Origin of the sequence: Nocardiopsis sp. LDBS1602 (genome assembly GCF_035818715.1) — a bacterium.
Lineage (GTDB): Bacteria > Actinomycetota > Actinomycetes > Streptosporangiales > Streptosporangiaceae > Nocardiopsis > Nocardiopsis alba.
This window is the reverse complement of sequence record NZ_JAYLVW010000001.1, coordinates 619847-677517: the sequence shown is the minus strand read 5'-3', so window position 1 is coordinate 677517 and position 57671 is coordinate 619847. Positions and strand designations below refer to the sequence as shown.

Annotated in this window: 46 protein-coding genes (1 of these 46 cut by a window edge); 19 read left to right on the top strand and 27 right to left on the bottom strand. The window is 70.9% G+C overall.

Features of this window, described 5'->3' with window-relative positions:
• Both U9J66_RS03175 and U9J66_RS03170 read right to left on the bottom strand, forming a co-directional pair.
• A protein-coding gene (locus U9J66_RS03175; protein ID WP_326336968.1) for a DUF6351 family protein crosses the window boundary here: on the bottom strand, nt 1-799 show its beginning. It extends 1448 nt beyond the left edge of the window; the window shows 799 of its 2247 coding nt (coding positions 1-799); the start codon lies at nt 797-799; its stop codon lies off the left edge, out of view.
• A 275-nt stretch (nt 800-1074) separates the two neighbouring features.
• Nucleotides 1075-1644 (bottom strand): pyridoxamine 5'-phosphate oxidase family protein, encoded by a 570-nt coding sequence (locus tag U9J66_RS03170; protein ID WP_041561979.1) that lies wholly within the window; start codon nt 1642-1644, stop codon nt 1075-1077.
• Between the two features lie 329 nt (nt 1645-1973).
• Here U9J66_RS03170 and U9J66_RS03165 point away from each other — a divergent pair, with 329 nt between their 5' ends.
• Entirely contained in the window at nt 1974-2630 is a 657-nt protein-coding gene (locus tag U9J66_RS03165) for a response regulator (protein WP_014913594.1), read from the top strand.
• A 61-nt stretch (nt 2631-2691) separates the two neighbouring features.
• Here U9J66_RS03165 and U9J66_RS03160 read toward each other — a convergent pair whose 3' ends face one another.
• The 6 genes from U9J66_RS03160 to U9J66_RS03135 form a co-directional block, all read right to left on the bottom strand.
• Complete coding sequence (locus tag U9J66_RS03160; protein ID WP_326336967.1) at nt 2692-4452, bottom strand: GAF domain-containing sensor histidine kinase; 1761 nt, start codon at nt 4450-4452, stop codon at nt 2692-2694.
• 200 nt (nt 4453-4652) lie between these two features.
• Nucleotides 4653-7958 carry an NACHT domain-containing protein gene (locus tag U9J66_RS03155; RefSeq protein ID WP_326336966.1) on the bottom strand — a complete coding sequence of 1102 codons (3306 nt, stop codon included), beginning with the start codon at nt 7956-7958 and terminating at the stop codon, nt 4653-4655.
• Between the two features lie 127 nt (nt 7959-8085).
• Nucleotides 8086-9435 carry an FG-GAP repeat domain-containing protein gene (locus tag U9J66_RS03150; protein WP_326336965.1) on the bottom strand — a complete coding sequence of 450 codons (1350 nt, stop codon included), beginning with the start codon at nt 9433-9435 and terminating at the stop codon, nt 8086-8088.
• Nucleotides 9436-9592: 157 nt separating this feature from the next.
• Nucleotides 9593-10954 carry an MFS transporter gene (locus U9J66_RS03145; RefSeq protein WP_026125035.1) on the bottom strand — a complete coding sequence of 454 codons (1362 nt, stop codon included), beginning with the start codon at nt 10952-10954 and terminating at the stop codon, nt 9593-9595.
• Between the two features lie 389 nt (nt 10955-11343).
• A complete protein-coding gene (locus U9J66_RS03140; protein WP_202421774.1) occupies nt 11344-12027 on the bottom strand; it encodes a nucleoside/nucleotide kinase family protein in 684 nt (227 codons plus the stop codon).
• 94 nt (nt 12028-12121) lie between these two features.
• Complete coding sequence (locus tag U9J66_RS03135) at nt 12122-12658, bottom strand: NUDIX hydrolase family protein (protein ID WP_014910609.1); 537 nt, start codon at nt 12656-12658, stop codon at nt 12122-12124.
• Nucleotides 12659-13120: 462 nt separating this feature from the next.
• Here U9J66_RS03135 and U9J66_RS03130 point away from each other — a divergent pair, with 462 nt between their 5' ends.
• Nucleotides 13121-13474, top strand: coding sequence for an STAS domain-containing protein (locus tag U9J66_RS03130; protein ID WP_026125037.1), 354 nt, complete (start codon nt 13121-13123; stop codon nt 13472-13474).
• Between the two features lie 76 nt (nt 13475-13550).
• On the opposite strand, the gene U9J66_RS03125 is transcribed toward U9J66_RS03130, so the two are convergent.
• Together U9J66_RS03125 and U9J66_RS03120 are read right to left on the bottom strand one after the other, a co-directional pair.
• The gene (locus tag U9J66_RS03125) at nt 13551-15332 is read right to left on the bottom strand and encodes a PH domain-containing protein (protein WP_326336964.1); all 1782 of its coding nucleotides are present in this window, start codon (nt 15330-15332) and stop codon (nt 13551-13553) included.
• Nucleotides 15329-15826: a PH domain-containing protein gene (locus U9J66_RS03120; RefSeq protein ID WP_014910362.1), complete on the bottom strand. Its 498-nt coding sequence runs from the start codon at nt 15824-15826 to the stop codon at nt 15329-15331. Before U9J66_RS03120 ends, U9J66_RS03125 begins: the two co-directional genes overlap by 4 nt.
• A 104-nt stretch (nt 15827-15930) precedes the next feature.
• Between U9J66_RS03120 and U9J66_RS03115 the strand changes: the two genes are divergently transcribed.
• Together U9J66_RS03115 and U9J66_RS03110 are read left to right on the top strand one after the other, a co-directional pair.
• The gene (locus U9J66_RS03115) at nt 15931-16839 is read left to right on the top strand and encodes an SPFH domain-containing protein (RefSeq protein ID WP_014911705.1); all 909 of its coding nucleotides are present in this window, start codon (nt 15931-15933) and stop codon (nt 16837-16839) included.
• Nucleotides 16840-16855: 16 nt separating this feature from the next.
• Complete coding sequence (locus tag U9J66_RS03110) at nt 16856-17080, top strand: hypothetical protein (RefSeq protein ID WP_014909861.1); 225 nt, start codon at nt 16856-16858, stop codon at nt 17078-17080.
• A 71-nt stretch (nt 17081-17151) separates the two neighbouring features.
• On the opposite strand, the gene U9J66_RS03105 is transcribed toward U9J66_RS03110, so the two are convergent.
• Together U9J66_RS03105 and U9J66_RS03100 are read right to left on the bottom strand one after the other, a co-directional pair.
• Nucleotides 17152-18807, bottom strand: a complete 1656-nt coding sequence (locus tag U9J66_RS03105) for an FAD-binding dehydrogenase (protein ID WP_326336963.1) — start codon at nt 18805-18807, stop codon at nt 17152-17154.
• Nucleotides 18808-19008: 201 nt separating this feature from the next.
• A complete protein-coding gene (locus U9J66_RS03100) occupies nt 19009-20103 on the bottom strand; it encodes a Zn-dependent alcohol dehydrogenase (protein WP_326336962.1) in 1095 nt (364 codons plus the stop codon).
• 290 nt (nt 20104-20393) lie between these two features.
• On the opposite strand from U9J66_RS03100, the gene ddaH reads away from it, so the two are divergent.
• A complete protein-coding gene (gene ddaH, locus U9J66_RS03095) occupies nt 20394-21233 on the top strand; it encodes a dimethylargininase (RefSeq protein WP_326336961.1) in 840 nt (279 codons plus the stop codon).
• A 188-nt stretch (nt 21234-21421) separates the two neighbouring features.
• The gene (locus tag U9J66_RS03090; RefSeq protein WP_017534775.1) at nt 21422-22042 is read left to right on the top strand and encodes a TetR/AcrR family transcriptional regulator; all 621 of its coding nucleotides are present in this window, start codon (nt 21422-21424) and stop codon (nt 22040-22042) included.
• A gap of 28 nt (nt 22043-22070) precedes the next feature.
• Here U9J66_RS03090 and speB read toward each other — a convergent pair whose 3' ends face one another.
• Nucleotides 22071-23030, bottom strand: coding sequence for an agmatinase (gene speB, locus U9J66_RS03085; RefSeq protein ID WP_017534776.1), 960 nt, complete (start codon nt 23028-23030; stop codon nt 22071-22073).
• 402 nt (nt 23031-23432) lie between these two features.
• Here speB and U9J66_RS03080 point away from each other — a divergent pair, with 402 nt between their 5' ends.
• Both U9J66_RS03080 and U9J66_RS03075 read left to right on the top strand, forming a co-directional pair.
• Nucleotides 23433-25085: a PucR family transcriptional regulator gene (locus U9J66_RS03080; protein ID WP_326336960.1), complete on the top strand. Its 1653-nt coding sequence runs from the start codon at nt 23433-23435 to the stop codon at nt 25083-25085.
• 218 nt (nt 25086-25303) lie between these two features.
• Nucleotides 25304-26611, top strand: coding sequence for a GAF domain-containing protein (locus tag U9J66_RS03075; RefSeq protein ID WP_042281695.1), 1308 nt, complete (start codon nt 25304-25306; stop codon nt 26609-26611).
• Between the two features lie 291 nt (nt 26612-26902).
• Here the strand turns inward: U9J66_RS03075 and U9J66_RS03070 are convergent, their stop codons facing one another.
• Nucleotides 26903-27511, bottom strand: coding sequence for a hypothetical protein (locus U9J66_RS03070; RefSeq protein ID WP_326336959.1), 609 nt, complete (start codon nt 27509-27511; stop codon nt 26903-26905).
• 530 nt (nt 27512-28041) lie between these two features.
• On the opposite strand from U9J66_RS03070, the gene U9J66_RS03065 reads away from it, so the two are divergent.
• The 5 genes from U9J66_RS03065 (at nt 28042) to U9J66_RS03045 (ending at nt 34046) form a co-directional block, all read left to right on the top strand.
• Nucleotides 28042-29274 carry an aminotransferase-like domain-containing protein gene (locus U9J66_RS03065; protein ID WP_081536580.1) on the top strand — a complete coding sequence of 411 codons (1233 nt, stop codon included), beginning with the start codon at nt 28042-28044 and terminating at the stop codon, nt 29272-29274.
• Nucleotides 29275-29297: 23 nt separating this feature from the next.
• The gene (locus tag U9J66_RS03060) at nt 29298-30278 is read left to right on the top strand and encodes a D-alanine--D-alanine ligase family protein (RefSeq protein WP_234305754.1); all 981 of its coding nucleotides are present in this window, start codon (nt 29298-29300) and stop codon (nt 30276-30278) included.
• A gap of 78 nt (nt 30279-30356) precedes the next feature.
• On the top strand, nt 30357-30923 hold the full coding sequence (locus U9J66_RS03055; RefSeq protein WP_326336958.1) for a pyridoxamine 5'-phosphate oxidase family protein: 567 nt from the start codon (nt 30357-30359) through the stop codon (nt 30921-30923).
• Between the two features lie 342 nt (nt 30924-31265).
• Nucleotides 31266-32696, top strand: a complete 1431-nt coding sequence (dctA, locus tag U9J66_RS03050) for a C4-dicarboxylate transporter DctA (RefSeq protein ID WP_161111952.1) — start codon at nt 31266-31268, stop codon at nt 32694-32696.
• Between the two features lie 144 nt (nt 32697-32840).
• A complete protein-coding gene (locus U9J66_RS03045) occupies nt 32841-34046 on the top strand; it encodes a serine hydrolase domain-containing protein (RefSeq protein WP_326336957.1) in 1206 nt (401 codons plus the stop codon).
• A 57-nt stretch (nt 34047-34103) separates the two neighbouring features.
• Here the strand turns inward: U9J66_RS03045 and U9J66_RS03040 are convergent, their stop codons facing one another.
• The 5 genes from U9J66_RS03040 to U9J66_RS03020 form a co-directional block, all read right to left on the bottom strand.
• A complete protein-coding gene (locus U9J66_RS03040; RefSeq protein WP_014911380.1) occupies nt 34104-35540 on the bottom strand; it encodes an NCS2 family permease in 1437 nt (478 codons plus the stop codon).
• Nucleotides 35541-35741: 201 nt separating this feature from the next.
• Nucleotides 35742-38174, bottom strand: coding sequence for a xanthine dehydrogenase family protein molybdopterin-binding subunit (locus U9J66_RS03035; protein WP_014913255.1), 2433 nt, complete (start codon nt 38172-38174; stop codon nt 35742-35744).
• On the bottom strand, nt 38174-39532 hold the full coding sequence (locus U9J66_RS03030; protein ID WP_042281689.1) for an 8-oxoguanine deaminase: 1359 nt from the start codon (nt 39530-39532) through the stop codon (nt 38174-38176). The genes U9J66_RS03035 and U9J66_RS03030 overlap by 1 nt, the downstream gene beginning before the upstream one ends.
• Nucleotides 39529-40044, bottom strand: coding sequence for a (2Fe-2S)-binding protein (locus U9J66_RS03025; protein WP_014908753.1), 516 nt, complete (start codon nt 40042-40044; stop codon nt 39529-39531). The genes U9J66_RS03030 and U9J66_RS03025 overlap by 4 nt, the downstream gene beginning before the upstream one ends.
• Nucleotides 40035-40904: an FAD binding domain-containing protein gene (locus tag U9J66_RS03020; protein ID WP_026125040.1), complete on the bottom strand. Its 870-nt coding sequence runs from the start codon at nt 40902-40904 to the stop codon at nt 40035-40037. Before U9J66_RS03020 ends, U9J66_RS03025 begins: the two co-directional genes overlap by 10 nt.
• Nucleotides 40905-41215: 311 nt before the next feature.
• On the opposite strand from U9J66_RS03020, the gene U9J66_RS03015 reads away from it, so the two are divergent.
• Nucleotides 41216-42796 carry a PucR family transcriptional regulator gene (locus tag U9J66_RS03015; RefSeq protein ID WP_326336956.1) on the top strand — a complete coding sequence of 527 codons (1581 nt, stop codon included), beginning with the start codon at nt 41216-41218 and terminating at the stop codon, nt 42794-42796.
• A 37-nt stretch (nt 42797-42833) separates the two neighbouring features.
• Nucleotides 42834-43538, top strand: a complete 705-nt coding sequence (locus U9J66_RS03010; RefSeq protein WP_326336955.1) for a pentapeptide repeat-containing protein — start codon at nt 42834-42836, stop codon at nt 43536-43538.
• Nucleotides 43539-43614: 76 nt separating this feature from the next.
• Here U9J66_RS03010 and U9J66_RS03005 read toward each other — a convergent pair whose 3' ends face one another.
• Complete coding sequence (locus U9J66_RS03005) at nt 43615-45192, bottom strand: BCCT family transporter (protein ID WP_014911033.1); 1578 nt, start codon at nt 45190-45192, stop codon at nt 43615-43617.
• A gap of 202 nt (nt 45193-45394) precedes the next feature.
• Here U9J66_RS03005 and U9J66_RS03000 point away from each other — a divergent pair, with 202 nt between their 5' ends.
• On the top strand, nt 45395-46102 hold the full coding sequence (locus U9J66_RS03000; RefSeq protein ID WP_326336954.1) for a GntR family transcriptional regulator: 708 nt from the start codon (nt 45395-45397) through the stop codon (nt 46100-46102).
• A gap of 89 nt (nt 46103-46191) precedes the next feature.
• Here the strand turns inward: U9J66_RS03000 and U9J66_RS02995 are convergent, their stop codons facing one another.
• From U9J66_RS02995 to U9J66_RS02985, 3 genes are all read right to left on the bottom strand, one after another.
• Nucleotides 46192-47610: a DEAD/DEAH box helicase gene (locus tag U9J66_RS02995; protein ID WP_326336953.1), complete on the bottom strand. Its 1419-nt coding sequence runs from the start codon at nt 47608-47610 to the stop codon at nt 46192-46194.
• Between the two features lie 228 nt (nt 47611-47838).
• Nucleotides 47839-48042, bottom strand: a complete 204-nt coding sequence (locus U9J66_RS02990; protein ID WP_014913247.1) for a cold-shock protein — start codon at nt 48040-48042, stop codon at nt 47839-47841.
• 295 nt (nt 48043-48337) lie between these two features.
• The gene (locus U9J66_RS02985; protein WP_326336952.1) at nt 48338-48901 is read right to left on the bottom strand and encodes a Chromate resistance protein ChrB; all 564 of its coding nucleotides are present in this window, start codon (nt 48899-48901) and stop codon (nt 48338-48340) included.
• Between the two features lie 126 nt (nt 48902-49027).
• Here U9J66_RS02985 and U9J66_RS02980 point away from each other — a divergent pair, with 126 nt between their 5' ends.
• Nucleotides 49028-50218 carry an MFS transporter gene (locus U9J66_RS02980; RefSeq protein ID WP_326336951.1) on the top strand — a complete coding sequence of 397 codons (1191 nt, stop codon included), beginning with the start codon at nt 49028-49030 and terminating at the stop codon, nt 50216-50218.
• Nucleotides 50219-50309: 91 nt separating this feature from the next.
• On the opposite strand, the gene U9J66_RS02975 is transcribed toward U9J66_RS02980, so the two are convergent.
• Complete coding sequence (locus tag U9J66_RS02975) at nt 50310-51164, bottom strand: NAD(P)H-binding protein (protein ID WP_326336950.1); 855 nt, start codon at nt 51162-51164, stop codon at nt 50310-50312.
• Nucleotides 51165-51245: 81 nt separating this feature from the next.
• Between U9J66_RS02975 and U9J66_RS02970 the strand changes: the two genes are divergently transcribed.
• On the top strand, nt 51246-52202 hold the full coding sequence (locus tag U9J66_RS02970) for an AraC family transcriptional regulator (protein WP_326336949.1): 957 nt from the start codon (nt 51246-51248) through the stop codon (nt 52200-52202).
• On the opposite strand, the gene U9J66_RS02965 is transcribed toward U9J66_RS02970, so the two are convergent.
• From U9J66_RS02965 to U9J66_RS02955, 3 genes are read right to left on the bottom strand one after another with little or no spacing between them, the layout of a single operon-like run.
• Nucleotides 52199-53131 carry an aminoglycoside phosphotransferase family protein gene (locus U9J66_RS02965; RefSeq protein WP_326336948.1) on the bottom strand — a complete coding sequence of 311 codons (933 nt, stop codon included), beginning with the start codon at nt 53129-53131 and terminating at the stop codon, nt 52199-52201. The two genes, U9J66_RS02970 and U9J66_RS02965, sit on opposite strands and share 4 nt — an antisense overlap.
• A gap of 34 nt (nt 53132-53165) precedes the next feature.
• The gene (locus U9J66_RS02960; RefSeq protein WP_326336947.1) at nt 53166-54245 is read right to left on the bottom strand and encodes an endo-1,4-beta-xylanase; all 1080 of its coding nucleotides are present in this window, start codon (nt 54243-54245) and stop codon (nt 53166-53168) included.
• Nucleotides 54246-54255: 10 nt separating this feature from the next.
• The gene (locus U9J66_RS02955; protein ID WP_326336946.1) at nt 54256-55506 is read right to left on the bottom strand and encodes a cytochrome P450; all 1251 of its coding nucleotides are present in this window, start codon (nt 55504-55506) and stop codon (nt 54256-54258) included.
• Nucleotides 55507-55775: 269 nt separating this feature from the next.
• Here U9J66_RS02955 and U9J66_RS02950 point away from each other — a divergent pair, with 269 nt between their 5' ends.
• Nucleotides 55776-57557, top strand: a complete 1782-nt coding sequence (locus tag U9J66_RS02950; protein WP_042281671.1) for a serine/threonine protein kinase — start codon at nt 55776-55778, stop codon at nt 57555-57557.
• The last annotated feature ends 114 nt before the right edge of the window (nt 57558-57671 follow it).

Here is a 57671-nt window from a genome sequence, read left to right as displayed (position 1 = left end):
CGTCGGGGGAGGTCCACGGATCGGGTTCGGGCTCACGGGGGTCGTGCAGGACGGCCGTCTCGTAGACGGAACGGTTGACCGTGCCGGTCTCCACCCGCACCACGTAGGGGACCCTGGCCCCGGTGGAGGTGGTCGTCTCGGCCACGTCGGAGGGGATCCGGCCGCCCTCCGGCAACGGCGCGAAGTCGCCCCCGAGGGTCCGGTACACGTAGCCGACCCGGGTCCGGACCGAACAGTCCTCGTCCAGCGGGGCGCCCAGCCGGCCGCCCCAGGCGAGTTCGAAGTCCTCGGTCCCGCAGACGAAGGGGCTCTGATGCGGTCCGGAGAACACCGGGCCGGTGAGCGGGTGTCCGGTCACGGTGAGCCGTGCGGGTTCGGGAGGGGCCGCCGGGGTGCGGGCCTCCTCCGGGTTCGCGGAACCGTCGTCCTCGATCGAGGCCACCAGGGTGCTCCGCCCCTCGGGGACCCCGGTGACCAGGCCCTCCACCACCTGTCCGACGCCGGGAAGGTGGACCGGGCGCAGCATGTCCGTGACGTCGCGCCCCTCCACCTCCAACCGGATCGCGTCGGGCGGATAGGGGCGTGGCGGCCGCACCCGGACCAGCACGGTGTCGCCCATGACGGTGTCCGGGCGTGAGGAGAGCACGTCGATCCTCGGCCGGTCGGGGCGCGTCTCCTCCACCGGAAGCGAGGGCGCGGCGGAGGGGGAGACGCTCCGAGCGGTGGCCCGGTCCGGAAGCGTGCTGCCGGAGAGGACGAACAGGGTCGAGACGAAGGCCGCCCCCAGACCGAGGGCCACTCGCCTTCCGGTCGGCCTCACCGAGGACGACCAGGGTGGGAGAGCCGTTCCCGACCGGGGACACGGCGAGGTCGGAGGCCGATCTGACCACGGGCGCACAAGGGGATGATCTCCGCGCGGCGGCGCGCGGGGAGGGGAACACACCGGGGCTGAGACGGGCTTTGCACTCCCATATCGCCACCGATACCCCGAACCGGTGGAGAACGAACGGGGAATCGGTGGCCGGTCCGTTCACCGGCCACCGACGGTCGCGTCGTCCCGCGGAGAGGCCCCGCTCAGGGGCGGTGGATCTTCCTGCCGCTCACCCGGCCGGGGACGATCTTCAGGATCTGGTCGCGCGGACCCTCCGCCCAGGGACGGGAGATCCGGTCCGTCGGGATCCGATGCAGTTCGGCTTCGTCCCGGACCCACCGGCAGCGCCCCGAGCACAGCACGCTCCAGCCCTCATGACGCTCCTCGTCGAGACGGTCGACCTGGAAGGCCGCGTAGCCTCGCGCGTAGCGCATGATGGTCCCGGCCAGCGTGGAGCGGAACACGATCGTGTCGTCGATCAGCGCGTAGTTGACGGGCAGCACGGTCGGAGCCGCGTCCCCGTCGATGGTGAAGGCCACGCGCCCGATGTCGCGTTCGGCCAACAGGTTGAAGCAGGTCTGGCGGGCCAGCACGGTGAAACCGGACTGATCCTCGTCGGCCAGGTCGGTGCCGAGCATGAGCTGCTCGGTCTCACGCAGTCGCTCGGTGCCGGAGAAATCCTCGGTCGTGCCCCTCTGCTCCGGGGGCGAGGTGTTCTCCGTGGCCACGTCCCGCCCTCCGGTGGACGCGTCGGCGCCGCTCGTTCCAGACATCACAGGCCCCCCGAATCCGGTGCCCTCTTCTTCTCGTACCGCCATGATCGTCGGACACGGCCTCGTGAACGTGGGGCCGCGAGTCCCCGATCCACGGCGAAGGTCCCCTCTTGTGCGCACTACCCGGAGGGACGCAGGCCTCAAACAAAAAGGGACGTTCGCCCCCTCTTGGAGTCACCCGCTCTGACTAGGGTGGATATGCCCGATCCGAGCCCGGGTGCGAAGGCGAACGCACGCTCCCTCCCGGCCGGCACACCAGCATGGGTCCCGGACCCGTACGCCGGGGCGGTACCGCCCCAGGCCCCCAGTACCGAGGAGGTGCGCGCCCGATGAGCGGCGACACGACGATCCGGGTGTTCCTGGTGGACGATCACGAGATCGTCCGACGGGGAGTGGGATCGCTCCTGGACGACGAGGAGGGCATCGAGGTGGTCGGCGAGGCCGGCACCGCGGCCCAGGCCCTGGCCCGAGTGCCCGCGCTCGAACCCGACGTCGTCGTCCTCGACGTGCGGCTCCCCGACGGCGACGGGGTCACCGTCTGCCGGGACATCCGTTCGATGCTCCCCGAGACCCGCATGCTCATGCTCACCTCCTACTCCGACGACGAGGCCCTCTACGGGGCGGTCATGGCCGGGGCCTCCGGCTACATCCTCAAGCAGATCCACGGCACCGACCTGGTGGGCGCCGTCCGGACCGTCGCCGAGGGACGCTCCCTGCTCGACCCCGAGTCCACCACCCGCATGCTCCAACGCCTGCGCGAGGAGGCCGGACGCAAGGACCCGCTGGGGGAGCTCACCGACCAGGAACGCCGCGTCCTGGAACTCATCGGCGAAGGGCTCACCAACCGGGAGATCGGCGCCAGGATGTACCTGGCGGAGAAGACCGTGAAGAACTACGTGTCCCGGGTCCTGGCCAAGCTCGGCATGGCCCGGCGTACCCAGGCCGCCGCCTACGCGGTACGCCTGTCCATGGACCCGACCGCCTGACCCCGGGGAACGAGGGGCCTGCACGCGCCGACGGGCGCGGGCCGGCCCCTTCTCACGTCCCCTACCCCTCCTCGAAGCGCGCGGGCGCGGTCCACTCCACCACCGTGCCCTCGCCGGGACCGGAGACCACGCTCATCGACCCGCCCAGCTCCTCGGCCCGCGAGGCGAGGTTGTTCAACCCGCTGCGGGAGACGCCCTCGGGGACACCGCGACCGTCGTCGGTCACCCGGAGCGTGACCTCGTCGCCGGCCACGGACAGCTCCACGTCCACCGAACCGGCCCCCGCGTGGCGGGCCACGTTGGACAGGGCCTCACGCAGCACCGCCACCAGATGTCCGCCCACCCGCTCGTCGACCGCGTTGTCGACCGGCCCCTGGGTGAGCAGGCGGGGCGCGAACCCCAGGGTCTCCGAAGCGGCGTTGACCAGCTCCAACACCTGGGAACGCAGCCACGAGGAACCGTGCTCGGCCGGGCTCTGGAGGGCGAAGATCGTGGACCGGATCTGTCGGATGGTGTCGTCCAGGTCGTCCACCGCGTTCCGGACCCGCTCGGCGGAGGTCCCGTCGTCGATCCGGCGCACCGTCCCCATCAGGGTGATGGCGGTGGCGTACAGCCGCTGGATGACCGTGTCGTGCAGGTCCCGGGCGATCCGATCCCGGTCCTCCAGCACGCTCAACCGTTCCGAGTCCAGCCGCGCCTCGGCCAACTCCAGGGCGACCGCCGCCTGGTCCGCGAACGAGGACAGCATGTTCGGCCAGCCGTTCTGGAACTCCTCGGCCCCCTGGAAACGGGCGAGGACGAGCACGCCCCGGGCGCCGTCGGGAGGCCCGAAGGGCAGGATCAGCACCGGGCCCACCCCCATCCGGGTCAGGAAGTCGACCCCCTCGTACCCGCCGGAGGACACGTCCGTTCGCAGCGGCCCCCCGGGCAGATAGGCCCGCCCCAGCAGGGTCTCGGGGGCCCGGGACAGCGTGACCCCACGGGTCTCGGCGGTGAGGGGCCCGCAACGCTCGGCGGGGCCGTCCCAGACCCGGACGGTGAGGGTCTCCGGCTCCTCCCCGGGCATGGCGATCACCGCGACGTCGGCCTGCGCCATCACCCGGGCCCGCCGGGCCACCAGCCGCAGGACCTCCTCGGGCGCGGCACCGGACAGCAGACGCGTCGTGATCTCCCCCGAGGCGTCCAGCCAGGTCTCCCGGCTCTGCGTCTGGGCGAACAGCTGGGCGTTCTCGATCGCGGTGCCCGCCGCCGTGGCCAGGGCGCGCAGGAGCAGTTCGTCGTCGCCGGTGAACTCGGCGCCGTCGATCTTGTCGGTCATGTACAGGTTGCCGAACACCTGGTCGCGGATGCGGATGGGCACCCCGAGGAAGGTGTGCATCGGCGGATGCCCCTGCGGGAAGCCTCGCGACTCGGGATGGTCGCGCACGTCCCTCAACCGCAGGGGCTCGGGCCGCTTGATGAGCAGACCGAGGATGCCCTCGCCCTTGGGCCAGTGCTCGATCCGGGCGATCTCCTCCGGCTCCAGTCCCACCGGGATGAACCGGCTCATCTCGCCGTCGGGCCCGATCACCCCGAGCGCCCCGTAGCGCGCGTTGACCAGACGGGTGGCGGTCTCGGTGATCCGCAGCAGGAGCGGCTCCAGCTCCAGGCCCTCGCCGATCGAGACGACCGCCTCCAACAGGGTGCGGATGCGCTCCTGGGTCTGGGAGATCTCGCTCATCCGGGAGCGGACCTCGTCGAGCAGATCGTCCAGGCGCACCTGGGGCAGCGACATACGGTCGGGTCCACGCCGGTCGTCGTGGCCACCGTCTGTCTCGCGCATGGGGGACTCTCTCCTGCTGTCGTCCAAGGATCCGGGAATGAGTCTATGACCGGTTCCTCCCGCTTCGACGCCGACTCGGCTCTGACCGTGAGTCCCGGATCACCCCGTCCGACCAGGCCCTTTCCCGAGCTGCCGCGCAGTGGGAGGCAAGGGACCAAGGCCCTCCGGAAAGAGGCCCTTCGCCCTCGAAGAGACGAGGGTCAGTAGGACCACTTCCATCTTCTCCGGTGCTCCCTTGTGAACAGTAGGGGTAGACGTTCGTACGCCACACGTGAGCTCGGTTCGACCCCCTCTGCTCCGATGACCGTGCGACGTTCGGACTTGGCGATCTCGATGGTGAGCCCTTCGGCCCCGGCCAGTTCGGTCAGGTCCACAGAGCCCTCGCCGTGCACGCGTACGGTCTCCAGACTCGGCATGTCGCGCAGCCAGGCGGGGAGCCTCATGAGCTCCTCGCCGTGGTTCACCTCCAGGCGACGTACCGAAGGTAGGGAGAGCAGGGTCTTCATGGTCCGTTCGGTGCCGAGGTGTTTCCGACTCAACTGAAGGTTCTCCAGGAGAGGAAGCTCCTTCAGCGGTGTCAGGTCGAGAGTGTGATCGACACTTCCGTAATAGGAGAAATGGGTGAGTGAGGCCTCCTGAGAGGTCAGGCCCTCGATGCTTCGCAGAGAGGGGCAGTGAACGAGCATCAACCTGCCGACTCCGCCGGGGATCGAGGTCAGGCGGCTCAGATCGTCGAGCCGTTCGTGATGTCGAAAACGGAGCTCCGTCAACCGGTGAGAGGGCAGGACATGGCCCAACGGTGCCCGGGGCAGCCGTTCGTCGAACACCACTGTTTCAAGGGACGTGAGGTCACCGAGGAGTTCGATGTCCTCGATGAGGTCCGGGCGGTTGAGCGAGAGGTCGGTCAGTGGGCTGTCCTTCAGGGCGGTGATACCCGACGTGGTAGCGAACAGTGAGAGGGAGAAACTGTAGAGCGAGTCCATACCGCGCAGAGGGGCGAGGTCGATACCGGTCCAGTGCTCCCCCGGGGCGGCCTGAAGAACGAGGGAGGACAGCTTCGGTACGCGCGCGAGTGCCTTGATCGTGTCGTCGCCACGCCCCCGGATGAAGTGACGACGGATCCCAGGGGCGCGGTCGATCGCGAGGTCGAGGTGTTCGACCTGGATCGGGAAGGCGTACAGGTACGTCTCGATGGTGTCTTCCAGAAGCACCTCCGCCAGCTCCGGAGTGGGACTGTGCTCCCAGGCCCTCTTGGCGGCGGTGAAGACCCCATAGCCGCGGAACGGCAGCGCCCGTTCGATGATGGGGATCGACTCCGGGCCACCGATGAGCGAGGCGGTGTCGATCACCTTGGCGGCCTGTCTGGCGTTCTTCGGTGGGGCCTCGGCCAGGAGGGGGAGGACCGATTCGCCCACCAGGGTCAGCGCGTGGACGTGTTCCTTCGTCCTCGGCGGCAGGATGCTCCGGACCTTCTCCTCGACCTCCTCCCGGAGCCGCCGCGCCAGTTGGGGTGAGGTCTCCAGGCAGGCGAAGGCCGCCAACAGCAGCCGGTCGCGGTGGCTCTTGACCCGGTCGGCCCGCTCCAGCAGCCCGGCCACCAGCTCCTCGCGCTGGGCGGGTGAGGCGTGGCCCGCGGCCATGACCAGCACCTCGTGCCACTGGTCGTCGTGGGCGTGCCGGACCAGCAGCGGCAGGCTGTCCTCCTCCACGAAGGCCTTGGCGGCCAGATACTCCTCGAAGGTGCGGTGCAGGAAGCTCACCCGGTCGACCGCGGGGCTCTGCAACAGGCCGCTGCGGACGAGGAGATGGCCGAAGACCTCCTCGGGTTCCTCGGTGATGTGGTGCATGCTCGCCAGGGCCCGGGCGATCTGCCTGCGCGCCGTGGCGATCGGGGCGTCCGAGCTGCCGTTGACGATCAACCACCGGGCCAGCTCCTGCAACAGCAGCACCAGTTCCCGCCGGGACAGGTCCACCCCGGGCACGCCCCGCTGGTGGTCGCGCTCCTTGAGCAGCATCGTCAGCGCCGCCTCGTACACCTCCATCCGGTCCCGGGGCAGCGAGGTGTGCCGGTCGCGGTGGAGCGCGCACAACAGGGCGCACAGCAGCGGGGTCGAGGCGATGGATCTCAGATGGCCGCGTCCCAGTACCTTGCGGGTCAGCTCGGTCTCGTACCGGGCGAGCAGCGCGCGTTCGGCCTCCTCGGCGACCTCGCCGCGCACCGCCTCGTGCCAGTGGTGGACGAAGGACCGTACGTCCTCGTCGGTGAGCGGCTGGAGTTCGGCGTTCACGAACCCGTCCGTCTCCAACCAGGTCTCCGAGGCCGCCCCGGGACGGGTGGTGACCACGTAGCGGCAGTCGGGGAAGTCGGCGATCAGCCCCTGGAGCCACCGGCGGGCCGCCTCGCGTTCGCCGCCGGGGAGCTCGTCCACCCCGTCCACCAGGACGACCCCGAGTCCCCGGGACAGGACCTCGGTGGCCCACCCCTCGGGCGCCTGGTCGGCCAGGTGGCGGCCGGTGTGCCGGACCAGATCTGCGGGCTCGGGGAGCGGCGCGCCCACGTACTCTCGCAGCGGTACGAGGAAGGGCACGAGCCCGTTCCAGGAGGACATCGGGTCGGGGAAGTCGCCCTGGCCGGCCCGTACCCCCACCCAGCGCAGGAGCGTGGTCTTACCGGAGCCGGCCGGGCCGCGTAGGAAGGTCCGTCGGTGTCGGGCCAGGACCTGTTCCACCCGCAGGTCGCCGGTGGGGAAGAGGGGCTCGTGGTCGAAGGGGTTCTCCTCCCGCCACTCCCCGGCGACCCTGAGGCTCAGGTAGGCGGTGCTCAGCGGATAACGACGGGTCCCCGCCTCGGTGCCGAACAGCTCCAGCACGTCCCAGCGTTCGGCGGCCTTGCGCCGGTAGGCGGTCAGGAAGGCCGCCTCGGCGTCCCGCTCCCGGCCGGCGCGCACCTCCTCGCGGGGGATCCGGTCCAGCAGCTCCTCCAGATGGTCGAGGACGAGCCTCTCCCGCCGGAGCAGCTCGGTGAAGGCGCCGGCCTGGAAGCGGGGCAGCGTCGTCAGGGTGGCCATCACGTAGGCGCAGGACTCCGGCAGTACCCGGTCGTACAGGGCCACCGCGACCGCGCTCAGGTCACGGGTGGCGCGGGGGACCTTCGCGCGCAGGTAGCGCTCCAGGTACAGCGGGTCCAGGTCCTGCTCGAAGAGGGTGCGGTCGGTCAGCCCGGCCCGCTCGAAGGTGTCGGCGACGGCCAGGACGGCGGCCTCGCGTTCGTTCTCGGCCAGCCCGCGGAACTCGTGGTCGAGGTAGCCGAGCATCCGCTCGGCGATGCTCTCCTCGATCTCGGCGAATCTGCGCTCCAGTCGGCGCTGTTCCCGTGTGCCGGTGACCTTCTCCCGCACGATGTCGGTGACGGTGGTCGCGGCGCTCTCCGCCAGCGGGTTCCCGATCCAGATTCCGCAGGCGGCCTTGACGACGGCGACACCCACCTTGAGGGCGGCTTCGAACACGAGGTCTCTTTCGGGGGGAGACGACAGGGGGTTCCCTCCACCCTAGAACGCGAGGGGCCGGTCCGGGCGTCGTCCACAGCCCGGACCGGCCCTTGGCCGAGAACGGCCTCCCGGTCCTCGTCCGCCCCTACAGGTCGGCGGTGTCGAAGGTCGTGTCCGGTTCGGCGGAGAAGCCGTCCGGGCCGCCGAGGTAGAGCGCGTACTCGCCGGAGGCGCCGGGCATGGCCGGGAACACGGTGCTCAGCAGCAGGTCGGCGTAGCCGTCGCCGTCGTAGTCCATCAGCGCGTGGGGGCCGAAGGAGCCGTCCCGGGCGGAGGGCACCGTCAGCGGGTCGGTGCCCGTGCCGCGCAACCCCTCGGGGCCGCCGAGCAGCAGGAAGGCCTCCTCGTAGGAGTAGCCCGGGCCGCTCATCGCCACGACGTCGTCGAAGCCGTCCCCGTCGACGTCGCCGACGAGCAGTTCGCCGCCGAACCCGTCACCGTCCTCGGCGTCGCCGGGCATGCCCTCGCCGTCACGGTCCAGCCGGATCGGTTCGGCGTCCAGGTAGCCCTCGGCGCCCAGGAGGGTGTCCACGTAACCGGGGCGCAGTTCGTCTTCGTAGCCGGGCTCGTTGTTGGGGATCCCGCTGATCCCGATCAGCAGGTCGGCGATGCCGTCCCCGTCGACGTCGCCGGAGGCGCGGGTGTGGGAGAGCGGGGTCTCGCCGACCACCTCCTCGGCCGGGCCGTCGGGGCCCGAACGCAGGATCAGGTCGGTGGCCGGGGACTCGTCCCGGCCGCTGATCAGGATGAGGTCCTGATAGGCGTCCCCGTCGGCGTCGAAGGAGGCGAGTTCGGCGTCCCAGGCCTCCTCGGGCAGGGGGAGGTCGCGCGTCTCGGCGGGCTCGCCCTCGGCGTCGAACGGACCGCGGTGGTAGCGGCTCTCCCATTCGTCGATGGGGCTTCCCTGGACCTGGTCCAGGACCGCGACGTCGGTATGGCCGTCCCCGTCCATGTCGCCCACGGCGAGGGAGACCGCGGCCATGCCGTTCTCGACCCCGGTGGAGAGCCAGGGCAGGGGGATCGCGGGGCCGGTGGGGCCCTCGGGGCCGCCGAGGACCAGGTAGCCGTCGTCGTCGGCCGCCACGATCAGGTCGGTGTGGCCGTCGCCGTCCAGGTCACCGGTCTCCAGGACGGTCTGCGGGGCGGAGGCTTCGGGAAGGTCCAGGTCGGCGGCGGTGAGGAGCACCGACCGGTCCGGGGACAGGCCGTCCTCGCCGCCGAGCAGGATGCCCACGTAGGGTTCCCCGTCCTCGGGGTCGCCCAGGACACCGCTGATCGGCAGGTCGCCGTAGCCGTCCCCGTCGACGTCGATGGGGACGGGGGCGGCCTCCCCGTTGGTGGGCCGGGCGTCGGAGAGGTCGGTGGTGGCTCCGCAACCGGCGGCCGTGATCATGGCGACGGCCAGGAGCGGGGGAAGGGCGATCCGATACTTCATTGCACGTCTTCCTGACGACGGTGGGGTCGTGGGGTTCGATGCGCGGAATCGGCGTTCGGTTGGGCCCGGAACGCCCTTGTTCCCCCGGAACGGCGAACGCGGGCCGGGCGGCGGTGGGCCGTCCGACCCGCGTTCGGCGGTCGGGGAGCGGAGAGGGTCAGCGGGTGACCTTGGCGGAGATGTCGTCCAGGTCGGCGTCCCGTGTCTCGCGGCCGATCAGCAGGGCGATCAGGGTGATGACGCCCACCAGGATCAGGTAGCCGCCGACCCAGGCCAGGCCGAAGGTGCCCGCGAGCCAGGTCGCGATGTAGGGCGCGAAGGAGGCGCCGAACAGGCCGGCCAGGTTGTAGGCGGCCGAGGCGCCGGTGTAGCGCACCCGGGTCGGGAACAGCTCGGGCAGGACCGCCGCCATGGGGCCGAAGGTCAGACCCATCAGGGACAGGCCGATGATCAGGAACGCCATCACGCCCACGGTGCTCCCGCTGCCCAGCAGCGGGCCCATGGCGAAGCCGAACACGATGATCGCGGCGGTGACCGTGATCAGGGTGGGCCTGCGGCCGAAGCGGTCGGCCAGGATCCCGGCGATCGGGGTGAAGACGGCGAAGAACACCACGCCGATGAGCAGGAAGACGAGGAACTGGGAGCGCTCGTAGCCCAGGCCGGTCTCCGCGTCGGTGCCGAAGCCCAGGGAGAAGACCGTCATCAGGTAGAAGAGCACGTAGGTCGCCAGCATGATGAGCGTGCCGATCAGGACGGCGGACCAGTTGTGGCGGAAGACCTCGACGATGGGGGTCTTGACGCGCTCGCCGGAGGCGATGACCTTCGCGAAGGCGGGGGTCTCGTGCAGGGTCAGGCGCACCCAGAGGCCGATGACGATCAGCGCGATGGAGATCAGGAACGGGATCCGCCAGCCGTAGGCGAGGAAGGTCTCGTCGCTCATGGTCTGGCTCAGCGTCAGGAAGACGGCGTTGGCGAGGAAGAAGCCGATCGGCGCGCCGAGCTGCGGGAAGGTGCCGTAGAAGGCGCGTTTGGCGGGGGGAGCGTTCTCGGTGGCCAGCAGCGCCGCGCCGCCCCACTCGCCGCCCAGGCCCAGACCCTGACCGAAGCGGCACAGGGCGAGCAGCAGGGGCGCGAAGACGCCGATCTGCGCGTAGGTGGGCAGCAGTCCGATCGCGACGGTGGCGATGCCCATGGTCAGCAGGGAGGCCACGAGGGTGGCCTTGCGGCCGATCCGGTCGCCGAAGTGACCGAAGACCCAGGAGCCGATGGGGCGGGCCACGAAGGCGATGGCGAAGGTCGCCAGCGACTGGAGGCGGGCCGCCATCATGTCGCCTTCGGGGAAGAAGAGGTAGGGGAAGACGAGTACCGCGGCGGTCGCGTAGACGTAGAAGTCGTAGAACTCGATGGACGTGCCCACAAGGCTCGCCGTGAGGACCTTCCGTTTGGGGTTGGTCGGGGGCTGCGCCGCGTCGGCTTGTGGCCTTCGCGACGACGGGGTGTCTGCGGAGACGTCCGTCATGGGACTTCTTTCCAGGTCAAGGCGGGTCGATGGCTGGATGTTAGTCGCCGTGGACACTATATGGAACATTTGTCTCGGTATGTGAGATGTGGGAATGTCGGTGTTCATCCCTGTTCGTTCCGTCGGTGTCCACAACGCCCACCACCTCTGGATTCTCGCACCTTCGGTGACGTGGATCACTTACGAAGACGTCACGTTCTCGGACGCCCGTCTCGTCATGTGGATCGACACCGCGTCGGAGGTACCGTCGAAGAAGGGGCCATGACCCACGAACCGCCGGTGCTCGGTGCCGGAGACACCGGACTCGCGGCCGCGGCCCGCGTCGCCCGTGCCATGGCCCGGCCCACGGGTAGGAGCGCCCGTCCGGGAGTGAGGGAGGCGGGGTCCGCTCAGCGGCCGGTGGACCATTCCGGCGGCCTGATCCTGGGGACCCCCGACACCCGGACCACCCGGGTGCAGTTGTCCCGGAACCGCTTCACCAGCTCGCCGTTGGGGCGGTCACTGCGCTCGACCCACTCGCGGGCGGCCCGGTCGTCGGAGCCGCCCGCCCTCTGGCGCCTGCGCAATCGGCGCTCGCGCACCGGATCGTCGGTCTCCACGTACCACAGCCCCACGAACAGGTCCCGCAGGTCGGCCCAGGGCATCTCGTCCGAGGCCAGGTAGTTGCCCTCGGTCACGACGAGACGGGTGTGGGGCTCGATCACGTGCCGGGCGGCGATGGGCTCGTGCAACCGACGGTCGTAGTCGGGCACGTAGACCGGATGATCGGTCTCCGTCAGCAGTCGGCGCACCATCGCCAGGTAGCCGTGGGCGTCGAAGGTGTCCGGCGCGCCCTTGCGGTCCCTGCGACCCGATCGGTCCAACTGGGCGTTGGACAGGTGGTAGCCGTCCATCGGCAGGTAGCCGGCCACGCCCGCGCCCCGCTCCTCCTCGACCCGGTGGACCAGGTAGCGCGCCAGGGTGGACTTCCCCGCGGCCGGAGGCCCGGTCAGGCCGAGCAGCAAGCGGTGCGGGCCCTCCCCGTCCTCCGGCGGAACGAGGTCGAGGACGTCGGAGACGAGCGCGTCGAGCATGGGCTCCAGCCTATGTCGTACGCCGTCGTCCATGGAGGGGGATCGGCCGGAGGGAGGGGGCGCCGCGATGGCTCCCTCCCTCCGCGGGCCGTCCTCAGGGGGCGTGGCCGACGTGGGCCAGCGCCTGACGGACCAGGACCCCCTGGCCGCCCTGCATCTCCGCGCGCACCTGAGGGCCGGTCGCCTCCTCGGGGGTGAACCACACCAGGTCCAGAGCGTCCTGACGGGGCTGGCAGTCCCCGCTCACCGGGACGACGTAGGCCATGGCCACCGCGTGCTGACGGGGGTCGTGGAACGGGGTGACCCCGGGGGTGGGGAAGTATTCGGCGACGGTGAACGGCTGCGGCGAACTGGGGATGCGCGGCAGGGCCACCGGGCCCAGGTCCTTCTCCAGATGGCGCAGGAGCGCGTCCCTGACCCGTTCGTGGTACAGGACCCGCCCGGAGACCACGGAACGGTTGAAGCTGCCGTCGGGGTCGGCGCGCATGAGCAGCCCGACGTGCGTCACCTCCCCGTTCGAGTCCACACGGACGGGTACCGCCTGGACGTAGAGCACGGGCATGCGGGCACGAACACTCTCCAACTCATCGCGGGAGAACCAGCCGGGCCGGGTGTCGGCGGTTTCGGTCATAGGGGTGCGCGGTGGTCCGGCCGCTCGAGGCGGTCGCGGAACCGCTCCCTCCCTTCGTCGTCTTCGTGTCCCTGGGGCGGTCGTCCTCGGCGCTCACAGGAGCCACCGGGGTGTCGGCCCTCACATAGGAGTCCAAGTACCGCTTCTATCGCACGCTAGCCCCGAAAGCACGGTGCGGGCCCGACTTCGGGTGTGTCCGGGGGAATACCCGTGGGTTCCGAGGATCGGGAACCCCGCGCCCGACCTCCGGGAAACCGGGGGCGAGGTGACACCATCCTTCCCGGAGAGCCACATCGGCGAGATTTCGGGGGGTTTCCTCACCAAAAAGCCTCCCGAGACCTCCCTGAAGAGGTTACGATCTCGTACGCGGTTGCGTAGTGGAAAGGTTACGTCCGGTGAGAGGTGGCCCGAGTGGCGAAGGATGCCCTGTTCTCTGCGCGGGAGCGTTTCCCCTGTACGGGGGTGACGGTGGTGCGTGTCCACGGCGAGGTGGACCTGGCCACCGCGGACCGCCTGCGTGATCGACTCCTCCAGGCGGCCGAGGCCTCACGGTGCGACTGCCTGGTGGTGGACATGTCCGGACTCGGGTTCTTCGACGCCAGCGGGGTGCGCGCGCTGGTCTCGGTCTTCCAGACCCTGACCGGACAGGGCCGGCACGTGGTCCTGGCCGAACCCTCGCCCATCGCGGCGCGGGTACTGGAGGCGCTCGGTATGCGGCGCCTGTTCGAGATCTATCCGATGACGGAGATGGCGCTGACCCACACCAGCGGACTGCGGGTGGACGGGGAGCCCATCTTCGACAACCCCGTCCCCTGACCTCGGGGCGGACCCTCGCGGTGGGTCCCCGTCCGGTGCCCCGGGGAAGTGAGGCACCGGGCGGGGACCGCCGTGTTCAGGGGAGCGGGGTGGCGCGTTCGCCGCCGGGAGGCTCCTCGGACCTTTCCAGGAAGGGCGTCAGAAGCTCCGGATCGGCGTCCCGGGCCCAGGCCAGCCCCTGTCCCAGACCCACGTCGGGCACGGTGTACATCCCCTTCCCCGCCGCGGTGGTCGCCGATACGTCGACCAGACCGAGCCGGCGCTGGAACGGTGAACGGGTGATCCGCCAGCCGATCACCGCGGAACGCTCCAGGGCGACGGTGTCGCGGACGGCCATCCCCCTGCGCATCACCAGGTGGTCCGGGTGCAGGCCGTGGCCCAGGGCCCGGTAGGAGCCGACCGCGTAGGCGAACGCCATGGCCGCGATGGCGAGGGCCACCAGAGCCCACCCCCAGTTCGGGGTCTCCTTCACGCCCTCGCTGACCAGGGGGAACGGGATGAGCTGCTCCTCGGCGACCCGGACCGCCTTCCACCAGGCCTCGGTGGCGATCATCTGGAGCCACGCCAGTCCGGCCGCCAGGGCCACGCCCACCAGCGTCACGAGGCCGGCCCGGGTGAACCTGCGGCGCAGGGCGGCCCGGGGGTGGCGTGCCAGCGGCACCTCCAGGGGGGAGGTCGACCGTCCCATGAGGGCGGCGCCCAACGCGCGGGCCCGGGCGCGGGGCATCGCGGGGGACAGGCGGCTCTTGGCGTCGGTCTTCTTGTCGTCGCCGGTCTCCAGCCCGGTCGCCACCGCCTGGACGCTCGCGCCGCGTACCGAGCGCAGCACGAACGGCTCGCGCAGGACCACGCCGTTGAGGCGGCGGCCCTCCACCGAGAGGGAGACGTTGGTCAACAGCCCCCGTCGCAGGCGGACGGTGCCGTCGCTCTCCCTGGTGAGCCGGTAGCCCCACCAGGTCTCCACCGCGGCGGCGACCAGGACGACCACGCCGAACACCAGGAGGGAGAACAGGGCGATGGGGACGACCAGCAGCACCTTGGACATCACCAGGCCGCTCATCTCCCGCATGTCGGGCAGCCCGGACTGATCCGAGACCCAGCGCCAGGCCCAGCCGTTGGTCTGGGCGTTGAAGCCGAGCAGGGCGGCGAACAGACCCAGACCGACACCGAGGGTGGCGGTGGTGGCGGGCGCGTAGGCGAACCAGCGCGGATCGAGTCGGGCCAGCTCGGTCTCCTCCTGCCCGGGAGCCCCCTCGGGCCCCTCCGGCTCTCCCGTCCCCGTGGAGGCCGGGGCCGGACCGCGCTGGAGGAGGTCGCGACGCAGACGCTCCCCCTGTTCGGAGGTCACGTACTGGAGTTGCATCTGGTCGCCGCCGCTACCGACCTTCTCGCCCGTGCCCACGGTGACCGAGCACAGCCCGAAGATCCGGGTGTAGATCGGGGTGGCCACGTCCACGCTGCGGACGCGTTCGCGAGGGATGGAGCGGTAGGCCTTGGCGACGATTCCCGAACGCATCTCCATGCGTTCGGGGGTGATCCGGTAACGGATCGCGCGCAGGCGCAGCAGGTCCAGGTAGGTCATCAGGGCGACGAAGGCCGCGGTGGCGGGGAGCGGTACCCAGGGCCAGAGGGGGACGCCGACCACGATCAGCACGACGGTCCCGATGATCGCCATGGGGACCATGGACAGGGCCACGATGGCCGTGTTCGCCCAGACGGACAGGGGGCTCAGCCGCTGCCAGTCCTCCTCGAGATCGATCGGGGGCGCCTCCGTCGCCGCGGGGTCCTCGATCGGGTCGACCCGGGGCTCGGGGCGTTCTTCCGGGGCTCCGGAACGGTGGTCGTCGTGGGAGGTCATGTCGCGTCCCCCGGGATCGCCTGGGTGCTGTCGGTGAGCCGGTCGGCGACCTCGGTGGCGAGGCCGTGGGCGAGTCCGGCGATCTCGATGGGGCCGGCGGCGGAGGCGGTCGTCACGGTCACGCTGGACAGGCCGAAGGCCCTCTGGAGCGGTCCGCGCGCGGTGTCCACGGTCTGGATGCGCGACATGGGCGCGACCCGCCACTCCTGCCAGAGCCATCCGCTGGAGGTGTAGACGGCGGTGTCGGTGACCTCCCAGCGGTGCACCCGGAAACGCCACAGCGGCATCACCACGGTGATCAGCAGCCCCACCCCGCCGATGACCCCTCCCGCGAGCAGGAACCAGAACCGGACCGGTTCCCAGATCAGCGCGGGCACCACGGGGACGGCGGTGAGGACGACCGTCACCAGCAGGGACCTGGTCGTCCACCACCAGACGGCGCGTCGGTCCACGCGGTGGTGGGGCGGTCGCAGGCGCAGAGCGTCGGTGCTCATCGCGACCACGTCTCCTCTCGTTCGGGCCTCGGGGGCGGGGCCGGCTATTAAAAGTGATATCACAATGCTATGCTCACGTCATCACTCAAGAGGAGGGAACAGCGATGAGCGACAACCCGGGTGTCATCAGGCCGACACCCCAGTACCGGGAACGAGAGGCCTTCGGGTCCGGCGGGATCCCCATGTTCGTGGTGTCCCTGGTCCTGTTCCTCGGGGGCGTGGGCCTGGCCCTACTGCCCCTGTTGGGAGCCCCCGGCGCCCTGATCGCGGTCGGGGTGGTCCTGGCCCTGATCGGCGCCTTCCTGTCCTTCGGGCTGACGATGGTCGCCCCCAACGAGGCCCAGGTCGTCCAGTTCTTCGGCCGCTACGTCGGCACCATCCGCACCGACGGTCTGCGCTGGGTCAACCCGCTCACCGTGCGCAACGCGGTCTCCACCCGCATCCGCAACCACGAGACGTCGGTGATGAAGGTCAACGACGCCTCGGGCAGCCCCATCGAGATCGCGGCCGTGGTGGTCTGGCAGGTCGAGGACACCGCCCGTGCCTCCTTCGAGGTGGACGACTTCGTCCAGTTCGTCTCCACCCAGACCGAGGCGGCCGTCCGTCACATCGCGGGCAAGTACCCCTACGACTCCTACGGTGACGACGCCGTCCCGTCCCTGCGGGACAGCGCCGACGCCATCACCGAGCAGCTCTCCAAGGAGGTCGCCGAACGCGTGGACGCCGCGGGGGTGAAGATCGTGGAGTCCCGGTTCACCCACCTGGCCTACGCGCCCGAGATCGCCCAGGCGATGCTCCAGCGCCAGCAGGCCAGCGCCATGATCGCCGCCCGCGCCGAGATCGTCGAGGGGGCCGTCACCCTGGTCGACCGCGCCCTGGAGCGTCTGTCGGACGAGGACGTCGTGGACCTGGACGAGGAGCGCAAGGCCGCCATGGTCAGCAACCTGCTCGTGGTCCTGTGCTCGGACCGTCCCGCCAGTCCCGTCGTCAACACCGGGACCCTCTACCAGTAGATCCGGGTGAGGTGCCGTGCCCGAGCGCAAGAAGGTCCTACTGCGTCTCGACCCCGCCGTCCACGACGCGCTCGCCCGGTGGGCCGGGCAGGAGTTGCGCAGTACCAACGCACAGATCGAGTTCCTGTTGCGTCGCGCCCTCGACGACGCCGGGCGGATGCCCAAGGAGGCCCGGGACATCCCCCGTCGCGGTCGCCCGCGTAAACGCGCGGACGAACCGGAGGAGGACGGGAGGGAGTGAGCCCGGGGTCCGTCGAACGTCGGGACCATGGACGTTCGACGGGCCCCGGCAGGCGCTTCCTCCGGGACGGGTCAGAGCGCCGCGGCGACCGCCCTGCCCGCGGTGCGGCCGGAGAAGATGCAGCCGCCCAGGAAGGTGCCCTCCAGTGAGCGGTAGCCGTGCACGCCGCCGCCACCGAAACCGGCCACCTCACCGGCCGCGTACACCCCGGGCAGCGGGGTGCCGTCGGCGCGCAGGACCCGCGCGTCCAGGTCGGTGTGCAGCCCGCCCAGGGTCTTGCGGGTGAGGATGTGCAGCCGCACCGCGATCAGCGGGCCCGCGGAGGGGTCCAGGATCGGGTGCGGCGAGGCCACCCGGGCCAGCCGGTCGCCTTTGTAGTTGCGCGCCCCGTGGATCGCCATGACCTGGAGGTCCTTGGTGAAGGTGTTGGCCATCTCCCGATCGCGGGCCACCACCTCGCGGGTCACGAGGTCGGCGTCCAGCACGTCGTCCCCGGCGACCCTCTTCATCTCGCGGATCAGTTCCGGCAGCCGGTCGGCGACCACGAAGTCGGCCCCGTGGCGTTTGAAGTCCTCCACCGGCCCCGGGGCGCCCGGCAGGATCCGCTTGAGCACCAGACCGATGTCCTTACCGGTCAGATCGGGGTTCTGCTCGGACCCCGAGAGCCCGAACTCCTTCTCGATGATCTTCTGCGAGAGCACGAACCACGTGTACTCGTGGCCGGTGCCCATGATGTGCTCCAGGGTGCCCAGGGTGTCGAAGCCGGGGAAGCAGGGCGCGGGGAGGCGCCGACCGGTGGCGTCCAACCACAGGGAGGAGGGGCCGGGCAGGATGCGGATCCCGTGCCGGGACCAGATCGGGTTCCAGTTCTGGACGCCCTCGGTGTAGTGCCACATGCGGTCGCGGTTGATGATCTCGCCGCCGGCCTCCTCGGTGATGCCGAGCATGCGCCCGTCCACGTGTTCGGGAACGCCCGACAGCATGTGCTCGGGAGCTTTGCCCAACCGCTCGGGCCAGTTCCGGCGCACCAGGTCGTGGTCGGCGCCGATCCCGCCCGAGGTGACGATGACCGCCTGGGCCTCGATGTCGAAGGCGCCCGTGACGTCCCTGTTGCTGGCCTGGCCGCGTTCGATGTCGCTGGGGGCCAGCACGGCGCCCCTGACGCCGGTGACCCGGCCGCCGGTCACCACCAGTTCGTCCACCCGGTGGCGGAAGCGCAGGTCCACCCGGCCGCGTTCGGCGCCGGCGCGCACACGCCGTTCGAAGGGGGCCACGACCCCGGGTCCGGTGCCCCAGGTGATGTGGAAGCGCGGCACCGAGTTGCCGTGCCCGCCGGCCAGGTGGCCGCCGCGTTCGGCCCAGCCCACCAACGGGAAGATCCTGAGCCCTTGGGCGCGCAGCCAGGGGTACTTCTCGCTGGAGGCGAAGTCGACGTAGGCCTCGGCCCACTTGCGGGGCCACTCGTCCTCGGGGCGGTCGAAGGCGGCGGTCCCCATCCAGTCCTGGAGGGCGAGTTCGGGGGAGTCCCGGATCCCCATCCGGCGCTGTTCGGGGGAGTTCACGAAGAACAGGCCGCCGAAGGACCAGTGGGCCTGACCGCCCAGGGACTGTTCGGGCTCCTGGTCCAGCAGGATCACCCGTTTGCCGGCCTCGGCCAGCTCCGCGGTGGCGGCCAGGCCTGCCAGCCCTGCCCCGACGACGATCACGTCGGCCTGGTCGGTGCTCATGGGTCACTCCTCCGGGGGTTCTTCCGGCCCGCGTGGGCGGGGCGCGTCGTGGTGACGGTCCGCCCCGTCGCGAGGGCCGGGGCGGGGCCGATATGTGGCTCACGCCACAGTCTCGGTCAGAGTGCGACCTTACGGGAACCTCGTCCCGAGAGGTCGGGGAGGTCCCGGTTGCGCACTCGTCCCCGCCCCGAACGCCCACCTCTAGGAGTCGAAGAGCACCAGGGAGCGCCCGCCCTGGCCTCGGCGCATCCTCTCGAAGGCCTCCGCGATCCCCTCCAGGGGGATCTCGTCGGTGACCATGGACGACAGAGCCAGGTCGCCGGAGCGGACCGACTCCGCCAACACCGGGATGTCCCGGTCCGGATCTCCGGAGCCGTACACACAGCCCTGGAGGGTGCGGGCCTGGTGGAACACCTCCAGGGCGCTGAAGGAGATCTCGTCCTGTGCCGAGCCCACGCCCACCACGGTGACGGTGCCGCCCCGTCGGGTGGAGTCCCAGGCGGCGCGCATCACCTCGGCCTTGCCCACCACCTCGAAGGCGTGGTCGACCCCGCGGCCTCCGGCGATCGCGCGCACCTCCTTGGGCGTGGTGGCGTCGGCGACCAGGAAGTGGGTGGCGCCCAGGGCCCGGGCCACCTCCTCCTTCTCCGGGGCGGCGTCCACCGCGATCAGCGGGTCGGCCCCGGCGATCCGGGCGGCCTGCAACAGGGACATGCCGACCCCGCCCAGACCCATGACCAGGGCGGAGTCGCCGGATCGCAGTCTCGCGGCGTTGTTGACGGCGCCCCAGCCGGTGAGGACCGCGCAGCCCAGCAGCGCCGCGGCGGCCGGGTCGACCCCCTCGGGCAGGGGGACCAACGCGTGGGCGGGTACGACCGTGGCCTCGGCGAAGGCCCCGGTGTTCAGGCCGGCGTGGACGGGGGTGCCGTCGGTCAGTTCGGCGTAGGGGGTCAGGGTCCCGTCCAGGGAGTGCTCGCACAGGTACGGTTCCCCCTTGAGGCAGAACCAGCAGGCCCGACAGGCCGGTGCCCAGTTCAGGACGGCCCGGTCGCCGGGGGAGAGGTGTTCGACGTCGGGGCCGACCGCCTCGACGACGCCGGAGCCCTCGTGTCCCAGCACCACGGGCCAGAGCTGGGGGAGGATCCCGTTGGACAGGGACAGGTCGGAGTGGCACACGCCCGCGGCGGTCATGCGTACGCGCACCTGGCCGGGCCCGGGGTCGGGGAGGACCAGTGGGCGGATCTCGGGAGGCGCCCCGGCCTCGAGGAAGACGGCGGCCTTGACTGTCGTGCTCATGGAGGCTCCAATCGTGGAATCGCCGAACCTCTGACAATACCGGCCGGTCGGTCTTTTTCCTGGAATGACGCTGGAAAAGCCGTACCCGTTCGTGCCTTCGGTCGCCTCCGAGCCCCGGGAGTGGCGGGGATCCCACGAAACCCTCTGATTTCAACCGTTCTATGGAAAAGCCTATATTGACCCCCACATGGGGCGGGTATATCCCTTTTATCCCCCGGGAACGCGGTGCGCTCGAAACCCGGGCCACCGCGGGCCGTCCGGCCTCCGGGGTACCTCGATGGGGAGGTTCCATGGTTCGACCCGAGGACACGTCGAGGGTGGGCGGCCCCCGGCACTACCTGATGTGCCGCCCCACCCACTTCGCGGTGGAGTACGCGATCAACCCCTGGATGGATCCGGCCGTGGGCGTGGACCGCGCACGCGCCATCCGCCAATGGGAGGGACTCAGGGAACTGTACCGATCCCTGGGGCACCGTGTGAGCGAGATCGAGCCGATAGAGGGTCTACCCGACATGGTCTTCGCCGCCAACGGGGCCCTGGTCGTGGAGGGACGTGTCTACGGCGCGCGGTTCGCCGGGGCCGAGCGCACCCCCGAAGGCCCCGCCTATCTCGACTGGTTCCGTCAGGCCGGCTACACCGAGATCAAGGAGCCCAAACACGTCAACGAGGGAGAGGGCGACTTCATCACCCTCGACGACGTCATCCTGGCCGGTACCGGCTTCCGCACCGAGGCGGCCGCCCACCAGGAGGCCGAACGCCTCCTGGACCGGCCCGTCGTCACCCTGCAACTGATCGACCCGCGCTTCTACCACCTGGACACCGCCCTGTTCGCCCTTTCCGGTGACCAGGTGGCCTACTACCCCGGTGCCTTCTCCGAAGGGAGCCGACGGGTCCTGCGCGCCCTCTACCCCGACGCGCTCCTGGCGACCGAGGAGGACGCCGCCGTGCTCGGCCTCAACGCGGTCTGCGACGGCGAGAACGTGGTGATCGCCGCCGAGGCCGAGGCCCTCGCCGACCGGCTGCGCGCCCTGGGGTACACCGTGCACCCGGTCGAACTCGACGAGCTCCGCAAGGCCGGCGGCGGGGCCAAGTGCTGCACCCTCGAACTTCGGGACACGCCCCTGGACTGAGGCACGGTCGGGCGGGTTCCTCGAGGAGCCCGCCCGACCACGATGTGTGATGGGACACGCTCCGGATCCCCCTTCCGGGCGGCCCCACAGGTCACGTACACGCCCCTTCCCCGGCGCCGGCGCGGGCGGCCGAAACGAGGGCCGAGAGACCCTGGTCCCGGTCGACGATCCCGTTAGGCTCTGGACGCGTGAAGACCAGACAGCGCGGGCTCCCGCGCAGGATCCGGGAACAGCAACTGATCGACGCCGCGGTCACGGCGTTCGCCCGGGGCGACTACCACACGGTCAGCGTGGAGGAGATCGCGGCGGCCGCGGGAACGTCGAAACCGACGGCCTACCACTACCTGGGTTCCAAACAGAAGATCTTCGCCGCCTGCGTGAACCGCGAGGTCGAACGTCTCGTCGCCGCGGTCCGCGCCGCCGTACGCGACCCGGAGGCCGAGGACCCCGATCCACTGCGGCGCGGTATCCGGGCCTTCTACGCCTTCGTGGTGGCCAACGGGGAGAGCTGGACCGTCCTGTACCGGAGGGCGGCCGCGCAGGGCCCGCCCTTCGAAGAGGAGACCGTCCGCATGCGCGACCGCGTCATCGACGAGGTGACCGCCCTCATCACCGAGTGCGTCCTCGACGACCACGACGGTCCGGCCCCGCGCGACGTCCGACTGCTCGCCCGGGTGACCGTGAGCACCGCCGACGCCTTCGCCGACTGGCTGCTCGACCACCCGGACGAGACCCCCGACACGATGGCCGGGCACGTCACCGAGCTGACCCGGGCCCACCTGCGCTCACTCGCCCCCGTCCGGGCGTGAACGAGGCCCGGCCCGGGCCGCTCGGCGCTCAGCCCTCCGAACGCCGCCGGTGGTTCAGGGCCAGCAGGGAGACCAGGTCGTAGGCGACGTGGGAGGCGGCGGTGGAGGTGATCTGCGCGTGGTCGTAGGCCGGGGCGACCTCCACCACGTCGGCGCCGACCAGGTTCAGATCGGCCAGCCCGCGCAGGATCTCCAGTAGCTCACGGCTGGTCAGACCGCCGGCCTCGGGGGTGCCGGTGCCCGGGGCGTGGGCCGGGTCCAGGACGTCGATGTCCACCGAGACGTACAGCGGACGGTTCCCGATGCGCTGACGCAGCGCGTCGGCGATCTCGTCCACGCCCTTGCGCAGGACGTCGGCGGCGGTGACGATGCCGAAGCCGAAGCGGCGGTCGTCCTCCAGGTCGCGCTTGCCGTACAGCGGACCCCGCGTGCCCACGTGCGCGATGGCCTCGGTGTCGAGGATGCCCTCCTCCACCGCGCGACGGAAGGGCGTGCCGTGGGTGTAGGGCTCGCCGAAGTAGGTGTCCCAGGTGTCCAGGTGGGCGTCGAAGTGCAGCATCGCGATCGGGCCGTGCTTCCGGTACAGGGAGCGCAGCAGCGGCAGTGCGATCGTGTGGTCGCCGCCCAGGGTGACCAGGCGGGTCCCGGCCTCGACGAACTTCGAGGCGCCCTGGTCCAGGGTCTCCACCGCGTCCCCGATGGAGAACGGGTTCACGGCGATGTCGCCGCCGTCCACCACCTGGAGGCGCTCGAACGGGGCCACGTCCAGACCCGGGTGGTAGGGGCGCAGCAGTCGGCTGGCCTCGCGGATCGCCGAGGGGCCGAAACGGGCGCCGGGACGGTAGGACACACCGGTGTCGAAGGGGACGCCGACCACGGCGATGTCGGCGTGCTCGACCTGGTCGATACGGGGCAGGCGCGCGAAGGTCGCCGGGCCCGCGAAACGCGGAACGAGGCTGGAGTCGGTGGGGCCGATCGGTGCGTTCATGGATCCGTTCCTGTTCGTCGGTCTCGTCTGACGTGGTGCCGGTGGTCCTCGGTCGTGTTTTTTGGATCATTCCGTGCTCGCGTGGCCAGGCTTCCTCTCGCGGCGCCGACATCACTCGGACAGCCGAACCCGGGCGGGCCCCCGCTGTGCGATCCTGCGGAGCCTGCGTAGCAGGGCACAGTAGGGGCAGCTTCGCTCGTCGTCTGGCGAGAGATCACCTGGCGGCCGCTCGCCACGGATCGGCTCCGCCGATGCCGAGCGAAAGCATCCAAAAAACACTCCCTCGTCACGGCGGCCTGGCCAGAGTAGGTATTCGGTAGCCTCGACTCCAATGGTCGAATCGCACTATGGAAACGCCCTGACTGGACGAATCGTCCAGAAGGGTAAGGAGGGGGCGGCCTCGTGAACACGGACCGGACCGACGTCCACCACGTGCTCTTGAGCGAGATCGTGGGCCGCCGCGACCTCGACCTGACCCTCGTCGTGGCCGCGGGGGACCCGCCCATCACCTGGGCCACCGCCAGCGAGCTGGTCGAGCCGGCCGTCTACCTGCGCGGGGGAGAACTGCTGCTCACCGCCGGGGTCAACCTCCCCGAGACCGTGGAGGGGACCCGCGACTACGTCGCCTCGCTGGTCTCCGTCGGGGTCGGTGCCCTGGGCTTCGGGGTCGCGCCCGTGCACGAGGCCGTCCCCGAGCCCCTCGCCGACCAGTGCAGGGAACAAGGGCTGCCGCTGCTCCGGATCCCCCGGACCACCTCCTTCTCCGCGGTCGGCCGTGCGGTGGGGGAGGAGTTGTCCGAACGCCACCTGCGGGTCCTGCGCGGGATCAGCGAGTCGCATCAGGCCCTGGCCCGCGCCGTCACCGCCCACGACCCGGTGGAACGGCTGCTGAGGGTGCTGGCAGGGGCCCTCGGGGGCTGGGTGGTGCTGGCCCCCACCGGCCCCGGCGCGCGCGTCCGTCGTACCGACGGCGCCCCCACGGCGTTCCCCGACGACCTGCGCTCCCTGATCGTCCGACTGACCACACCGGGCGGCCCGCGCAGCGCCAAGGCCGAGCTGGGGGCCGACGAGGTCTTCCTGCACACGGTGGGCCCACCGCCGGAGGAACGGGGCGTGGTCCTGGTGGGGCGTCCCACCCCGCTCGACATCACCGACCGCGCGGTCCTGCGCACCGCGACGGCCCTGCTCGAACTGCTCTTCCGTGCCGGCGGCGAGGGGCCGCCGGACCCGGCCCTGCCGCTGGTCGCGCTGCTGTTGGACGGCGGCCTCGACACTCGCTCCTCGACCGTCCTGGCCCGCCTCACCGACACACGCGCGCGTTCGGGGCACGACACCGCGCGACCGTCGACGAGGGAGCGGGGCACCGCCTACCGGGTGCTCCGGGCCTCGCCCGCCTCCGACGGCGGGCCCGCCGCGGCGACCGATCCGACCTGGGGCACCCACCTGGTCGACCGGCCCGCCCCGGACGCCGCCGACGAGGTGGCGCGGGCGATCCTCTCCGATCGAGGCGCCCGGGCCCATCGTGAGCATCTGGACCTGCTCCGCTCCCAGGGGTGGGTCGGCGCCCTGAGCCCGGCGGTGGCCGCCGCGGAGCTGCCCGAAGCCGACCGCGACGCCGCCTCCCTCCTGGTCCGCGCCCGGGCCCTGGGAGAGCCGCTGCTGTACCCGACCGAGGGGGACGACCCCTTCGACGCCCTCCTGTCCTCGACCGAGGCCGCAAGGGCGGGCCGGGCGATCCTGGGGCCGCTCGCCCGGGACACGGACACGGCCCGCGCTCTGCGCGCCACCCTGCACGCCTGGCTCGCGCGCCACGGCAACTGGGACCGGACCGCCGGCGACCTCGGTGTGCACCGCAACAGCGTCCGCCACCGCATCGGGCGGATCGAACGCGACCTGGGGGTGGACCTGGCCGACCCCGAACACCGGATGCGCCTGTGGTTCGCCCTCACCCGCGGGTACGCGGGAGAACCCCCGGGGTCCGTGGCCGGTTCCGGCCACCCGAGCACGGGTTCCGACGGGCCTCCCCGAGGCCGGGACGCCCCTTCCGCCGGGTGACCTGCGCCGGCCCGTTCCGGTCGGGGCGGGCGAAGCGGTTTCGGCGGACGGCGCATCGAACGACGTTCGGTCGGTCTCCAGGGATAATCATCGCGAGAATCGGAGGCTCAGAGCCGAAAAGGCTTCCGGAAAAAAGGCATCTCGCGGTTCCGTTGGTCCGGTCCCGCTCGAACCAGGAAACTGGGAACGCCACAGCCGACACGAGGTCTGGGGGCCATATGACGTTTCCTCCGCTGGACACGGCGCTGCCCTCCGGCGCCGACGCTCGCGAACACGCCGACCTGCTCCGTCGTGCCCACGACGCGCTTCTGTCGGGCCGGCCCGCGCCCGCCACGCTGCGGCCGGTGATCGAGGACTCCTGGCGGAGGATGCGAGGTTTCGGCATCGACCCCGATGGCGCCCCTCCGCCCAGGATGGCACCGCTGGACGAACTCCAACGACACCGCGAGTCCTCGCCCATCGCCGACGTCCTGCCCCTGATCCGCAGATCCCTGGTCTCGGTGGCCGATCAGGCCGACCACATCATGCTGGTGACCGACGCCGCCGGGCAGGTGCTCTGGCGGGAGGGCTCCCGCCGGATGCGTTCGGTCGGCGACCGGGTCGGTCTGGTCGAGGGCTCCTACTGGAACGAGGGCAGTACCGGGACCAACGCCATCGGCACCGCCCTGGTGGTGGGACGCCCCGTCCAGATCTACTCCGCCGAACACTACGTGCGGAGCCTGCACACCCTCACCTGTGCCTGCGCGCCCGTCCACGACCCCCGGGACGGCAGACTGCTGGGCGCCATCGACGTCACCGGACCGGTCTCGACCGTCCACCCCTCCACCCTGGCCCTGGTCCACGCCGTGGCGCAGCTGGCCGAGACGCACCTCCAGGGCATCCACCACACCCACCTGGAACGGCTGCGCTCGGTGGCGGCCCCGCTGCTGGCCGGGATGGGCAGGCCGGCCCTGGTCGTGGACGACATGGGTTGGACCGCGACAGCGGTGCACATGGAACCGGTCAGACGGGTGCTGCTCCCCAAACACTGCGAGGCCGGGACCGTCTGGCTTCCCGCGCTGGGGGAGTGCGCCCTGGAACCGCTTCCGGGGGGCTGGCTGATCCGCCCCGGCCCCGAGGAGAAGGCCGGATCCACCTCGCTCACCCTCGACCTGAGCCGACCGGGGGCCTACTCGGTGACGGTCTCCGGTTCCAGCGGGGAATGGGTCCAGAACCTGTCGCCGCGTCACGCCGAGCTCCTCCTGCTCCTGGCCGCGCACCGGTCGGGGCGCTCGGGGGCCGAGCTGTCCCGGGATGTGTTCGGTTCGGAAGGGCACGTGGTCACGGTGCGCGCCGAGCTCTCCCGTATGCGGCGCAACCTGGGCGGGGTCGTCGAGAGTCGCCCCTACCGCTTCTCCGAGGAGGTGGTGGTACGGCTGGTGGGGCCGTCCTCGCCCCTGGACCTGCTGCCCGGATCCCTCGCCCCGGGGGTCCGGCGCCTGCGCGAGCGGACGTGCACGGCGGAGCTGTTCGATCGGGTGGGCTGAGGGCCGCGCAACCTGTTGCAACCGTTGCCCTCCCCGCGGCCATGGGGTCAACTGGTTCCAGCGCGGCCCGCACACCGGCGCCGGCCTCCGGGCGAGAGAGGGCACGGTGGTCATCGCCGGTGCGGGGCGCGTCCGTGTCCTACGGGCCTTGAGGGGGGTACGGGGGCGAGGACGGACGCGCCGAAGGTCCGGCTCCGGGAGGTTCGGGGGATCCTCCGGGGCCACGCGCACGACACGGCCCGGCCCGGGGACGCCACATCGTCTCCGGGCCGGACCGCCGTCGGGGGTGGTTCATCCACCGTTCCCCTCGGCCTTGTCGGGTGGTGTGTCCCCCTCGGGCGGGACGTCCCCCGGAGAATCGGCGGCCTCGGGCGAGCACTGGAAACAGTTCATGGTGAACAGTTCCTCGCCGTCCACGACCCCGAGGAAGTCGCCGCGCAGGCTGTCGTCGCCCTCGCCGCGTTCGGCCAGGGCGTTCACGAGCAGGCTCCCCTCGAACCGGAGCTGTTCGCCCTCACGTCCCCGGCCGGTGCAGACCACCCGTAGGCGTTCCTCGCCGTCCTCGTCTTCGAGGACGCTCTCGCCCGCGGTCAGCGGCTCGTTCGAGACCGTGGCGTCGGGCTCCTCCAGTGGTCCGGGCGCCGACGAGGTCTCCTCGGAAGGGGAGCCCGAGGGTGTGGAGCAGACGAGGGCGCCCTCCACGGGGTGGCCCTTGCGGGCGAAGGCCCGCTCCGCCCCGGGGCGCAGGACCGACACCGAGAGGGCGTCGGCGGCCTTGGTCAGTTCCAGCCGGGCGGCGTCGATCTCCTGCTCCGTGGGCCCGGCGGGGGCGCACGAGGCGAGTGCTCCGCACAGGAGCAGTGCCAGCGAGGCGGCGGCGGTGGTCGAGTGGACTCTCAAGGGTCCTCCTCCGGTTCGGTGGCGCCCCCGTCCCCGGGCGCGCTGATCCACCGCACCAATGTCTCTGATGTACATAAAGTAACCAATGTCCAACTCAGGGTGTTCGAGTGAAAAGTGCGTCATGTTCTGGTCACCCGCCTGTGAGTCGCGCCACTCTCATGGGTACCGTCTCCGTCACCGAGCGCTACACCCGGTGTGCGTGAGAAGGTGCGGCGAGGCCGCGTAAGCCCTGCTGGGGCGCGTTCACACGGGCACTGGGCTAGACTCGGGACATTTCCGAACCGCGTTCGATGGTTCGTACAAGACCCGACCGAATCACCCGGAGTCACTCGTGGCCCGCGTGAACCAGGGGCCACGAATCGGCGTCGAACCAGGAACCGACGAGGTTCCCGGAACGACCCGGTGACCCCACAAGACCGTCCTTCCTTCGGAGGTGGACCGTGTCCGCTGACCACCGAGAACAGCAGCCCGGACAACAGGGCTCGCGCATCGACCCCCACATCGGCCGCTACGCACGCCGAGCCGAGGGCATGGTCGCATCGGAGGTCAGGGCACTCTTCGCCGTCGCGTCCCGACCAGAGGTCGTCTCCCTGGCCGGCGGTATGCCCAACGTCGCCGCGCTGCCCCTCGACCAGATCGGCGACCTGGTCAAGGACGTCGTCTCCGAGGAGGGCCCCGCCGCCCTCCAGTACGGCTCCGCCCAGGGCGACCCCGTCCTACGCGAGCTGATCTGCGACTACATGACCCTGGAGGGCGTCCAGGCCGGTCCCGACGACCTCATCGTCACCGTCGGCTCCCAGCAGGCGCTCGACCTCATCACCCGCGTCTTCGTCGACCCCGGCGACATCGTGCTGACCGAGGCCCCCACCTACGTCACCGCGATCAACACCTTCGCCGCCTTCCAGGCCGACATCCGCCACGTGGGCATGGACGATCAGGGCGTACTCCCCGACGAACTCGACCACGCCCTCACCCAGGCCGCCAAGGCCGGGCGCACCGTCAAGTTCTTCTACACGATCCCCAACTTCCAGAACCCCGCCGGCATCACCATGACCGCCGAACGCCGGGCCCGGGTCATGGAGATCTGTCAGCGCCACGACGTCCTCATCATCGAGGACAACCCCTACGGTCTGCTGCGCTACGAGGGCGAGCCCCAGCCCACCCTCTACTCCCAGGGCGACGGCAACGTGATCTACCTCGGATCGCTCTCCAAGACCCTGTCCCCGGGGTTGCGCATCGGCTGGGCCCTGGCCCCCTCCGCCGTCCGGGCCAAACTCGTCCTGGCCGCCGAGTCGGCGATGCTCAGCCACTCCACGTTCAACCAGCTCGTCGTCCGCCGCTACCTGAGCACCTTCCCCTGGAAGGAACAGATCAAGGCGTTCAACAGCATGTACGGGGAACGCCGCGACGCCATGCTCGGCGCCTTGGCGGCGATGATGCCCGACGGCTGTACCTGGACCAGGCCCGAGGGCGGCTTCTTCGTCTGGGCCACCCTGCCCGAGGGCATCGACGCCAAGGCCATGCTGCCGCGCGCGGTCAACGAACGCGTCGCCTACGTCCCCGGCACCGGCTTCTACGCCGACGGGCGCGGACGCGCCAGCATGCGGCTGAGCTTCTGCTACCCGACCCCCGAGCAGATCCGCGAGGGCGTGCGCAGGCTCGTCGGGGCGATCGAGGGCGAACTCGACCTGCGCGACACGTTCGGCCCCGCCATGAACCGGCCCACCGAAGGCAGCCAGGCACCCACCCCGGACCTGCCCTGACACTCTCCCAAGGGTCCAGCACCATGACAGCAGCACAGAAGGAGGGTCGCGCCGTGGCCGACCTTGACCGGGTACTCGTCCTCGCCGGAGGCCTGTCCCCCGAACACGAGGTGAGCGTCCAATCCGGACGCGGTGTCGCCGAGGCCCTGCGCCGACTCGACATCGAGGTCCAGGTCGCCGACGTCGACTCCGACCTGCTCCGACGTCTGACCGACGACCCGCCCCAGGTGGTCTTCCCCGTCCTGCACGGGTCGGCCGGTGAGGACGGCGTGATCCGCGAGGTCCTGGAACTGGCCGGGGTCCCCTACGTGGGCGCCCGCCCCGACGCCTGCCGACTGGCCTACACCAAGCCCGCGGCCAAGGCCCTGCTCGCCGACCGCGGCGTCCGGGTGCCGCGCGGCGCCACCCTGCCCAAGTCGGTCTTCCACGACCTGGGCGCCCCGGCGCTGTTGGACAAGCTCATCGAACGCCTGGGCATGCCGCTGTTCGTCAAGCCCGACCGCGGCGGCTCCGCCTTCGGCGCCACCCCGGTGGCCTCGTCCGGAGAGCTCTCCACCGCGCTGGTCTCCTGCTTCGCCTACGGGGACTCGGCGCTCGTCGAAGAGCAGGTCCAGGGCACCGAGCTGGCGGTGAGCGTGCTCGACACCGGCGACGGCCCCGTGGCCCTGCCCGCCGTGGAGATCGTCCCCGACGGCGGCGTGTACGACTACGCCGCCCGCTACACGGCCGGCCGGACCGAGTTCTTCTGTCCGGCCCGCCTGGACGCGGAGACCATCGAGGCCGCGAGCGAGGTGGCCCTGACCGCCCATCGTGCCCTGGGGCTGCGCGACCTGTCCCGGACCGACCTCATCGTCGACCCCGACGGCGAGATCGTCTTCCTGGAGACCAACGTCGCCCCCGGTCTGACCCCCACCTCCACGTTCCCGATGGCGGCCGCCGCCGCGGGACGGGACTTCGGTCTGCTCTGCCGCGAGCTCGCCCACCAGGCACATCTGCGCGGCTGATCGCGCACGCGACCCCGTCGAGGCGAACGCCCCGGCGGGGTCGTCCGCGTTCCAGGGCCGTGTGACACGATCACGACCATGGCGAAGATCCACGACACCATCGATGCCCGTCTGGAACGCTTCCTCCTCGACCAACCGGTCTTCTTCGTCGGTACCGCGCCCCGGTCCGACGACGGTCACGTCAACGTCTCGCCCAAGGGCATGGGCGGCACCTTCGCGGTGCTCTCCGAACACCGCGTCGCCTACCTCGACTACACCGGATCGGGTGCGGAGACCATCGCCCACCTGCGGGAGAACGGCCGTATCGTCCTGATGTTCTGTGCCTTCGAGGGACCCCCGTCGATCGTCCGGCTCCACGGTCACGGCCGCGTCGTCCTGCCTGCGGACGGGGAGTTCGACGAGCTGCGCTCCCACTTCCCCAAGGAACGTGTCCTCGGTCAGCGCTCGATCATCGTGGTCGACGTCGCCCGGATCTCCGACTCCTGCGGGTTCTCCGTCCCCCTGATGGAGCTCCGCGGCGACCGCGACCTGCTGGACCGCCACCACGAACGTCGCGATCCGGAGTACTTCACCGACTACCTGCGCCGCCGCAACGCCACGAGCGTCGACGGGCTCCCTGCCGTCCCGGCGCCGGACGAGGGATAGGGGAGCGGGTCGGCCGCCACGCCACGACGGCCCACCCGTTCCGTCGCCCCGGCTCCGCGCCCGTGTCACCGGCTCGGAGGCCCGGGGCGATCTCGATGAGATCACGGGGCCCGGCGGTGGGCAAGAGGTCGGACGACCCGATCGTTATGGAGGGTCCCGCCACAGGGCGTGGGCCCGGTTTCCCCTTCGTGACAGGACTCGCGGCCGCCGAACGGCGTTCTGTCACTGTTCACCTGGGTGTGGGGGGTATTGCGTGCCTCTTGTGACGGAAGTTACACTCCGCTCATTCATTCCGCGATGAGGAATGTAAATTCCAACCCCCGTCCCCTGTGGAGGGTGTCCATGGCCGTGGCCACGGAAACCGACTCGTCCCCTCGACCCCGCCGCATCTACCACTCCCTCTTCTTCCAGGTGATCGTCGCCGTCATCCTCGGCGTACTGATCGGACACCTGTGGCCGACGGTCGGCGAAGCGCTGCGCCCCCTGGGCGACGGCTTCATCCGACTCATCAAGATGCTGATCGCGCCGCTCATCTTCTGCGTGATCGTCACCGGCATCGCCAAGGTCGGAGACCTCGGCTCCGTGGGACGCATCGGCGTCAAGGCCCTGGTCTACTTTCAGGTCGTCACCGCCTTCGCCCTGTTCTACGGCATGGTCGTCGCCAACCTCTTCAAGCCCGGCGTGGGCTTCGAGGTCGACCCCGCCGACCTCGACACCGGCGCCCTGGAAGAGGTCACCCAGGGCGGAGAGCTGCCCGGCGTGGCCCAGTTCTTCCTCGACGTGATCCCCGAGAGCGTCGTCGGCGCCTTCGCCGAGAACTCACTCCTCCAGGTCCTCTTCTTCGCGGTGTTCGTGGCCCTGGCCCTGTCCAAGCTGGGCGAACGCGGCAAGCCGGTCCTCGACCTCATCGAGCGTTTCACCGACGTCATCTTCGTCTGCATCGGCTGGATCATGCGGGTGGCCCCCATCGGCGCCTTCGGTGCGATGGCCTTCGTGATCGGCGCCTACGGGCTCTCCTCGCTGAGCAGTTTCGGGATGCTCATCATCGCCTGCTACTCGGCCGCGGTGATCTTCCTGTTCGCGCTCGCCGTCATCGCCAGGGTCCTGGCCGGCGTCAACCTGTGGAAGTTCCTGCGCTACACCAAGGAGGAGTTCGCCCTCGCCATCGGCGCCGCCTCCTCCGAGGCGGTCATGCCGCGCATCATGCAGAAGCTCACCAACGCCGGCTGCTCCAAGGCGACCACAGGCCTGGTCGTACCGACCGGCTACTCGTTCAACCTCGACGGCGCCGCCATCTACCTGCCGATCGCCGCGCTCTTCCTCGCCCAGGCCTTCGGCGCCGATCTCAGCGTCGCCGACCAGCTCATGATGGTCCTCATCCTGCTCCTGACCTCCAAGGGCATGGCCGGGGTCCCGGGGTCGGCCTTCCTGGCCCTGTCGGCGACCGCCACCGCTCTGGGCGCCTTCCCCGCCGCCGGCGTCGCGCTGCTCCTGGGCGCGGACCGTCTCATGGACACCATGCGCGTGTCGATCAACCTGCTCGGCAACTGCGTGGCCACCTTCGTCATCGCCAGATGGGAGGGCCAGCTCGACATGGAGCGGATGCGCGCCGTCCTCGACGGCCGCGAGCCGCCCGCCCGTGAGGAGGACGAGGAGGAGCCCGTCGAGGCCGAGGTCTCCGAGGCCCCGAACGAGACCGCCGGAGCCCTCGCCGGGGCCGGTGACACCGACAAGGGCACCACCGGCGACACCGCCCCGCCCACCGAACGCTAGAAGGACGCGACCGACCCACCACGGCCGCCCTCCCACCCGGAGGGCGGCCGTTCCTGGACCCCCGCACGTACATGGGCACCCGATCGTCGAAACCGGCCCCGCTACCCTGAGGGCCGTCACTCCCCCCCCGACAGCGAGGTGACCATGGACGCTTCCTCCGGCCCCGTCGTCCACGGCCGGGTCGAGCCCGGGTTCGAACCGGTCCGCGACGCCTTCCGCCGTAACCTCACCGAACACGGAGAGGTGGGCGCGGCCGTGGCCGTCCACCACGCCGGCCGTCCGGTGGTCGACCTGTGGGCCGGGGTTCGGGACCTCGACTCCGGAGCCCCCTGGGAATCCGACACCCTGGCGATCGTCTTCTCCGCCACCAAGGGCGTCACCTCGATGGTCCTGGCCCACGCCCATTCACGGGGGCTGTTCGAATACGACCGTCCGGTGGCCCACTACCGGCCCGGGTTCGCGCGTGCGGGCAAGGAACGGATCACCGTCCGCGAGCTGCTCTCCCACCGCGCCGGGCTGCCCTACCTGGACGCCGAGCTCACCCCCGCCCTGCTCGCCGACCACGACCGTCTCGCCGAGGCCCTGGCCGCACAGAGGCCGGTGTGGGAACCCGGGACCCGGCAGGGGTACCACAGCGTCACCATCGGTCTCTACGCCGGTGAGCTGCTGCGCAGGGTGGACGGGCGTACCGTCGGCGCCTACCTGGCCGAGGAACTGGCCGCGCCCTTGGGGCTGGAACTGTACATCGGGCTGCCCGAGGAGATCGGCGAGGAACGTCTGGCGCCCATGGCCGGAGGAACCTGGCGCGATCTGCTCGCCGACCCGGCCGCCGTCCCGTTCGGCCACATCGTGGCGCGGGCCCTGCCCTGGACCACCGCCGCCCGCACCTTCGCCAACCCGCGACTGCGCTCGGCCGGGCGGCTCGCCGACCCCGACTATCGCTCCGTGGAACTGCCGCACGGCAACGGCTTCGCCACCGCGCGCTCCCTGGCAGCGCTCTATGGAGAGTTCGCCCAGGGCTCCCCGACACTGGGGGTGGGGGAGGAGAGCCTGCGGGCCCTGGAGGAACGGCCCGACCCTCCCCCGAGAGGGGAGTACGACGTCAACCTCAAGATCCCCACGCGGTACTCGCTGGGCCTGTGGAAACCCCACCCCGCCTGGCGGTTCGGCAGCGACGACCGGGCCTATGGGACCCCCGGCGCGGGCGGCTCGTTCGGGTTCGCCGACCCGGCCACCGGGACCGGATACGGCTATGTGCCCAACCGCATGGGGCTGCGGATCAGGGACGACCCTCGTGACGCGGCCCTGCGTCGCGCCCTGGCCGACTGCCTGAAGGCCTCGACGCCCTGAGGACGACGAAGGCCGGACCCCGCGGGACAGGGCGGGTCCGGCCACTGCGCGTTCGGGTCACAGACCCATGGCGTGCATCGAGAAGTGGAAGGCGAAGACCGCGCTCAGGAGCCACATCAGCCAGCCGACGTCGTAGAACCTCCCCTGCACGGTCCTGATCAGGGTGTGCGCGATGATCCCGATGCCGATCCCGCTGGCGATGTCGTAGGCGAACGGCATCATCGCGATGGTCAGGAACGCGGGGATGGCCACCGAGATGTCCGTCCACGCGATCTGACCCACGTGCATCATCATCATGGCGCCCACCAGCACCATCGCCACCGACGCCGCCTCGGCCGGCACCATGCCGAAGACCGGGGCGAAGAAGAGGCCGCTGAGGAACAGCGCACCGGTGACCACGCTGGCCAGACCGGTCCGGGCGCCCTCGCTCACCCCGGCCGTGGACTCCACGAACACCAGCGTCGCCGAGGAGCTGGTCAGACCACCGGCCACCGCGCCGGCGCCGTCGGTGACCAGGATCTGGTTGACCCGGGGCATCTGCCCCTTGTCGTCGGCGATCCCGGCCTTGGTGCCGATCGCCAGGATGGTGCCCAGGGCGTCGAAGAACCCGGCCAGCACCAGGGTGAACAGGATGATGCCGGCGGTGGTGGGTCCGGCCGAGGTCCAGGCGCCGAACAGGTCCACCTGGAACAGCAGCCCGAAGTCGGGCATGGACACCGGGCTCGAGGGCAGCGCGGGGACGCCGCCTCCCCACACCTGGTCGTTCAGGTTCAGCGCGTAGTGCAGGATCACCGCGAGGACGGTGGCGCCCACGATGCCGTAGAAGATCGCTCCGGGCACGTTGCGCGCCAGCAGCAGGGAGGCCAGGATCAGGCCGGTCACGAACACCAGGATCGGCCATCCGTCGAGGTGGCCGCCGCCGCCCGCGACACCGAGCTGGAGCAGGCTTCCGCCGTCGCCGGCGCTCACGAAACCGGCGTTGGTCAGACCGATCAGCGACACGAACAGGCCGATGCCCACCCCGATGGCGAGCTTGAGGTCGTGCGGCAGCGCGTTCATGACCGCGGTCCGCACCCCGGTGACGACCATGAGGATGATGGCGATGCCCTGCCAGACGACCAGGCCCATCACCTCGGGCCAGGCCATCACCGGCGCCGCCTGATAGGCGACCACCGCCATCACGCCCAGCGCGGCCGCGCAGGCGATGGGCGCGCGGCCGACCAGGCCCATCATGATGGTGACCAGACCGGCGGACAGAACGGTCATGGTGGTCAGCTGGGGGGCCGAGAGCACGTCGCCGTTCACGTCGGTGACGCTGCTGAGGATGACCGGGTTCAGGACGATGATGTAGGCCATCGCCATGAACGTGGTCAGGCCTCCGCGGACCTCGCGGCCGTAGGTGGAACCTCGTTCGCCGATGAGGAAGAACCGGTCGAGCCAGGATCGATCCGTACCGGATCGTGTGCTCGATCCGGTGCCGTTGTTTTCGGGCACGTCCCCTCCTGGAGGGATATGGGCACGACGAGACAGCGCCGCGTGGGAAAAAGGGGGGTGACTACCTAGCGTAGTCGAATTCGCCGCCGGGATATCGGGGCCCGGGGCCGCCCGCCCGGGGCCGATGACGTCGGTCGTACCGGGGCGGGAGGAGAGAGGGGGAGGGGCGCGCGGGTGGCGCCGCCCCTCCCGGGAGAGGACCTACAGGTCGATACCGACGATGTCCTCGGGGCGCACGGGGGCGTGGGTCAGCGGCCGTCCGGTCGCGTCGCGCACCGCCGCCACGATCGCGGGCGTGGACGACAGCGTCGGCGGTTCGCCGGCGCCGCGCAGCCCGTACGGGGAGTGCGGGTCGGGGTGCTCCAGCACGTCGATGCGCATCGGCGGGGTGTCCAGGATGGTCGGGATCAGGTAGTCGGTGAAGGACGGGTTGCGGATCTCGCTGTCCTTGACCTGGATCTCCTCCATCAGGGCCAGACCCAGGCCCTGGGTCGAGCCGCCCTGGATCTGTCCGGCGAGCTGCTGGGGGTGCATCACCTTGCCCACGTCCTGGACCGCGTCCAGGGCCACGACCTTGACCAGGCCCAGCTCCACGTCCACGTCCACGACGGCGCGGTGCACGCACATCCCGAACTGGGTGTGCGAGCTGCCCTGACCCAGCTCGGGGTCGATCATCTCGGTGGGACGGTGGTGGTACTCGCGGGTCCGCTCGACCACGGTGCCGTTCTCGGCGGACTCGCCCAGCAGTTCGGCCAGCGACACCAGGACGCCGTCCACGGCGGAGACGACCTTGCCGCCCTCCAACGCCAGCTCGACGTCCTCGCGCCCCTGGGGGACGAACCCCTTGCGCCGGGCCAGCTCGAACACCTCGGCGCGCACCGAGGCGCACGCGGTGCGCACCGCGCCACCGGTCATGTACGACTGGCGCGAGGCCGAGGACGAACCGGCCGAACCCACCTGGGTGTCGGAGGGGGCGATGACCACCTTCTCCACACCCAGCTCGGTGCGGGCGATCTGCCCCTTGATGGTCACCAGCCCCTGGCCGACCTCGGCGGCGGCCGTGTGCACCAGGACCACCGGTTCGCCGGCGACGATCTCCAGCCGGACCCGCGCGGTGGAGTAGTCGTCGAACCCCTCCGAGAAGCACAGGTTCTTGAGGCCGAGGCCGTATCCCACGCCGCGGACGACACCCTCGCCGCGTGTGGTCCCGGCGACGCCGCCCGGCAGGGTGCGCTGGTCGGAGGGGTCCTCCAGTTCGGTGCGCTCCACCGGCATGGGAAGGTCACGGCACCGCTCCAACATCTCCGCCATCGGCAGCGGCATGTCGATCTCCTGGCCGGTGATGATCCGCGACCCCTGCGCCATGGCGTTCTTCAGCCGCAGGTCCACCGGGTGCATGCCCAACTCCTTCGCGAGCCGGTCCATCTGCGACTCGTAGCCGAAGCAGGCCTGGACCGCGCCGAAGCCGCGCATGGCGCCGCAGGGCGGGTTGGTGGTGTAGACGCCATAGGCGTCCACCAGCACGTTGGGCACCTCGTAGGGGCCGATCCCCAGGGAGGAGGCCACGCCCACCACGGCGGGGGTCGCCGACGCGTAGGCGCCGCCGTCCACGATGATCTCCAACGTGGCGTACAGCAGGGTGCCGTCGGCCTTGGCCCCGTGCTCGTAGCGCATCTTGGCCGGGTGGCGGTGCACGTGTCCGTAGAAGGACTCCTCCCGGTTGTAGACGAACTTGACCGGCTTGCCGGTGCGCAGGGCCAGCATGCACGCGTGGATCTGCATGGACAGGTCCTCGCGGGCGCCGAACGCTCCTCCCACGCCCGCCAGGGTCAGCCGCACCTTCTCCTGGGGCAGCCCCAGGGCCGGGGCGATCTGGCGCTGGTCCACGTGCAACCACTGGGTGGCCACGTACAGGTCCACGCCGCCGTCCTCGGCGGGGATCGCCATCCCCGACTCCGGGCCGAGGAAGGCCTGGTCCTGCATGCCCACCTCGTACTCGGTGGTCACCACGGCGTCGGCCTCGGCGCGCAGCCGCTCCAGGGCCTCCCGGTGCGCCTCCTGGGAGGAGGGGGACTCGGCGAAGGCGCCGGTGCGGATGGGCTGGTAGCGCACCCGGTTGCCGCTCTGGTTGTACTCGGGGTGTTCGGGCAGCTCGCCCTTCTCGTGCACCAGCGGGTACTCGGGGTCCAGTGCCGCCCGTCGGGAGTCGCTCACCGGGGGCAGGACCTCGTAGTCGACCTCGATCCGCTCCAGGGCCCGGCGCGCGGTCTCGGGGTGGTCGGCGGCCACGATCGCCACGGCCTCACCCTTGTAGCGGACCTTGTCGAAGGCCAGGACCGGCTGGTCCTGGTACTCCAGGCCGTACCGCTTCTCCCCGGGGACGTCCTCGTGGGTGAGCACCGCGTACACGCCGGGCAGCCTCAGCGCCTCGGTGACGTCGATGCCGTGGATCCTCGCGTGCGGGTGGGGGCTGCGCAGGGTCGCCCCCCACAGCATGTCCTCCATCCACATGTCGGAGGAGTAGGCGAACTCTCCGGTGACCTTCAAGGTCCCGTCGGGCCGGCGCGGGCTGGCGCCCACCCCGTCCTTGGTGGTGCTGGTCAGGTCCGTGACGGTACGGGTCGTCGTCGCCATCAGCGGTTCACCTCCTGGGTCAGACGCCGGTGCGCCTCGCGGCCGCGGGCGGAGGCCGTCTCGGCGGAGAGGGTGCGCAGTTCACCGCGGTCGACGACGGTGTTCCCGCCGACCATCAGCCGCTCCAGCGGCGGGGTCGGGCCGAACACCATCGCCACCACAGGGTCGTCGATCACGTTGTGGCCGAAGCCGTCCACCCGCCACAGCGCCAGGTCGGCGACCTTGCCCACCGACACCGAGCCCAGCTCGCGGTCGCGGCCCAGCACCTTGGCCCCGCCCAGGGTGGCCATCTCCAGGGAGCGGCGGGCGGACAGCGCCTTGGGCCCCTTGCGGGCGCGGGCCATCAGCAGGGCCTGATGCATCTCGCCGGCCATCGTCGACAGTTCGCTGGAGGCGGGACCGTCCACACCCAGGCCGACCTTGGCGCCGGCCTCCAACAGCTCGGTGACCCGACAGATCCCCGCGCCCAGGCGGGCGTTGGAGGTGGGGCAGTGCGCGACCCCGGTGCCGGTGGCCGCGATCCGGCCGATCGCCTCGTCCGACAGGTGCACGGCGTGCGCGAACCACACGTCCTCGCCCAGCCAGCCGAGCCGTTCGGCGTATTCGACGGGGGTGCAGCCGAACTCGGCCAGGCACTGCTCCTCCTCGTCGAGGGTCTCGGCCAGGTGGGTGTGCAGCCGTACGCCCTTGTCCCGGGCCAGCTCCGCGGCCTGGGTCATCAGCTCGCCCGAGACCGAGAACGGCGAGCAGGGCGCCACCGCGATCCGGGTCATCGAGTCGAAGGAGGGATCGTGGTGGGTGTCGATGGCGGCGGCGGTCCCCGACAGGGCCCCCTCCAGGGTCTCCACCACGCTGTCCGGTGGAAGTCCGCCCTGGCTCTTGCCCCGGTCCATCGAACCGCGCGCCAGGTCCAGCCGGATCCCGACCTCGCGGGCGGCCTCCACCTCGGCGGCCACGATGTCCCCGCGCCCGGACGGGTAGATGTAGTGGTGGTCGGAGGCTGTCGTGCAGCCGGACAGCGCCAGGTGGGCGAGCCCGGCCGACGTCGTCCCCGACACCACCTCGGCGTCGAGTCGGTGCCAGATCTCGTAGGAACCCACCAACCACTCGAAGAGCGTGCCGTCGGCGAACAACCCCTGCGTCGCCCACTGGTAGAGGTGGTGGTGGGTGTTGACCAGACCGGGCGTGACCACGAGGCCCCGACCGTCGATCCGCTCGATCTCGCCCTCCACGGCGGGGGCGGGCCCGGCGCCCACGGCCGCGATACGACCGTCGCGCACCACGACGTGGCCGTTCGCGTACTCGGGTCCGTCCACGGTCACCACGTGGGCGCCCTCGATGACGATCACGTTGCTCATGAGGTGCTCCCGGCCGCGGCGCGGCGTTCGGCGGCCAGGTGGACCGCGTCGATGATCTTCTCGTATCCGGTGCAGCGGCACAGGTTGCCGGCCAGCGCCTCACGGATCTCGGAGTCGTCGGGCGCCGCGCGTCCCGCGCCCACGGTCCGCTCGATCAGGTCGTCGGTCTGCACGAGCAGACCCGGGGTGCAGAACCCGCACTGGACGGCCCCGGCCTCGACGAACGCCTCCTGCACCGTGCTCAGGGTGCGGTCGCCGCCCTTGCCCGGCTCCTCGGCCAGACCCTCGACGGTGCGCACCTCGCGCCCCTCGGCCTGGCCGGCGGCGATCATGCACGAACAGGCGGTCACCCCGTCGAAGTAGACGGTGCACGAACCGCACTCGCCCTGCTCGCAGGCGTTCTTGCTGCCGGGCAGCCCCAGCCGCTCGCGCAGCACGTACAGCAGGCTCTCGCCCGGCCAGACGTTGTCGGCGGTGACGTCCTCGCCGTTGACGTTGAAACTCACGCGCATCGCGTGGACCCCTTCCGGTAGTCGGTGACGGACCAGCTCAGCGCACGACGCGCCATGACGGCCAACGTGTGCCTGCGGTACGCGGCGCTGCCGCGCTGGTCGTCGATGGGACGGGCGGCGGCGGCCACCAGCTCGCCGAACCTGGTGACGACGGCCTCGGAGAGGGGCCGCCCGTCCTCCCAGTCGAACTCGGCCTCCAGGAACTCCTCGGCGGCCTCGGCGCGGAACGGCGTCGGACCGGCCGAGCCCACACCCGTGCCGACCCTGCGGTTCTCGGTGTCCAGGGCCAAGGAGAAGTTGGCCACCGCGATCACCATCGCGTTACGGGTGCCGATCTTGGCGAACTGCTGCGGGCCGGTGGGCGCGGGCAGCAGGATCGCGGTGATCAGCTCGTCCGCGCGCAGCGCCGTCTCGCGGAACGACAGATAGAAGTCGCGCGCCCGGACCCTGCGGGTGCCGCGCACCGACGCGAGCTCGATCTCGGCGTCGGTGGCCAGCAGGGGCGGGTGGCACTCACCGGCGGGGGAGGCCCCGCCCAGGTTGCCGCCGACGGTGCCGCGGTTGCGGATCTGGGGGGAGGCCACCGACCGTGAGGCCTTGGCCAACGCGGGGGCGCGCCCCGACAGGTGCTCGATGATCCTGGTGTAGGGGACACCGGCGCCCAGTCGGGTGCGGTCGCCGTCCACGCCCCACTCCGCCAGTTCCGGTACCCGGGTCAGATCGATCAACGCCGAGGGGCGGCGCTTGTCGAAGTTCAACTCCACCATCACGTCGGTGCCGCCCATGATGGGCACTCCATCGGGGTGGGCGCTCCTGGCCTCTAGGGCCTCCACCAGTGTGGATGGCCTCAGGAATTCCATGCTCGTCCTCGTCCTGCGCAGTGGTCCGGTCGCGGTCACGTCGACGCGACCTCTCGTGAAATCCGGCGATCCGTTCGAATAGCGGGCGATCTTGTGAAGTACACCACTCAGGGTCGACGATCACCATCCGGTGATGACATGAAGTGATCCCGGAACGAACGGCGGCCTTTGGTCGTTTCCTCCAAGTGGTGACGATGAGAGCATCGTGTGACCGTTACTCCGCTGTTCACCACCCCCATCGTGGGACACACTGTGTCCCGACACGTAGGCATCACCGGTGGGACACGCCCACCCGAACGTGAAGGAAGTCCATGCAGATCAGTGAACTCCTCGCCGTCAAGGGACTGCGCCTGCGGTTTTTGTCGGGAGAGGAGCACGCCCGCCGTGACATCCGGTGGGCCTACACCACTGACCTGCTCGAACCCGCGCGCTACCTCCGCGGCGGGGAGCTCGTGCTGACCGGCATGATGTGGCATACCCGACCGGAGGACTCCGAGACCTTCGTCTCCTCGATCGTCTCCGCCGGCTCGCTGGCCGTGGGCGCCGGTCGGGCGCTGGGCGAGATCCCCCCGGACCTGATCGAGGCCTGCCGCGCCCACGACATCCCGCTCATCGAGATCCCCACCGAGACCTCCTTCGGCGCGGTCACCGAGGAGGTGCTGCGCTCCCTCACCCAGCGCCGCTTCACCACCATCGCCGAGACCCGCGACCGGCACCGTCGTCTCATGGCCGAGGTCGCCTCCGGCGCCGACTTCCCGAGCGCCTTCTCCTCGGCGGCCACCCAGGCCGGTCTCGAGGCCTGGGTGATCTCCTCCGGCGGCCGGCACATCGCCTCCTCCAGTGGGCCCCTCCCCGTCGAGGACCGCGAACGGTTGGCCGCCCAGGCGCTCACCTGGTCCGCCTTCCCGCGCACCCTGCGCTTCCCCGACGAGGGCGAGAACGGGCGCGCGATCACCGTCCTGCCGGTGCGGGCCAGGGAGACGCACTCGCTGGCCGGCTGGTGGATGGTGGTCGCCGGAGACCACCGGGACTGGAGCGAGGAGGAGCACGAGACGGTCGCCGAACTCGTCTCCATCGGGGTCCTGGCCCGCAGCCGGGCCGAGGAGCGGGCCCTGACCACCGCCCGGCATCTGGAGGGTCTGCCCCGTCTGCTCGCCGCCCAGCGCTTCGACGAGGTCGCCGAGCTGATACGCGGGGCCGAGGGCGGCTCCGTGCCCGAGGACCGCGCGCACGTGGTGGTCAGCGCCGTCATGCTGCCCGACCCCAGGGTCCCCGATCTGTCCCGCCGGGTGCTGGCCGAGCTAGTCGCCGACCACCCCGCCGCGGTGGTCACCGGCGACAACGACGCCTTGGCGATCATCCCCGTGGAGGGCGGAGACCACGACATCCGGCAACGGGGCGAGGAGATCCGCAACGAGCTGGTCCACCGCGCCCATGTCCTGGACGCCGGCCTGCTCGACTACCGGCTGGTCGTCGGGTTGAGCTCGGCGGCGCGCGGCATCACCGAACTGCGCGGCGCGGCGGTGGAGGCCCGGCACGCCCGTCGGCTGGCCGAGCTGCGCGGCGGACGCTCCCGTGTCATCGCCGGGGCCGAGATCGACTCCCACGAACTGCTGTTGGCCTCGGTCCCCGAGGAGGTGCAGACCTCCTACCGGGAACGTCTCCTGGGCCCGCTGATCGCCTACGACCGGGACCACCGTTCGGACCTGGTCGAGACCCTGGAACGGTTCCTGGCCCACTCGGGTTCCTGGCAGCGCTGCGCCGCCGCGATGCACGTGCACGTCAACACCCTGCGCTACCGCATCGGCAGGGTGGAGGAGCTCACCGGACGTGACCTGAGCAGTCTCGAACACCGCGTCGATCTGTTCCTGGCCCTCAAACTCCGGGACTGAGCCGCTTTCGTCCGAGGGGGCCGCTAGGGTCCGGTGCGTGAGCACCGATCCTCTCGCCACAGCCGAGACCACCGACGCCGACCTGTCCGACCTCGATCTGCGCGAGGCCCTGTCCCGCGACCCGGGACGGCCCCGTGTCCTGACCCGCTGCGATCTGAGCGGGGCCGATCTGCGCGACGCCGCCCTGGTGGACGCCCATCTGATCGACTGCCGGTTGGACGGGGCGCGCCTGGACCGAGCCGAACTGGAGGGCGCGGTGTTCACCGGCGGCAGCGCCTCGGGAGCCTCCTTCGCGCACTCCGAGTGCACCGACACCCGCTTCGAGCGGATGGACCTGGCCAACACCCGCTGGCAGGGCGCCCTGCTCACCGACACCGTCTTCTCCGGCTGCCGGATGACCGGCGCGGGCCTCACCTCGCTGCGGGGGATCGGCTATAGCTTCTCTCAGTGCAACCTGATGCTGGCGCGCTGCAAGGGGCTGGTCCTGCGCGGTCGGACCCTGGAGGGGCTGCGCATGGACGAGGCCGACCTGGCCTCCGCCGACCTGCGGGAGACGGTGTGGGTGGAGTCGCGGCTGCGCGGCGCCAACCTGATCAACGCCCGGTTCACCGGCGCCGACCTGCGCGGCGCCGATCTGGGCGAGCTGCCCCTGGACCAGGCGGGTCACCTGCGCGGGGCCACCATCTCCCCGACGCAGTCGGGCATGATCCTGGCCTCGCTCGGTATCACCGTCGCCGAGTGAACGACGAGGGCGCGGGGGAGGAACCCCCGCGCCCTCGTGCGCACGACACGTCCGCGCCGCCGTTACGGCGTTTCGATCAGTGGACCGGTTCCGGCTCCTCCTCGACCACCGGGGCGGCCTCCGACCCCCCGGCGACTGCGGGGTCGGAACGCAGGTCGCGCCAGAAGGCCACGACCACTCCCACGATGACGACCAGGAACGGCGCCGAGGCGACGATGACCGTCTGTTGGAGGGCGGCCAGACCGCCGGAGAGCAGCAGGATCACCGCCAGGACCCCGGTCATCGCACCCCACAGGAGCAGGATCGGGGTGCGCGGCTTGACGGCGCCGTGCGTGGTGATCATGCCGAGCACGTACGTGTTGGCGTCGGCGCCCGAGACGAAGAACAGCACCGCCAGGACGACCACCAGAGCGGTGGTCACCGTCGGCAGCGGGAACTCCGCGAGGGTCGCGAAGAAGGCGCTGTTGATGTCGGCCGCGGTGGCTCCGGCGATATCGGTGCCGTGGTTCATGTCGAGGTCGATGGCGGCGCCGCCGAAGACCGCGAACCAGGTGAAGAACGCCGCGCTGGGCATGACCAGGACGACCAGCACGAACTGGCGGATGGTGCGGCCTCGGGAGATGCGGGCCAGGAAGATCCCGACGAACGCGCCCCAGGAGACCCACCAGGCCATCATGAAGTAGGTCCAGCCCTGCATCCAGCCGATGTCCCCGAACGCCGGACCGCGCAGGCTCATCACGAGGAAGTCGTTCGCGTACAGGCCCACCGACTCCAGGAAGAGCGAGACCAGGAACGAGGTCGGCCCCAGGAGGAGGACGAACAGGAACAGCACCGAGGCGATGGAGAGGTTGACCTCGCTGGTGTAGCGGATGCCGCGCTTGATGCCGGAGGCCGCGGACAGGCTGAACAGGACCGTCACCGCGACGACGATCACGACCTGGGTCGTGGTGCCGGTCGGGGTCCCCAGGAGGCGGTTCAGCCCGTTGTCGATCTGGAGCGCGCCCAGACCCAGGGAGGTCGTGGTGCCGAACAGGGTCGCGAAGACCGTGAAGACGTCGATGGCCTTGCCCGCCGGGCCGTCGGCGTGACGGCCCAGGAGCGGCCGGAAGAGGGCGCTGACCAGGCCGGGGCGCTTCTTACGGTGCATCGAGTAGCCGATGGCCAGGCCGAAGACGGCGAAGATCGCCCAGGCGTGCAGGCCCCAGTCGTAGAACGAGTACTGCATGGCCACCACGGCGGCCTGCGGTGTGCCCGGTTCGGCGAGGCCGTGGGGCGGTTCCCACATGTGGGAGACGGGTTCGGCGATGCCGTAGGAGACCAGGCCGATGCCCATGACCGCGCACAGGATCATCGCGATCCAGGTGTGGGTGGCGAACTCCGGACGGTCGTCGTCGGAGCCCAGACGGATCCGCCCGAAGCGACTGAAGGCGAGGAAGAGCAGGAAGGCCAGCAGGATCAGCGGCAGCAGCAGGTAGGCCCACCCGAAACCGCGGGTGATGTGGTCCAGTGCGACGCTCATCACCGACATCTGGTGGGTGGGGGCGATCACACCCCAGGCCACGAAGACGAGGGAGATCGCCAGGGAGGTCCAGAAGACGCTCCCGAGACCCTTCCCGGACCGGGTGGCGTTCCCGGTTCGGGCGGAGGCGTTCATCCGAACCACCGTCGACGGTGGTCGGGTCCGGCCGGAGGAGGACGTAGGTACAGGGTTTCTTGCATGGCAGGCGAGCTTAGTTTCCCGTTCGGGCACCGTCAAAATAAGACTCTGTGGGAGAAATCCCAGGCGAAAGGGGTTGTGTCGCCCCGGGTTTCGTGTTGTTTGACGTTCGAACGCCGACTTTCCTATGTTCTGTGCCATGCAAGAGAGTGAGGAGGTGGGCGTGCGCAAGCCCGTCGAGTTCCCCCTGGGCACCCAGGAGCGCGTCGTCGAGCAACTGCGTCGGGCGATCACCGGCGGTCTCCACGCTCCGGGCGACGCCCTGTCGGAGGTGGCCCTGGCCGAGGCCTACGGAGCCAGCCGCACCCCCGTCCGTGAGGCCCTCAAGCAGCTCCAGGTCGATGGGCTGGTGGAGATCCGACCGAGGGTGGGCACCTTCGTGCGGGGGCTCTCCCGACGCGAGGTCGTCGAGCTGTTCCAGATCAAGGAGGTGCTGGAGGGCTTGGGCGCGCGCCTGCTCGCCGGGCGGGGGAGCGTCGTCGAGGTCGAGCTGTTGGAGGAGAACCTCTCGTGCGCCCGCCGGGCCCTGGCCGAGGGGGAACTGGACACCTGCGCGCGGCTGACCCACGAGTTCCACGACCTGGTGGTGCTCGGCGCGGACAACACGAGCCTGGTCCACCGGCATCGACGGTTGACCGACCAGCTCGCCTACCACCGCCTGGTTGCGGGGCCCTCGCGACGCCCGAAGGCGTTCGAGAGCGCTTTGGACGAGCACCGGATCGTGCTCGACCGCGTCCTCGACAAGGACGGCTTCGGGGCGGAGGCGGCGATGGGTCTGCACGCGCGCGCCGGAGAGCAGGCGGTGATGGCGGCCGACCCCTGGGGCGACGGACCCCGTAACGGGTGAACCGGGGAGGGGCCGCGTCAGGGCACGAGGGCCGGCCCCTCCGACACGCGGGGTCGGAGATCTCTCCGACCCCGCGTGTCATACCCGTCTCAGCGGCGCGGTCGTCGTCGCGGCCCGCGCGAGGAGGGGGCACGACGTGGCGCGCGGGGCGCCGCGGTGGGCACCGAGACCGGCACCCCCGAGGGCTCACGGGCCCCGGTCACCCTGGTCAGTTCCGGATCCTCGGCGTTCACCCGCACGGTATGCGGCTCGATCCGGGCCCGGCTCATCAACCGGGTCATGTCCCGTCGCTGGTTCTGTAGTACGAGCGTGACCACGCTGCCGGACTCTCCCGCCCTGGCCGTGCGTCCGCCCCGGTGCAGGTAGTCCTTGTGGTCGGTGGGCGGGTCGATGTTGACGACCAGGTCCAATCCGTCCACGTGGATGCCGCGGGCCGCCACGTTGGTGGCGATCAGGGCCGTGACGTCCCCTCGCTTGAACTGGTCGAGGGTGCGGTTCCGTTGCGGCTGACTCCGGCCACCGTGCAAAGGCGCGGCGAGGACCCCGTTGGCCAGCAGGTGATCGGCCATACGGTCCACGGCGCGCTTGGTGTCGAGGAACATGATCACCCGACCGTCACGGGCCGCGATCCGGGTGGCGATGGCCTGCTTGTCCATGAGCGACACGTGCATGACGTGGTGCTCCATGGTGGAGACCGCGCCCTCGGAGGCGTCGACCGAGTGGACCACCGGGTCGTTCAGGAAACGACGGACCAGCGTGTCGACGTTACGATCCAGGGTCGCCGAGAACAGCATGCGCCGACCGTCGGCCGGGACCTCTTGGAGGATCGCGGTGACCTGGGGCATGAACCCCATGTCGGTCATCTGGTCGGCCTCGTCCAGGACCGCCGACTCCACCCGGTCCAGGACGCAGTCGCCCCGCTCCATCAGGTCGCGCAGACGCCCGGGGGTGGCCACGACCAGGTGGACACCTCGCTGAAGGGCGCGGGCCTGACGGTGGATGGGCATACCGCCGACGACGGTGACCGTGCGCGCACCCACCGAACGGGCATAGGGCTCCAGTGAATCCGCGACCTGTCCGGCCAGCTCACGGGTGGGCGCGAGCACCACGGCCAAGGGACGGCGGGGTTCGACGGCACGCCCTTCGAGCCGGGCGAGCAGGGCCAGGCCGAAGGCCAGGGTCTTACCCGAACCGGTCCGACTGCGGCCGAGCACGTCGCGCCCGGCCAGGGAGTTGGGCAGGGTCGCCGCCTGGATCTCGGACGGGACGGTCAGGCCCTGGCGGGCCAGGGTCCGCTTCAGCGGCGCGGGCATGTCCAGCGCCTCGAAGGAGGTCACCGGTGGGAGCGCGGGGGTGACGGTGACCGGAAGAGCGAACTCTCCGAAGGCGTTGCCCCCGGCTCGGGAACGCCCGTCGAAGCGAGGACGCCGACCGCCCTGAGGACGTTGCCGGCCGTACCCCTGGGAGTGACGACCGCGGCTTGTGCCGGTGTGGGAGGGATGACTCATATATGGCCTTTCGCCGGCGGTGTTCGCCGGGGGGCCTTCTGGCCTCGCAGGGGGAACCGGGTACGCCGGATGAATTGATCGGATGACCGCGCCGGGGTGAAGAATTCCGGGGCGCGATGACCGTCGATGCCGGTCGGAGAATCACGGCTGAGAAATCGACGGAAAAGAGAAAGCGGTGGGGTGCGACGCCCGGAGGGCGGACCTCACCGCTGGAGGAGCCGGGGCTCCCTAGATCAGGGTGATGTTCTCGGCCTGGGGGCCCTTGGGCCCGGCGACGGCGTCGAACTGCACGGCCTGGCCGTCGGCCAGCTCGCGGTAGCCGGTGGCCTGGATGTTCGAGTAGTGGGCGAAGACGTCGGGGCCGCCGCCGTCCTGCTCGATGAAGCCGAAGCCCTTGTCCGCGTTGAACCACTTGACCTTGCCGGTCGCCATAGGGGCGCCTCTCGTTCGGAGCATGAAGAAAACCGCGGATGACGATTTTCCGTCACCGCGGTGATCGCCGAAGAGTTGAAAATCCATCGGGCCACTACTGCAACTTCTCGAAATCTATCACAGGAAAAATTTCCTGTCTCGTTATTTCGGTGTGTCGAAGTGCACTGGCGCGTGTGGTATCGAAACAGGGAAGAGTGTGCCGTGTCCGAAGAATTTCCTCGTTCTCGGGGCTCGGCGCGGGAGTCGGGGAAGCGCGGTCGAGGGGCTGTGCCCGAGCCCCCGTTCCGGAGCCCTTCTAGGCGGGGCCGTCGGCCGTCTCGCCGCGCATGGCGGCGTAGACGCGCTCGGCGTAGTCGTCCAGCGTCTCCGAGCAGACGCGCAGCCGGTCGGCGGCGGTCCGGGCCTCGGGCAGGGCGAGGACGTCGCGCCGCTTCAGGTCGCGGAACCAGCGGCGCAGCCGGTCCAGGCTCTGCTCCTCCTCTTCGAGCTCGGCGAAGGTGAACTTCTCCTTGCCGATCTCCTTGGTGATCTCGTCCTCGAACTCGCCGCAGTCGGCCAGGAACTCGCGCCACTCGTCGACGCGAGCCTCGGTGTAGGCGTCCACCAGGAACGCGCGGGCCGCGGCGTCGCGCGGATCGACGTCGTAGACCAGGACCCGACCCTCGCCGGCCGAGGCCAGTTCGGCGGCGCGGTCCACGGCCTCGCGGAAGGCCTCCGTCGCCGGCAGCGCCCAGGTGCCCTGGGACACGGGCACGGCTCCGGCGCGCCGCAGCTCACGCCAGACCGCGACCCGGTGTCGAGAGGGTCGGGCCGGTACCTGTACCACCGCGAGGGCCCACGGCATCGCATCGTCCGTCACGGGATCGACCGTAACACCGGATATCGGGGCGGTCGCCCGGGCATGCCCTCGGTCGACTGTCGCTCACGGGAAAGAGGGCGGCGACCGGTCGAACAGGTCTGAGTAACAGGTGTTACATTCGTAGACGTGACATATTCTTCGACGGCGCGTTCGGTCGCGCCCCTGTACCTCGCCGGCTTCACCACCGCCTTCGGCGCCCACGGCGTCGCCGGTGTCCTGGGGGTGGAGAGCGCCGATCTGGGCCTGTCGCTGCTCAAGCTCGGACTGGTCCTGGCCCTGTACGACGTGGCCGAGGTGATCCTCAAACCGATCTTCGGGGCGCTCAGCGACCGGATCGGGGCGCGGCCCGTCATCATCGGCGGACTGGCGGCCTTCTCCGCGGCCTCCCTGCTCGCCCTCCTCGCGCCGACCCCGCTCGTGCTGGCCCTCGCCCGCCTGGGCCAGGGAGCGGCGGCCTCCGCCTTCTCGCCGGCCTCCTCGGCCGCCGTCGCGCGGCTGGCCGGCAAGGAACGTCTGGGACGCTCCTTCGGTCGCTACGGCGCCTGGAAGAGCCTCGGCTACGTCCTGGGCCCGATCATCGGCGTGGGACTGGCCTACGTGTGGGGCATCGAGGCCCTCTACCTGGCGCTGGCGATCCTGGCCGCCGTCGCCGCGGTCTGGGTCCTGGCCTCCGTCCCCGCACTGCCGGTCGTGCCCCGCCCCCGGTACACCGTCGCCGACCTGGTCCGGCAGACCACCGAACGCGGTTTCCTGGTCCCCACCCTGCTGCTCGCCACCACCACCGCGATCCTCGGCGTCGCCGTCGGTTTCCTTCCCCTGCTGGCCACCCGGTTCGGTCTGAACCCGATGGTCGGGGCCGGCGCCGTCGCGCTGCTCGCGCTCGTCTCGACCCTCCTCCAGCCGCTCATCGGACGGATGCGCGACGAACGCCGGATCACCACCCGGGCCGGTGGTCCGGCCGGTCTCGCCCTCGCCGCCGCCGGACTGATCCTCCTCGCCCTGTTCCCCAACGCCGTCACGCTGTTCGTCTGCGCCGTGACCATAGGCCTCATGCTCGGAGCGGTCACCCCGCTGGCCTTCGCCCACCTGGCCGACGTCACCCCCGAGGAACGGATGGGCCGCACGATGGGCAACGCCGAACTCGGTCGGGAGATCGGCGACGCCGGTGGCCCACTGGTCGTCGGGGCGATCGCCACCGTCGCGTCCCTGCCGGTGGCACTGATGTCCCTGGCCGCCGCGGGCCTGGCCTCCGGGGTCCTCAGTCGGTTCGCGCTCGAGGAGGAACCGGCACGGACCTCGAGCCCGGCGGACGACTGAGGGGTGGTGCCCGAGACCCCGCTCCTCGGGCACCACCCCTTACTCATGGCCTACGCCTTCCACACCCCCGAGGCGGCGGCGTCCCGGGAGGTCATGAGTCCTCCCCGTCCCGTCGGAAGGTCCGGGCGACGTACTCGGAGAAGTCGCGGGGACCGCGCCCCAGCGCCTCCCGGACACCGGGGGAGATCCGGGCCTCCCGGCCGCGCCGGATGGCCGAGAGCGCCACGACCATCTCGCGGGCGCCGGCCTCGGACCAGCCCTCCTTCGTGAGCCCCTCGACGTACTCCTCCACCGACACCGGCTCGTAGCGCACCTCGCGGCCCAGGGCCGCGGAGATCTCACCGACCGCCTCGGCCAGGGTCGAGGTCCGGGGGCCTCCCAGCTCGTAGGTCCGCCCGTGGTGACCCTCCCCGGTCAGGGCGGCCACGGCCACGTCGGCGATGTCCTCGGCGTCGATCCAGGTGACCGCGCCCTCCGCGGTGGGCAACCGCAGCACACCGGAGCGGACCCCGTCCGCCAGCAGGCCCTCGTCGAAGTTCTGCGCGAACCAGCCCGGCCGCAGGATCGTCCACTCCGTTCCGCCGGCCTTCACCGCCTCCTCCGCCCTCAGGTGCGAGGGGGTCCCCGTCACGTCCTCGAAGTAGTCGGGCTCGTCGATCCCCCGGGCCGACAGCAGGACGATCCGTTCCACGCCCAGCGCCTTCACGCGCTTCGCGAACTCCGGGACCCTGGGGTTCTCGTCGTTCTGGACCAGATACACCGCGCCGGCGCCCTCCAGTACCCGGTCCCAGGTGTCGGTGTCGTTCCAGTCGAAGCGCCATTCGGAGGAGCGCGAGGCCGCCCGCACCTCGTGTCCACGTGCGCGCAGTCCGGCGACCACACGGCTTCCCGTCATGCCCGTCGCGGCGGTCACCAGGATCGGTCGCTGTTCCTTGTTCTGTGTCATGGAACAGAGTCAACCGTCTCCGATTGAGACGATCCATGGTTCATGAGCTCAAGACGATATTCGAACGTCTACGATCGAGGGATGGACGTACTCTCCGACCTCCTGGACGGGGTCCGGGCCCGAGGGGCCCTGTTCAGCAAATCGATCATGAACCCGCCCTGGGGGGTCCGCTTCGCCCACGACTCACCGCTGACCCTGGTCACCATGGTGCGCGGACGGGCCTGGATCGTCCCCGAAGAGGGCACGCCCCTCGAGCTGGCCACCGGCGACACCGCCATCCTGCGCTCGCCCGGCCCCCACACCATCGCCCACCCCGCCGACGCCCCCACCAGCTGCGTCGTCCTGGACGGGAACCGGTGCCTGGGTCCGGACGGCGCGCCCCTGACCGAGGAGGCCGACCTGGGGTTGCGCACCTACGGAACCTCCACGGACGCCCCCGACCTTCTCCTCAGCGGCTCTTACGAGGTGGCCGGAGACCTCAACCGACGCCTGCTCTCGGCCCTGCCCCCGGTCCTGATGGTCCCCGCCGATCACTGCCACGACGGCCTGGGCGCACTCATCCAGGAGGAGATCGACTGCCCGGCCCCCGGCCAACAACTGGTCCTGGACCGCCTCCTGGACCTGGCCCTGATCTCCCGCCTGCGCGCCTGGTTCACCTCACCCGGCGTCCGCCCTCCCGCCTGGTACACGGCCATGGCCGACCCGATCGTGGGCCGGGCCCTGCGCCTGATGCACAACCGGCCCGCCCACCCCTGGACCGTGGCCTCCCTGGCCGAGCACTGCGGGGTCTCGCGCGCCTCCCTGGCCCGCCACTTCACCGCCCTGGTCGGCACCCCGCCGATGACCTATCTGGCGGAGTGGCGGGTCGACCTGGCCGCGGAACGACTGCGCGGTACCGACGAGACCGTGGACGCCATCGCACGAGGGGTCGGTTACTCCACCGCCTTCGCGCTCAGCGCCGCCTTCAAACGCGTACGCGGGGTGACCCCCACCGAACACCGTCGAAGCCCGCTCCCGACCACAGGACAGGTCGCCTAACGACTTTCCAGGGCGCTCTCGACGGCGGCGTACCTTCGGGGGATCCGGTGCCGCCCCTCGTCCATCCACAGACAATCCTGGAGCATCCGCACCCGGGTCCAGGCGCGGGCACGGTCACGATCCAGGCCGGCGGCCGCCGTGAGGACGTCGAACCGGCGCCGCACCGCGCCGACCGGATCGCCGCTCCTCTCGGCCTCCTCCCATCGGTTGCGCAGCGCGGGCAGGAGATCGAAGCAGGGGTCGCCGGCCAGCGGCTTGGGGTCGATGGCCAACCACGCGCCCCGACGGGGATCCTCCTCGCCCGGGCGAGGGGACAGCACGTTGTCGTAGTGCAGGTCCCAGTGGATCAGACGGTCACCGGCCTCGTCGGCCAGTTCGTCGGCGAGGGTGATCCACGCCGCGAACGTCGGGCGTCCCTCGGGTTCGATCTCCCTCAGCCGCCGGCGCCCCTGGACGACGATGTCGCGTGTGACCTCCCCCAGATCGCGCAGCCCCGGGGGAGCCGGATGGGCGGAGAGCCTCGCCAGCAGGGCACCGATCTCCTCCAACGCCGACTCCAGCGGGAGGCCGTCGAGATCGCGCCCGGAATCCAGGGCCTCCAACAGCAGCGACCCGTCCTCGGGATCGTGGTCCAGCAGCCGGACCGCGCCGTCGCCGTCCCACGCCCGCAGCGCGATCGGCTCACCCGCCGTCTCCTCGTCGAGCGGCTGGAGCTTGAGCACGGCGTCGGTGCCGTCGGGACGGCGGACCGGAAGGACCAGCGCGATGGCGCCGTGCATGGGGGCTCCGGTCACGGTCAGCTCCCATCGGTCGATCCTGCGGGCCGCCAGCAGGGGGAGCGAACGTACCCAGTCCGCCCCGAAGAACCCGGTGAGGCTCTTGACCAGACCGGCGGGCACGGTGACGGGGCGGGGGGTGATCTCGTCCAAGAGGTCTTCCTCGTGGTGGATGCGCGGGCGGGGGTCAGGAGGGACGACGTCGGCGTCCCAGGGCCTCGGCCATTCCGTTCAAGGCCGGTTTGGGCCGGTAGGAGGGGTCGAAGGGCAGGGCGGCGTCATGGCCGGGGAACCATTCGGGGATCCAGGAATGGGCGTCGGTGACACCCCAGACGGTGACGCCCGAACAGCGCTCGACCTCCAGGCAGGCCTCCACGACACGACGGTACTCCTCACCCTGCGCGGCCACGGCCGCCTCGGTGACGGGCTCGGGGATGCGCACGTCCAGCTCGCTGATCTCCACGTCCAACCCCAGGTCGGAGAAGCGGGCCATGTTCCGGGCCAGGTCGTCGGGGACCGTGCCGTGCACGAAGTGCCCTTGAAGGCCCACGCCGTGCAGGGGCACGCCCCGCTCCAGAAGGTCGGAGGCGAGCGCGTACAGGGCGTCGGCCTTGGGCCCCGGACCCTCGACGTTGAACTCGTTGATGTACAGCTCGGCCTCGGGATCCACCTCGTGGGCCATCGTCAGGGCCTGGGCGATGTAGTCCTCGCCCAGGGTGTCGAGCCACAGGTTTCCGCGCAGCTCGGGCCCGTCGTCCACGAAGGGTTCGTTGATCACGTCCCAGGAGGAGACCCGGCCCTGATAGCGGCCCAGGAGCGCCTCCATGTGCTCGCGCATGATCGCGCGCAGCCCGTCGGCGTCGTAGGACCCCTCCGAGAGCCACGCGGGCTGCTGGTTGTGCCAGAGCAGGGTGTGGCCGCGCACGTCCAGACCGTTCTCCACCGCGAAGTCGACCACGGTGTCGGGGCCGCTCCAGTCGAAACGGCCCCGCTCGGGCTGGACGTGCTCCCACTTCATGGTGTTCTCCGCCGTCACGGAGGTGTAGTGATCGGCGACCAGGTCACGGTAGGCCGGGTCGTCCCGGAGCGGGTCCACCGCCACGGCGACGCCCAGCTCGATCCCCCGGGAGGCCGCCAGCGCGGGCAGCTCTCCCGGGTCGGGTCCTCCCTCCGCCCGGGGAAGGACCAGTGCCAGTACCGCGACGATGACGACGAGACCCACGCCCACCCCTCCCACCACGAGCGGGGTGCTCCGCCTGACCGTCACCCGTTCCTCCCTAACGCCCCGGGGCGACCGGGAATCGGGACAGCCCCCGCACGGTCAGGGTGTCACGTCGAGTGGGCATCGCGGTGGGACGCAGCCCCGGGGCGCGTCGGCTCAGGACCCGCAGGGCCACGCGCCCCTCCAACCGGGCCAGTGGAGCGCCCAGACAGTAGTGGACCCCGCCGGAGAAGGAGAGGTGATCGCCCGCGTTCTCCCTGGTGATGTCGAACCGGTCGGGGGCGGTGAAGTGCCGAGGGTCGCGGTTGGCGGACCCGATGAGACACATCACCTGCTGCCCGGCGGCCACCGGCACGCCCTGGACCTCGGTGTCCCGGTGGGCCCACCGCCCGGTGAGCTGGACGGGGGAGTCGTAACGCAGGATCTCCTCCACGGCGTTGTCGACCAGATCCGGCTCCTCGACCAGACGCTCCCAGGTGTCACGGTGCCGCAGGAGCGCCATCGTCCCGTTACCGATGAGGTTGACCGTGGTCTCGAACCCGGCGACCAGCAGCAGTCGGAACATCGCGCTCAGCTCGGTGGCGGTCAGCCCGCCCTCGTCGGTGTGGGCGACCAGGGCGGAGAGCACGTCCTCTCCAGGACGGGCACGGCGTTCGGCCACCAGCCGTTCGAGCAGGACGTCCAACTCGGCCGCGGCCTCCCGGATCTCCTGGAGGTGCCGCGCCGAACGGGCCCCGTCCAAGGAGGCCCCGATGACGGCGCCGATCCGGTCGAAGTCGGCCCGCTCGTGCTCGGGCACGCCCAGCAGCCCGCTGATGACGGCGATGGGCAGCGGCTGGGCGAAGTCCCGCATCAGGTCGAAACCGTCGCGCTCCAGGGCCCGGTCCAGCAACCCCTCGGCGACGTCCTCGATCAACGTCCGGTAGTCGGCCATCCGTCTGGGGGAGAAGGCGGGGCGGGCCAGGGAACGCAACCGACCGTGCTCGGGCGGGTCCCGCTGGAGGAAGGACAGGTCCAGAAGGTCGAACTGCCCGGGGACCTCGACGTCGGCCGGCGGCCGGACACCGAAGTCGCGCCCGCGCAGCACCTGATCGACGGCGGCCCGGGTGGCGGCCGCGTGGAAGGGCAGTCGGCTGGGGGTGAGGTCTCCACGAGAGCGCAGCCGTCTATAGGTCGGATAGGGGTTGGCGCGCCAGGGATGGTGCAGTAGACGGCTGGGATGGTCACCGCTCTGGGCGACCAGCCAGGACAGGCCGTGCGCGGCGCGGAGTCGGGTGTCGGTGCGAAGGGTGTCGAGGATCCCCATCGAAGGTGTGCTCCGTCCTCTCGATGTGCCCCGACCCTAGCCCCGCCGGGCCCGGCGGGGGTGCGCTTTCCCGGGAACGGCCGTAAGCGGCCAAGGACGCGGACGAGGGGCCGGGACGAGCGCCGGTCACCGCCGCGCGGTCGCGGCCGTCACCGGGCGGGGACACGGCCGGGATCACAGTGGGCGACGGTGGTTCGGAGGGGGGCGGTACGCCCTAGACTGGGGCCCCGTTCGGTAGGAAGACGCCGCAGAGCCGGAGGTTGAGGACGTTGGGGCCGCTAGAGAGCACCGATCCGGAGCGCATCGGCCGATACCGGCTGATCGGGCGCCTGGGCGCCGGTGGGATGGGTCAGGTGTTCTTCGGCCGTTCGGCCGGCGGCCGCGCGGTCGCGATCAAACGCATCCACCCGCACATGGCCGCGGACCGCTCCTTCCGTGAGCGCTTCGCCCGCGAGGTGACCGCCGCGCGTCAGGTCAGCGGCGCCTTCACCGCGCCCGTGATCGACGCGGGACCCGACGACGAGGTGCCCTGGCTGGTGACCTCCTACGTCCCCTCCCTGCCGTTGGACGAGGCCGTGCAGGCCCACGGCCCGCTGCCCGAGGCGACGGTGCGCGTGCTGGCCGCGGGTCTGGCCGAGGCGCTGGTGGAGATCCACCGGGTGGGGCTGATCCACCGTGACCTGAAGCCGGGCAACGTGCTGCTGGCCGAGGACGGCCCTCGCGTGATCGACTTCGGGATCGCCCGTGCCACCGACGGTACGGCGGCGACGCAGTCGGTGATCGGCACCCCCGGCTTCATGAGCCCCGAACAGGTCCAGGGCGAGGAGCTCACCCCCGCCAGTGACCTGTTCGCCTACGGCGCGGTGCTGGCCTTCGCCGCCTCGGGTGGCGGACCGTTCGGCGAGGGCAACATGCCCACGATGGTGATGCGGATCATCAGCCGTGAACCCGATCTGTCGGGGGTGCCCGAGTCGCTGCGCCATCTGGTGGCGGCCTGTCTGTCCAAGGACGCCCGGGGCCGTCCGGGGCCGGGGGAGATCCTGGACTACCTGGGCGACGTGCACGCCGGGTCCTCCTGGCTGCCTCCGGCCGTGATGATGGGCGTCCAGGAGCAGGTGGCCAAGGTCAACAAGGCCTTGGCGACGTCGGCCATGGACCCCGGCGCGACCGGCGGCCACCAGCGCACCGAGGTGCTGGGGGCGGGCGGCGCCGCGGCTCTGGGCGGGGCCGCCGGAGCCGTCGCGGGCGCCGCGGCGGCGGGGGCACTGGGCGACGATCAGTCGACCCGGATGATGCCGCAGAACGGAGAGAACCCGGCCACCGCCGGTCAGGGGTACCAACCGACCCAGCAATACCAGCCGACTCAGCAGTACCAGCAGCAGGGCGATCAGGCCACGCAACGCTTCCCCGGCGCGGGAGGCCCCGCCTCGGCCGACCCCTACGGTGGTTCCACCCGACGGTTCGACCAGGCCGGGGGAGACGATCCCTACGCCGACCTGTACGGCGGTTCCCGCGGCACGCAGGACCCGCGCCGCGCGGAGGAGGAGCGCTACCGGCGGCAGATGGAGCAGCAGCGCCGTCAGGAGCAGGAACAGCGCCGGGCCCGGGAACAGCAGGAGGAACAGCGTCGTCGGCAGGAGGCCGAACGCGCGCACCGTGAACGGGTGCGCGCCGAGCAGGAGGCGGCGCGCAGGGCCCAGTCGGAGGCCCGACGGGCCGATCGGCCGAGCCTGTGGAGCTTCGTCAAGCTGCTGCCGCTGCTGATCATCCCGCTGATCCAGATCCCGCTGGGCTACGGCGCGGCCCTGGCCTGGTCGTGGTTCACCACCGAGACCGACGTGTGGACCGGCGCGGCGTACTACTTCGAACCGTGGAGCCTGGACTCCTTCGGGCACGCCACCATGCTCGGCTACTTCATCCTCAACAACCTGGTGGCGCTGGAGTACCTGGTGCGCTCGCTACGGACCTCGTTCGTGACGGGGGCGGTGCTGGCCCTGGGCACCATCGCGGCGACCAACGGACTGCTGTACAGCTTCGGTTTCTGGGGCTGAGACCTTCGGGAACGTCGGGGGGGGGGGGGCCAGACGCCCCCCCCCCCCCGGGGTTAAACCAGGTCGCACCCAAGAGCGCGGGGGGTGGGGGGGCCCCGACAGAAGGGGGACCCC

Bases quoted from the DNA above. Each gene is read 5' to 3' on its own strand.
- U9J66_RS03170 (WP_041561979.1), bottom strand. From the start codon at position 1,644: ATGTCTGGAACGAGCGGCGCCGACGCGTCCACCGGAGGGCGGGACGTG.
- U9J66_RS03165 (WP_014913594.1), top strand. From the start codon at position 1,974: ATGAGCGGCGACACGACGATCCGGGTGTTCCTGGTGGACGATCACGAG.
- U9J66_RS03160 (WP_326336967.1), bottom strand. From the start codon at position 4,452: ATGCGCGAGACAGACGGTGGCCACGACGACCGGCGTGGACCCGACCGT.
- U9J66_RS03150 (WP_326336965.1), bottom strand. From the start codon at position 9,435: ATGAAGTATCGGATCGCCCTTCCCCCGCTCCTGGCCGTCGCCATGATC.
- U9J66_RS03145 (WP_026125035.1), bottom strand. From the start codon at position 10,954: ATGACGGACGTCTCCGCAGACACCCCGTCGTCGCGAAGGCCACAAGCC.
- U9J66_RS03140 (WP_202421774.1), bottom strand. From the start codon at position 12,027: ATGCTCGACGCGCTCGTCTCCGACGTCCTCGACCTCGTTCCGCCGGAG.
- U9J66_RS03135 (WP_014910609.1), bottom strand. From the start codon at position 12,658: ATGACCGAAACCGCCGACACCCGGCCCGGCTGGTTCTCCCGCGATGAG.
- U9J66_RS03125 (WP_326336964.1), bottom strand. From the start codon at position 15,332: ATGACCTCCCACGACGACCACCGTTCCGGAGCCCCGGAAGAACGCCCC.
- U9J66_RS03120 (WP_014910362.1), bottom strand. From the start codon at position 15,826: ATGAGCACCGACGCTCTGCGCCTGCGACCGCCCCACCACCGCGTGGAC.
- U9J66_RS03115 (WP_014911705.1), top strand. From the start codon at position 15,931: ATGAGCGACAACCCGGGTGTCATCAGGCCGACACCCCAGTACCGGGAA.
- U9J66_RS03105 (WP_326336963.1), bottom strand. From the start codon at position 18,807: ATGAGCACCGACCAGGCCGACGTGATCGTCGTCGGGGCAGGGCTGGCA.
- U9J66_RS03100 (WP_326336962.1), bottom strand. From the start codon at position 20,103: ATGAGCACGACAGTCAAGGCCGCCGTCTTCCTCGAGGCCGGGGCGCCT.
- ddaH (WP_326336961.1), top strand. From the start codon at position 20,394: ATGGTTCGACCCGAGGACACGTCGAGGGTGGGCGGCCCCCGGCACTAC.
- speB (WP_017534776.1), bottom strand. From the start codon at position 23,030: ATGAACGCACCGATCGGCCCCACCGACTCCAGCCTCGTTCCGCGTTTC.
- U9J66_RS03075 (WP_042281695.1), top strand. From the start codon at position 25,304: ATGACGTTTCCTCCGCTGGACACGGCGCTGCCCTCCGGCGCCGACGCT.
- U9J66_RS03065 (WP_081536580.1), top strand. From the start codon at position 28,042: ATGGTCGCATCGGAGGTCAGGGCACTCTTCGCCGTCGCGTCCCGACCA.
- U9J66_RS03060 (WP_234305754.1), top strand. From the start codon at position 29,298: ATGACAGCAGCACAGAAGGAGGGTCGCGCCGTGGCCGACCTTGACCGG.
- U9J66_RS03055 (WP_326336958.1), top strand. From the start codon at position 30,357: ATGGCGAAGATCCACGACACCATCGATGCCCGTCTGGAACGCTTCCTC.
- dctA (WP_161111952.1), top strand. From the start codon at position 31,266: ATGGCCGTGGCCACGGAAACCGACTCGTCCCCTCGACCCCGCCGCATC.
- U9J66_RS03045 (WP_326336957.1), top strand. From the start codon at position 32,841: ATGGACGCTTCCTCCGGCCCCGTCGTCCACGGCCGGGTCGAGCCCGGG.
- U9J66_RS03035 (WP_014913255.1), bottom strand. From the start codon at position 38,174: ATGGCGACGACGACCCGTACCGTCACGGACCTGACCAGCACCACCAAG.
- U9J66_RS03030 (WP_042281689.1), bottom strand. From the start codon at position 39,532: ATGAGCAACGTGATCGTCATCGAGGGCGCCCACGTGGTGACCGTGGAC.
- U9J66_RS03025 (WP_014908753.1), bottom strand. From the start codon at position 40,044: ATGCGCGTGAGTTTCAACGTCAACGGCGAGGACGTCACCGCCGACAAC.
- U9J66_RS03020 (WP_026125040.1), bottom strand. From the start codon at position 40,904: ATGGAATTCCTGAGGCCATCCACACTGGTGGAGGCCCTAGAGGCCAGG.
- U9J66_RS03015 (WP_326336956.1), top strand. From the start codon at position 41,216: ATGCAGATCAGTGAACTCCTCGCCGTCAAGGGACTGCGCCTGCGGTTT.
- U9J66_RS03005 (WP_014911033.1), bottom strand. From the start codon at position 45,192: ATGAACGCCTCCGCCCGAACCGGGAACGCCACCCGGTCCGGGAAGGGT.
- U9J66_RS03000 (WP_326336954.1), top strand. From the start codon at position 45,395: ATGCAAGAGAGTGAGGAGGTGGGCGTGCGCAAGCCCGTCGAGTTCCCC.
- U9J66_RS02995 (WP_326336953.1), bottom strand. From the start codon at position 47,610: ATGAGTCATCCCTCCCACACCGGCACAAGCCGCGGTCGTCACTCCCAG.
- U9J66_RS02990 (WP_014913247.1), bottom strand. From the start codon at position 48,042: ATGGCGACCGGCAAGGTCAAGTGGTTCAACGCGGACAAGGGCTTCGGC.
- U9J66_RS02975 (WP_326336950.1), bottom strand. From the start codon at position 51,164: ATGACACAGAACAAGGAACAGCGACCGATCCTGGTGACCGCCGCGACG.
- U9J66_RS02970 (WP_326336949.1), top strand. From the start codon at position 51,246: ATGGACGTACTCTCCGACCTCCTGGACGGGGTCCGGGCCCGAGGGGCC.
- U9J66_RS02955 (WP_326336946.1), bottom strand. From the start codon at position 55,506: ATGGGGATCCTCGACACCCTTCGCACCGACACCCGACTCCGCGCCGCG.